This window comes from Listeria goaensis (assembly GCF_900186125.1).
In the GTDB taxonomy this organism is placed as follows: domain Bacteria; phylum Bacillota; class Bacilli; order Lactobacillales; family Listeriaceae; genus Listeria; species Listeria goaensis.
Genome location: NZ_FYBQ01000010.1, coordinates 1 through 57,334 on the forward strand (window position 1 = coordinate 1; position 57,334 = coordinate 57,334).

The following is a 57,334-nucleotide window of genomic DNA, read 5'->3' on the forward strand; positions in this document are numbered from 1 at the left end:
TAAGTATCAGTTAAGTGATAACAAAGCGGCGGCGGTTCTCGCACTGGACAAACAGGCGGATAAAGTGGTGGCCAATTTAGGCACATTGATCGCCCAACTAAAACGCGGGAGCATCGACGTATAGAAGGGGTAGCGAAGAACTCCTGAGAGAATTAAAGTTAACGATTGTACAAGAATATCTAGTTGGAACAGGTGATGTGGATTATGTTGCCGATGAAACAACAAGACGAACCAGACAAATTGGTTGGCAAAGTTTGCTAAAGGAAGCAATCTACCACATGAAAAAGTAGAGTGGGAAAAGCCACTCTACAGAAGTCTAACTTTTGGGAGTTGCAAGATGCCGCAACTCCTTTTTTTATTTCAATTTCAATTTCTGCCCAACATAAATCGTGTTGCTTGTTAGTTTGTTGAGGGACTTCAATTTGGTGACGGAAGTTTTGTTCTTTGAGGCAACACCCCATAACGTGTCACCTTTTTTTACGGTGTAGCTTGCTGTACTTGGTTTTGAACTAGACGGTGTGTTAGCGGATTTTGAAACGATGAGCTTTTGCCCAACTCGTATGGCGTCTGACGGTAGTTTATTCCAAGACTTAATATTTGCGACAGTCGTTTTGTTGGCTGTTGCGATTTTCCAAAGTGTGTCACCTTTTTTAACGGTGTACGTGGCAGTGGTTGAACTTCCGCTTCCGCCGGTATTTGTACTACCTGCGCTCACTTTTAAAACTTGTCCGACACGAATGGTATCGGATTTTAGGCCGTTCCAAGCTTTAAGATTGGCGGGTGTCGTTTTGTATTTTGTAGCAATTCGCCAAAGCGTGTCGCCAGAAACTACTTTGTATGTCGTGGCCGATGTATTGCTGCTACCACTAGGTGTGCCTTGTTTTATGACGAGTTTTTGCCCGATGTGAATGGTGTTGCTCTTTAAGTTGTTTAATGATTTTAAATTCGAGACAGACAATCCGTGGCGCGTAGCTATGCTCCACAAGGTGTCGCCTTTTTTCACAGTATAATAAGTACTGCCGACGATGTTTCCTGAACCTGTTCCGCTTCCGGGTGTGTCGTACTGAGTTAAGTTATAAGTTTTGATCAGGTTGTTTAGTTTGACGGAGTAGCTTGTGTCGGTTGCGTATGTTCCGGTCAGTGCTTGGGTGGCGCCGAGATAAGATGATGTGTTGCTTTTCCAAGCGCCGGCATAGTAGTTCGGGTTCCATGACGGACCGTTTCGGATGACGCGCGCATAGTCCTGCAAAGATTCGTGGTATGACGGATATTTGCGGAAATGAGCGTTAATAGGATAATAATTGCCATTGCCGTCATCTTCTAACGTTTGTTTTAAAACGGATTGTCCGTTGTATGTGCCTTTTATGCCGAATAAATTGTAATTTGGCGCTGAACCGAGGGCGCTTGTTCCGTAGGCGCTTTCTAGAATCGCTTGTGCAATCATGACGGAAGCATACAAGTCATTTGCAGTAGCAATTTGGGAAGCACTTAAACTAATCTGATTGATAAAACTTTGAACCGAAGCTGTGCTTTTTAGTGTCGTTTTTTGAAAGTTACTAAACGTTGCGCCTGAAGAATAACTTACGAGTGGTTTAACGGAAACCGTTTCTTTTCCTCCGGTAGCGGCACGCTGATTTTCTAATGTTTTCGCAGGTGTCTTATCGTTTTGACTGTTGTTTGCGACTTCATCTGCACTCACTACAGTTGAAAACGCAGGGACTAAAGCTGTACTTGCGATAGCTGTAAAGCTTGCAACTTTCGCTCCTGTTTGTAGAGCGCTTTTCTTTTTATTTAACTGTCCGTTTTTGCGGGCAGCTAAAATCCTCTCTTTTCTTGTTTTGTTCAAACATGGTCACTCCTTTTGAGGGAAATCTTCCCGGGCTAGGTACACTAATTTAGTTATCATTATCCCATTTTTCCCTTTCAGTTGCTATTTCAAACAGATTACAGTTCTGTGATTCTGCAGACTATTAGTCAAAAGAGGACACCTCTTGAACAACATTTCATCCTCTGCTATACTTTTGTTAAGTAAGTACTTGCTTTGTGTGCAAGGAAGGAGAAAACAAGTGATTACGAAAGAGTCAATTATGGAGGCAACGCTTAAAATGCTTGCTCAAAATGGCATTAAAGGTTCCACTACGCGCCAACTCGCTGAAGCGGCGGGAATTAATGAGGCGACCATTTTTAAAAAATTTAAAAGCAAAGAAAATTTGATTCATATGACTCTTGAATTCCAATTTGAGATGATGCAAGAGGAAATCAATCGCTTTTTTGAGCGCGATTTTGAAGACAGTCACAGCTTTTTAAAAGAGGCCAGTGAATTTATTCTCACTCTTTATGATAAATACCAAGCGTTTATGGTTATTTCGGTGAAAGAAATGGGCAGTAAGGACATGGAATTCATCAATCCGACCATAATTGAATATTTATATCTAAAAGTTGGGGAGAAAATTAAGCAATTCATGCGCGAAAAAGAGAAATCGGAACAATCGGAAACAATTTCCCTTGTTTTAAACAGTGTGATCTTATTAACGATGGTTGAGCGGGTCAATGATACGATTTATGCGAGACCGCCTAAAATTACGATTAATGCGGAACTTTTAACAAATGTTTTGGATAAATTAATGAAATAGAGGCGAATGGGAATGAGAATAGTGAACAATGGACCGAAAATCACGCGTGAACGTCAGACGGTTACAGCAATGATTGAGCTATATTGCAAGAAAAACCATCATACGCCGTGCTTATGCGATACTTGTCAAGACTTGCAAAATTATGCGATGAAACGTTTGGATTTTTGCCGTTTTGGTGAAGAAAAAGGCACGTGTGAGAAGTGTAGTGTTCATTGCTACCGCGCCGACTATCGCGATAAAATCAAGCAAGTTATGCGCTTTTCAGGTCCGAGAATGCTGTTTCACCACCCAATTTGGGCTGTTCGCCATGTAATTAAGAATATGAGGAGTTAAAAAACGCCAGGTCTCCCTGGCGTTTTTTATAACATCGCTTTATAAAGTGATAAAATGTCCTCTAAACTAGTTTCACGCGGATTTCCGCCAGTGCAGACATCTTTAAGGGCATCTTTTGCAATGGCTTCTAAATCAGTTTCTAGAACGCCGAGTTCGGTGATGTTTTGTGGGATGCCAACTTGTTTGCCGAGTGATTTCACGGCTTCTACGGCTTTTATGCGAACCTCGTCAATTGAGGAAGCTTCAACATTTGGAATGTCCATGACACGGGCAATTTCTCGATATTTTTCCCCCGTAAAGTCTTTGTTGTAGTCCATCACAATCGGAAGAAGTGCGGCGCAGGCAACTCCGTGAGGTACGTTATACCAAGCGCTTAGTGGGTGAGCCATGCCATGAACGAGGCCAAGCCCCACGTTTGAGAAGCCCATTCCAGCCATATATTGACCGAGCGCCATTTTTTCGCGTGCAGCTGAATCACCGTCTACAGAAGCAGGAAGGGCGTGACTAATTATTTCGATGGCTTTTAAGTGCAAGGTGTCGGTTAGCTCCCAAGCCCCTTTTGTAATAAAACCTTCGATGGCGTGGGTTAAAGCGTCCATTCCTGTTGCGGCACAAAGCGCTTTCGGCATGCCCATCATCATGTCGCTGTCAATAAAAGAGCATACAGGGATATCGTGCGGGTCGACGCAAACAAATTTGCGGTTGTTGGCCTCGTCAGTAATCACATAGTTAATCGTCACTTCGGCAGCAGTTCCTGATGTTGTCGGGACAGCCAAAATTGGCAAGCTCGGGTTTTTAGTTCCAGGTTCTCCCTCTAGGCTTAAAATGCCCGCGTGTTCTGGATTTGCGTAAATGATGCCAAGTGCTTTGGCCGCGTCAATTGGGGAACCTCCCCCGAGCGCCAAAATATAGTCAGCGCCAGACGCTTTTAGGGCAGCGACGCCGGCGTTTACGACCGCTAAATTAGGGTTTGGCGTGATGCCATCAAAAACCGTATACGGCAATTGGTGTTCATCCAGAATGTCCGTTATGCGTTTGGCCACACCCGCATCAACTAGGCCGCTATCCGTCACCAAAAAGCCTTTTTGAAATCCACGTTTTTGAACCTCATCCGCAATTTTATAAATCGCACCTTTCCCAAAATACGAAGTTTCATTTAAAATCATGCGGTTTACCATAAAAATCCTCTCCTTTGTTCGAAATATCACAAAAAACAATGCGCGAAAGGGCCGCAACTGGCGACCCGTAACTCGCTAGGCTAAATAAAATACTTCACGTAAATCTTTTGTGACAGGACTGTTATCCTCATTTGTTTTCATTATCTGCGCCATGTATGCCCACCATTTTTTGCAAATTTCAGTGTCCGCGATTTTGTTGTACCGCGAAAGATCACTGACCTCCAGATACGCAAATAAAATGTCGGTGTTTTTGTCCAAAAAAATGGAGTAATTACTTGCCCCGTGCGCTTTTAATGCGGCTTCAAGCTCAGGCCAAAGCTCGTCGTGGCGTTTTTTGTATTCCTCTTGCTTGTCTGGGTACAAATACATGAGTTGTGCAATGCGTTCCATGTGGATTCCTCCTTATATGTTCAAATAACCGGCTTTTGGGGTGACGCCAAAGCGTTCGCCGAGCAAGTGCAATTGTTCATCGGTAATCGTTTGTAAAACGTCGCCTTGTGCGCGGACAATCGTGTAAACTTGCGCGGCTTTTTCTGCGGTTTCAATTAGACCGAATGTTTCGTCCATCGTTTCGCCGGCCCCGTAAATACCGTGATGCGGCCAAACGACGAGGCGAGTTTCCTTCATCTTTTCCGAAGTCGCCGTGCCAATTTCGTTCGTCCCCGGGATAAGCCAAGGAATGATGCCAACACCATCTGGAAAGACGACCAGACATTCTGTACACATTTGCCAAAGTGTTCTGGTGAAGAGGCGTTCATCTAAATTGTGCGTGAAAGTCATCGCCAAAAGATGCGTCGCGTGACAGTGCATGACAACGCGATTATTTGGGTTGACAGCGAGGCGCGCGATATGGCTCATAAAATGAGAAGGAAGTTCGCTTGTTGGCACAGCTCCGTTTTCAAGTCCCCAAAGGAGGTCTACGCTTCTCCCGTCATTTGCAACGCGGATAATACCAATATTTTCGCTAGGCGCTTTTCGCACATTTTTGAAATATTTGCCTGATCCCGTTACTAAAAAATATTTGCCGATTAGAGCACTGCCATCAAAATCCATTGGAATGTTGCGGACAGTTTTGCTAGCATCCAAATAAGGCGCGATTTCTTCCTCGAAAAGCAAGTAACTAATATTTCCGCCGTTTCGTTCATCCCAGCCTAGGCGGTACAAATTGCTTGCCGTTTCGACCATTTCTTCTACAAAAGGGGCAGTTTCAATTTTGTTTACTATTTGATTCACCATTTTTAAGACTCCTATCGTTCTAAAATTGCGTTTCGTTTTAACAGCGTACTTTCTTCGTAATCACGCACGTCCGTAAGCCAGTTAAGCCCAACTGGAACGCCGTTTTGCTCGCAGAAATAATTCCATACATCCCCGTAAGGAAAGTCTTTTAGTTCCTCTGTGAAAACTAAACGCGATGTAAAGTCGTTTGCAAGCTCCATTTTTTTCAAATCAGCGGTCGGTTCAAGGAGTGCTTTTAAAAGTGCTTTTTGGGTGTTGCGAACGCCGACAACCCAGGCAGCGACACGGTTAATCGTCGCATCAAAGAAATCGAGCCCGATATTTGTAATCGGCAATAAGTCATTACGCACAAGCTCACGGCCAATCTCGACAAGCTCATCGTCCATGAGCACAACATGATCGCTATCCCAGCGCACTGGCCGGCTTACATGGAGCATAACCCCTTTGCTGAATAAAGCTAAGGAGGAAAGTTTATTTGAAATGACTTCGGTTGGATGGAAGTGCCCAGCATCTAAACAAATTAATTTATCACGTGTTAAACCGTACCCCATATAAAACTCATGAGAGCCAACTGTATACGCTTCAGCGCCCAAACCGAAAAGTTTGCTTTCCACTGATTCTTGCGTGAAATTTTCATCCAATTTTTCCGCAAAAACTTCATCAAGTGCCTCCATTAGGCGTTTCCGAGGTGTCAGACGGTCAATTGGATTGTCTTTCATACCATCTGGAACCCAGAAATTGTTAATGCTCGTTTGCCCTAATTCGCGCCCGAAATATTCCGAGATTTTCCGTGAACGTTTCCCGTGCTCAATCCAAAAATCGCGAACCGTTTGATCAGGAGAAGCAAGCGTATAATTGTCTTTAAACATCGGATGCGAAAAGAAAGTCGGATTGAAGTCGAGTCCAAGCCCGTGTTCCTTCGCCCAGTTCACCCAACCTTCAAAATGTTTTGGCTCAATCTCATCTAAATCCACTTTTTCATCCGTATCCACGTACATCGCGTGCAAATTCACTTTATGTTTCCCGGGAATTAACGAAAAAGCCTTCTCTAAATCAGCGCGGAGCTCATTCGGCGTTGTCGCCACACCAGGGTAGTTGCCCGTTGCCATAATGCCGCCAGTCAGTTCGCCGCCAGGATTTAAAAACCCTTTCACATCGTCGCCTTGCCAGCAGTGCATCGAGATTTTGATTTCTTGCAGCTTCCGAAGAGCCGCCTCCGTATCTACACCAATCGCCGCATAACGGCTTTTTGCGCTCTCATAACGTTTTTCTACTTCACTCATTGATTTTCCCTCCTAAAATTAAATCGCTCGTTTTTGGAACATATTTTTTTATATGAAAAGAAGAACGAACGATGTTTCTTGCGTGAGACATATTTTTTAAGACGCCTTTTGTTATCATTTGCACGCATAAGTTCCCGGTGGCCGTCGCCTCGCTTGGTCCAGCGTAAACGGGAATGCCCGCAAGATCAGCTGTCAATTGGTTCAAAATGGCAACATTACTGCCTCCGCCAACAATGTGGAGCGACTGAACTTGTTCGCCGGTAATTTCAGCTAGCGTCTTTAGTGCGTCCCGGTAACAAATGGCGAGGCTCGAATAAACACAGTTTGTCAGCTCCCCAATTGACTCCGGCACCGGCTGCCCATTTTCCCGACAATAATTTTGAATTTCTACAATCATATTTTCCGGATTGTTAAAACGGGCGTCGTTCACATCAATAACGCTCGTAAAATACGGATAACGATTTGCTTCCTCAGCCATCTCCGCAAACGAAATCGAATGCCCCGCCTGACGAGCAATTTCCTGCACAATCCAAAGTCCCATAATATTTTTCAAAAAGCGATACGTCCCGTATGCGCCCCATTCATTCGTATAATTTTCCTGAAAGGCGCGGTCGCTTGTAATGGGCGCAGATAATTCCGTGCCAAGGAGTGACCATGTTCCACTACTTAAAAAGGCGGAATTACTACCAGTAAGCGGCGTTCCAACGACTGCTGAAGCGGTATCATGCGTCGCCACTGTAATGACCTCGCAAGTTGGAATGTCGAATTCGTCGTACCATTTTGGAAGCAATTCGCCAAGCGTCGTTCCCGCATCCGTCAATTTGGCAAACTTGTTCGGGTCGATATTTAAGTGGGCGAGAAGCTCAGCGTCAAACAATTGTTCCCGCAAATTAAGCATTTGTGTTGTAGACGAATTCGTCGTTTCAGCGACCATTTTACCCGTTAATACGTAGCCAATATAATCAGGGATGAGCAAAATTTTGTCTGCCTTCTTAATTTGGTTTTTGTCCTCCGCGTACAATTGGTAGAGTGTATTTAATTCCAAAAACTGAATCCCGGTTTTTTTGTAAATAAAGTCTTTTGGGTAAAGCGCGGTCATTTCGGTCATTTTATCCTCGGTCCGTTTGTCGCGATAACTAATCGGATCGGCCAGTTTCTGCCCTTCCTCTGAAATCAAAACATAGTCGACGCCCCACGTGTCAATGCCAAGGCTACACTCTGCGATGCCTTCTTGTTTTAATTTCGTAAGCCCGGCGAAAATTTCGCGAATCAATTGGTCGATTTCCCACCGGTCATGGCCATCTCGGAACGTAAAACCATTTTTAAATCTGTGCACCTCCCGTAAAACGAGTTTATCTTGCGCGATTTCTCCCAAAATAAGCCGCCCGCTCGATGCCCCAATATCAACTGCTACATAGTGTTTCACATCAATCACTTTCCTTTGCAAGAGTTGCTTTCACTTCTTTTTTGTTTAAAGCGCCGTAACGTTCCTCCGTGATATCATCAAGTGTCCGCCCGCGAGTATTTGGTGTCCAAATGATGCCAATGAATAGCGAAATAGCGAGTAAAACAATCATGATAGTTCCTGCTACAGTGAAACCAAGGTTGGTGAGAATAACTGGGAAAATAATCGACCAAATGCCGGCGCTTCCGCGAACGATAAAGAACATAATGCCTTGGACTCCGCCGCGGTACTGCGTCGGGAAGAGTTCGGTTGACCAAAGTGCATAAAAAGCTTGCGCCCCGATGCCTGCTGAAATTCCCCAAAGGATAACGAACGTCCAAAGACCAACCCAAGACATGCCAACATAAGTAAGTACAACCCATGAGGCAACTGCCATTGCGGCTCCGACGAAAAATAACCATCTGTGACTGACACGGTCGCCAAATTTGGCAAATCCGAAATAAGTAGCTGCGGCTGTTAGAATCCATAAAACAGCTTGAAGTAAGTTTGCTTGCGTATTTGTAAGTCCGCCAACCGTTTCATAAACAAATGGCATGAAAAAGCCCATTGCGCCAGCAACCAAGTTCCAAAACATGTAAACGCCAACTAAAAATAAAATCGATTTAATGTTTATCATATTTGAAAAAGCGTGTTTGAATGGATGCGACTGTTTTGTGCCCGCCGCTTTTAATTTTGCTTGCTCCGCTTCCCAGTCTTTCGATTCATCTAAACGGCGTTGCAGCGACCAAGCTACAATAGCTACAATAAGTAGTGATAAAAATAGTAAGCGGTTTCCAAAAAGCCCAAGTGGTGAAACTAAAATACCAAGTGTAAAGATAATCGCTGGGCCACATGACCAAGCAAATTGTGAAATGCCGATATTTCTAGCTCTAATTTTCGGGTTTGCCATTTCAGAAATATACGTCCACGAAGCGGGAACGCCTGCCCCAACAGACAATCCAGTAACTAAAAATCCAAGCAATAGCATCGTAAAGTTCATCGCAAACATAATGATTGCAACACCTAAAATGTAAACCAGCATATTGTATGTGTAAATGAATTTCCGACCATATTTATCGGCCAAATGACCGCCAATTAACGCTCCAAAAGCAGAACCAAACGCATTCGCACTCACCGCACCTAGTAATCCTACAGCAAAACTATCTAAACCAAATTCGCTGGCCCATAAAGTTAAGCCACTTGCACCTGCAACAATACAACCTGAGTCTAAGTAATTTGTTAAGGATACCGCGATGGTTCCTTTTTTGCTCTCCTTTGCAACTGTACTCATAATTAACCCTCCTACGTATTTTTGTTAAGCGCTTACTTATAATATATTCTTGAATGATTGCGTTTACAATAACGTAGGATTATAATAATAGTATCAAATATACAGGTGGTGAGCATCGTGGATGAGGTCATTAAATCAAGGTTATACCGCATGAACAGTAAAGAAAAGGTTCAAAAAGAAACAGGCGATTTCATCATGGATTACCCGAAAAAATCGTTTTCTGAAAAAGATGGCAATATGAATTTGCTAAATGAATACTTTTTTCGAAATAAAGACATTTACATCAGTAAACATAACCGCTTTGCCGATTATCCGAACCACTCTCATCAATTTTTAGAGCTCAATTATATGCTCCGCGGACAGTGTCATCAAACGATTGAAGGAAAACCCGAAGTTTTAAACAAAGGGGAACTTCTGCTACTCGACAGTGGTTGCCATCACTCAATCGGAGCGATGGGCGAGGAGGATATTTTGATCAACATTCTTTTTCGGGATAAAAATATTAACCTAGAATGGCTGACCGGAATAAAGAAGAAAAACAGTCTCGTGTATGATTTTTTGTTAAACTCCAGCGTTTCTGGCAACCGTATGAAAAAATATATTATCTTCAAAAGCGCCAATATCCCGCACATCCAGCAAATTTTAGATCAAATTATAACCGAATATTTTCGTGATGAAGAATTTTCAACCAAAATTATCACACTATACTTGCCGATTTTATTTACCGAGCTCGTCCGCAAATGTGATACTTACTTGTCGGATGAGGTGCGCAGTTTGCACTCGGAAACGGACAACGTAGCGCTTAATACGCTACACTTAATTGAAAAAGAATACCGTGATATAACGCTTACAACAGCTGCTGATACGCTCGGCTACAATAAAAATTATTTAAGCAATGTCATTAAAAAGAAAACAGGCCAAACATTCACCGAACTTGTTAACAAACAAAAAATTTTCGCCGCCAATTTATTAATCGAAACAACGAACATCCCCATTAACGCTATTATCGAACAAGTCGGCTTCCAAAACAAAACACATTTTTACTCGCTCTACAAAATAAAATATGAAGCGCTCCCGTTAGAAAGGCGAAAAAAGAAAGTATCTCCGTGATACTTTCTTTTTTTGAAAAGCTATTGACAAACAAAATGCAAGCGATTACAATGAAGTTGGTATTAAAAATATATTTAGCTGTATCTTTTTAGGAGGTGTCGCCATGGAGTACAAAGACATATCGCCGGCTATTCAAAGCGAGGAGCAGTTGCGGTTTCTTGTGCAAGAAAAAACAGCTAGTGGTGAAATCGATATGCCATCGGAACGCGCGCTTGAAACAGAGCTAGGCGTAAGCCGGACAACGCTCAGGCGGACGCTTGATACGCTTGAAAAAGAGGCCATCGTGCAAAAAAGAAATCGCAAAGGCATGGTCATCAACACGAAACAAACCATTAATATTTTGAAAATGAATTCAATGAGTAGCCAGCTCCCCGGTGAGCAAATCATTACAGTGGTTTCAAATGAAGTAGCGAACGGGGTTCCTGAAGTCAACCAATTTCTTGGACTCGATTTAAATCAGCCGGTTTTCAAATTAATTCGTTTGCGGGAGGTTTCTGGAAGGCCGTTCTCTTTCGAAATATCGTACGTAGACATTCGGCGATTTGCGGGTATTGCGGCAATCGATTTTAACAATAGATCGCTCTACCATGTTTTAGAAAAGGAATTTAAAACGCGGCCAACCTACGGGCGAGAAGAGTTGCGCTTTGTGTCGGCGGACGAGGAGCTTTCAGATAGCTTGAAAGTCCCGCTTGAAACGCCGCTTTTCGAGGTTGTGAGTAAGGCGTTCGACCAAAATGATGAGCCAGTGGAATATAGTAAACAGTATCTTATTGGTAATCAAATTAAATATAAAATCAACGCGAAACATATTTTTGATTACTTGGAGGATGAGTGAAGATGGGCGTAAAACAGCCACTTTTTGAGAAAATCGCGCAAGAAATAAAAGAAAAAATTAATCGCGATGAATATAAAGCGGGAATGCTAATGCCAAATGAAACGGAATTGCAGGACATTTTTTCGAGTAGCCGAACTACGATTCGCCGCGCGGTGGATTTACTTGTAAATGAAGGGCTTGTTATGCGAAAAAATGGTGTCGGACTTTATGTGCAGCCAAAATTAACCGCGCAAAACATTCTAGAGATGACAGGTGTTATGAAAAATAACACCAATGAGGACTCGAAAAAGGAAATAAAAGACTTTTATGTGCGTAAAGCAGGGAAGTTTTATGCGGCAAAATTAGGCGTTAAGGAAAATGAGCTTATTTATTACATTAAATTTACTCAAAAAAATGAGCGCGCAACAACGCTAGACATACTTGTTTTACCAATGCGTTTATATCCTAATTTACAAGCGAATGATTTTCAAATTATTAATGTCATAGAGCTTGTCAATTCAGGTAAATATAAATTGTTTGAGCTTGAGCAGGAACTTCAACTTATTTTAGCCGGTAATGAGCAAATAAAATCAATGCATGTGCAAGAAAATGCCCCCGTATTCAAATTAAGTAGCCTGTTTTTTGCAGAAAACGGAGTGCCCATTGCCATTCAAAATCGTTATGAAGATGCCCAGTCAACCAAATATGTAGTCGATTTTAACTAAGGAGGAAGAAAAAATGATTCAATTTCTACGAGTGGATCACCGCTTGCTTCATGGACAAGTAGCGGTATCCTGGTTTAATGCACTAGACGTAAACACGATATTGGTCGCCAATGATAGCGTTGCCGCAGATGATTTTCGAAAATCTGCCATTCGTTTGGCTAAACCTGAAGCGGCGAAGTTAGTAATGAAGAGTATAGAAGAGAGTGTCCAAGCTATTAATTCCGGAGTCACAGACAAGTATAACTTGCTCATTGTAGTGGAATCGGTTGAAGACGCTTACAAACTAATCGAAGGCACAAATGGCAAAATTCCAATGTTGAATTTAGGTGGAACGAAGCAGCGAGAAGGCACGACCAATTTTTCTAAGGCGGTAAATCTGACGGCGAACGAAGTTGAGCGCTTGAACGATTTGAAAAAACGGAATATTGACATTTTTATCCAACAAGTACCGAACGAAAAGAAAGTCACTTTTGAGGCATAAACTTAGAAAGAAGGGCTAAATTATGGAAAATATTGTAACAGCAATTTTGTTGGCACTGGTTGCAATGCTTGCAAATGGAGAATACTTATTTGGTTCATCCATGCTATCAAGGCCACTTGTAACATGTACGCTCGCAGGTCTTATTATGGGGGATGTTCAGATGGGCATCATTATGGGAGCCACTTTAGAATTAGCGTTTGTTGGTTCCTTTTCCATCGGTGCGTCGATTCCGCCGGAGATTATTTCAGGCAGCATCTTAGGAACTGCTTTTGCGATAGCGACTGGGGAAAGCACAGCGGTAGCATTAGCGCTGGGGATTCCAATCGCTTCCCTTGTTTTAGTCGTAAAAAATCTCTGTTTTATCTTTGTTCTACCTTATTTTGTGCATAAAGCTGACCGCTATGCTTTGGAGGGGAATTCCAGTGGGATAAGTCGAATGCAGCTTCTGGGAGGCTTCTTATCCATTAACTTGCCGATAGGGATTATCGTCGCGGTTTCTTACCTTGTCGGGAGCCCTGTTATTCAAACGGTTCTTGATGCTATTCCGCAATTTGTTATTACGGGTCTAGGGATTGCGACAGGACTTCTTCCAGCTTACGGTTTCGCGTTACTACTTAAACTAATGATTAATAAAAAGAATGCGGTATTCTTTGTTTTCGGTTTTGCTTTAGCCGTTTATTTAAAAGTACCTGTTACTGGTGTTGCCATTTTTGCCGCTTGTTTAGCGCTAATTTTAACTGGCTATGCGACACTCAAAAATGATAATTCGCCAAAAAATGACCAGACAAAACCAGCTCTTGCAAATGATGGGGGGATTAACTATGAAGATGAAGAATTCTGATGTACTCACTAAAAAAGATTTGATGAAAGTTTTCTGGCGCTCATTCACAATGGAATGGTCGTGGAACTATGAGCGGCAATCAAATCTCGGTTACGGATTTTCAATGTTACCAGCACTAAATAAGATTTTTAAAAATGACAAAGATCAAAAAATCGCTTCTTATCAAAGGCATTTAGAGTTTTATAACGTCACACCGTGGCTCTCTACATTTCCGCTAGGGATTTCAATCGCGATGGAGGAACAAGCTGCCAAAGAAAAAGATTTTGACACAGACTCCATTAATAATATTAAAGTGGCGCTCATGGGCCCATTAAGCGGAATTGGCGACTCGTTCTTTTGGGGAACATTACGCGTTATTGCAACGGGAATCGGGACTTCACTTGCCCTGCAGGGAAATATTTTAGGCCCCATTCTGTTCCTTCTTATTTTCAATATTCCAGCTATTCTGACTCGTTATTACGGTTTGTTTGTCGGCTATAATATTGGAGCTAACTTTATTGAGAAAATCCAAAAGACAGGTTTAATGGATAAATTATCTTACGGCGCGTCCATTATTGGGTTAGGTGTTGTTGGCGCGATGGTAGCCACCATGGTAAGCATAAATATGCCGTTTAAATTCGGTACGGGAAAAGAAGCCGTCAGTATTCAAAGTATTTTTGATGGCATTGTTCCAGGGATTCTAGTGCTTGGCTTCACGTTCTTCATCTTTTGGCTAGATAAAAAAGGACTTAAAGCGCATTGGATACTCCTTTTAATCGCAGGAATTGGAATTTTAGGAGCCTTTACAGGATTATTAAAATAAAGCGGGTGAAAAAATGAAAAATATGGAACATTATATTCATGCAGAACCAGAAATATATACAAATATTATGCGAAATCGCAAACAAATTTTAGCAGAAATCATTCAAATGGAGCATAAAACGTATCATTCCATCGTCATTTTTGCTACAGGATCAAGTTCGAATGCGGCTTTCGGGGCACAACTTTATATGAGCGCGAAACTAGGTATACCCGTTTATATAGAAGAGCCGTCTATTTCTGGAAATTACATGCTTCATTTGGATAAAAATACGTTATATGTGGCGATTTCGCAAGGCGGCCATAGTTATTCTACCATCCATCTTGTGGAAGAAATTCAAAAACGAGGCGGTACAATTTTTACGGTGACAAGTGATGTGACTAGTCCAATCGCAAAAGCGGCTGAGCACGTCATTGAAATGGGCATGGGCATTGAAGAAATGCCATATGTGACGGCAGGCTACAGCGCGACGATTCTCATCTTGAATTTACTGGCGCTTGAAATGGCATTAGCAACTGGAAAAGTAACGACCGAACAATATGAATTTGATTTGGCTGAAATGCAAAAAATCGCTACCAAATTGCCAGCGCTTATCACGAAAGCGATCAAATGGGTAGACGAACGCACGCCTGAATGGTTAAAGGCGAACCGAATTTTCTTTATTGGCTACGGAAGCACGTATGGTGTAGCGCGCGAAGGAGAAACAAAAGTAACCGAAACCATTCGAATTACGGCGTTTGGCAAAGAGTTAGAAGAATACATGCACGGACCATATATTGGTTTATCTGCAGATGATTATGTGATTTTCTTGGAACCGGAAGGGATACTTTTGGAACGCGCGGATAAATTGAAGGAGTTTTTGCACGGACATGTTTCGCGTGTAGAGACCATTTATGCGAATGGGGACAAAGCGAAACATGGAGATTTAGCGCTGGACATTCAAACAGAGGAACTACTCGCCTCGCTATTTATGACGGTGCCTGTTCATCTGCTCGCGTTTAAAGTGTCGCAGGAAAAGGGCATCAATTTGGAAAAATCCGCATTCCCGGAATTTGACACAATTACAAAATCGAAAATTTGAAGAGAAAGGCAGGACTAGCAATGCTAAAATTTGACGAAGGAAAAGTATTAAAAAATATGGAGGGGGCGTTAAAATTACGTCCGCAAATTAATGAGGTTATTGATCATGTCTTTAACCGAGGCTTTAGTAACATATGCTGGTTAGGTATTGGAGGCACTTACGCGTCAGCTATGCAGGCGGTTGTGCACATGAAAGAGAGAACGGAGCTTGAAACTTTTTATGAAAACGCCGCCGTGTTTCTAACGACAGGGAATAAGCGAGTGACGAAAGATACGTTTGTTGTGGTTTCATCGGTCACAGGTAGCACAGAAGAGGTTGTGCAAGCCGTCAAAAAGTGTAACGCGCTTGGCGCAACGGTTCTTGGTTTCATTGATAAAGCCGATGCGGAACTAGCTTCGCTTGTTGACCATTTAATTTCCTATCCGCTAAACGAACAATTGAAATTCTTCATGGTGGGGGACCGCTTTATGCATTTGGCTGGCGAGTTTGCCGAGTATGACGAGTTTTATAATGAAATGGATCAACATTTTGCAAAAGGCATTGTTGAAATTGAAAAATCCGCCGACGCATTTGGGCGTGAATTTGCCGAAAAACACCATCGCGATGACATTCATTATTTTGTAGGCGCCGGGAACCAGTGGGGCGCAACGTATTCCTACGCCATGTGTTACTGGGAAGAGCAGCACTGGATTAAAACGAAATCAATTGAGGCGCATGAATTTTTCCACGGCATGTTTGAAATTGTTGAGCGTGATACACCAGTAACGATTTATGTAACCGAAGATAGCCAGCGCGCATTAAGTGAACGAGTCGCCCGTTTTATTCCACAAATTTGCGGCAACTATACAATCATCGATGCAAAAGACTACGCTTTGCCTGGCATTTCAGAAAAATTCAGAGGCATCTTATCCCCGTTCATCATTCATGCTGTAAACAACCGAATTGATGTGCATATCGAGCGTTTAAATCGCCATCCAATGGAAATCAGACGCTACTATCGTCAATTAGACTATTAAAAAGGCGGTTTTGAAAATGACAGCAATTTTTGTTTGCACGCACGGGAATGCCGCAGAAGAATTAATTCGCTCAGCGGAAATGATTTGCGGCACGCAGAAAAATACCAGTTTTGTCCCATTCGAAGTGGGAGAAACGCCTGAAAACCTACAAAGCAAAATCATGCAGGAAATCAGCAATTTAAATGTAGAAGAAGGCGTTTTATTCCTCACTGATTTAAAAGGAGGCACCCCCTTTAATGTGCTAGTCACGCTTCTTCTGAATTTTAGTCAGACAGAGCTTGTAACGGGCGTGAATATACCGCTACTGCTAGAAGCATTTATAAACCGAGAGAGCTTACCGCTAAACGTGTTAGCGAATCAAATTATTGAAGCGGGAAAACAAGGTGTTTATCAATATGTGGCGCCGGTCGATCAAATGGAAGATGATTTTTAAGTTCGATAAATTAAAAAGAAGCAAGCCAGTTGGCTTGCTTCTTTTCTTACCTTATTTTGTACGATATAACTCAACAATTTCTTTTGCTAAATCCTTGAAAGTGATAGCGTTCATTAAGTGGTCTTGAGCATGAACAAGAAGTAGTGATACTTCTGTTTTTTCACCACGAGCTTCACCTTGGATTAAAGCAGTTTGAGAATGATGAGCCTCGAGTAAAGCGTCTTCGGCAAGTTTAATTTGCTCGTCAGCTTTATCGAAATCTCCCTTTTTAGCGGCATCAATTGCGAGCATTGCATCGCTTTTAGCATTACCACCAAAAACGATTAGCCCCATAATTGTTTGTTCTAGATTTTCAGAATTCATGTTCAACACGTCCTTAAAGTGTAGAGTTCAAGTTGAAATTATTTTGCTTCCTCAGCAGCAGCCTCTTTTTCACGTTTAAGCTCTTGAACTTGAGCCATTTTCGCGAATGGAAGGTAGATAATAACAGCGACAACTAAGTTCACTGCGGCTAAAATACCACCTGACAAGCTTTGTGTTGCTAAGGCACCACCGATAATTGGCGGAGTAGTCCAAGGTGTGATAACTGTTGCAGCTGGAACAAGTCCAAGTACAGTTGCAAAGTAAGCAATTGTTACAAGAATCATTGGTGTCAAGATATAAGGAATGAAGAAGATTGGGTTTAACACAATTGGTAAACCAAACATCATCGGTTCATTAATCATGAACACACCTGGTGCAGCAGATAATTTAGATACTGTCATGTAAGCTTTATGTTTACGAGCTACTAGGAAAATCGCAATGATAAGACCTAGAGTCGCCCCTGTACCACCTAAGTTTACGAAAGAATCGAAGAAAGGTTTGTTAACGATATAAGGGATTTTGTCGCCTGCTTCTAGAGCTTTTACGTTAGCTTCGATTGCAGGAACGTTAATTGTTTGCATAAATGGATCGATGATGTTTGCACCATGCAAACCAAAGAACCATAGGAATGAAGAAATAAATGCTAATAGTAAAGCAACTGGCAACGAGTTAGCAAGACCCATGAATGGTTCTTGAACAAGTTTGTAGAATTCGCCAACTAAATCTGTAATACCTGCAGCTTGGAAGAAAGCTGTAATTAAAGCGAAAATTGAAACGGTAATCATCGAAGGGAATAATGCAGCAAATGAACGAGCAACTGCTGGTGGAACCCCTTCAGGCATTTTGATAATCAGTTTTGAGTTTCCACTTAAACGAGTGAAAATTTCAGTTGAAATTAAAGAAATAATAAGTGCTAAGAATAAACCAGCAGATCCAAGACCCGCGACACTTCCAGCCCCGTCAGTAACGGTAACGAATCCAGCGCCGATTGCAAAGAAAGAAGCAACAGATACGACACCAGAAGATAAAGCATCTTTGTCATAAGATTTGGCAAGGTTGTAAGCTACTGTAAAAGCAATAAAAAGACCTAAAATAGCGAAAGTACCAGCCCAAATGTTACCACCGAAGGCTTGCCATTTTCCTTCCCCAAAAATGTTATTCATCATCGGGATATAACCAGGGATTGGTAAGTTGTTAATTAGTACGGCGAACGAACCGAGAATCATTAGTGGCATTGTCGCGATGAAACCATCACGCACGGCTACTAAATGACGTTGTGCACCGATTTTAGCTGCGTATGGAATGAAGTGCTTCTCCATAAATGCAATAAAACCATTCATTTAAAAAATCTCCTTTTTTGTGGCCTTTAAAAGAACCATTAATTTATAGTAAGGGTTGCCCCTTTGCTAACAAAATTATTTCATTAACTCTTTAGCTTGTTCTAAAACTTTGTCGCCTTTCATCATTCCGTAGTCAATGCTGTTAATCACGCCTAGCGGAATACCTTTTGGCTCTAATTTTTTCTTCATGTTTCCTTCTAAGAAACGAACTTGTGGACCAAGTAGTAAAACATCGATTTCATCTAAGTGTTTATCAGCTTCCGCTTCAGCAACAGCAAAGATTTTTGCTTCCATACCTTCCGCTTCAGCAGCTTTTTCCATTTTAGTTACAAGCAAGCTAGTGGACATACCAGCGGAGCATACTAACATAATCGTTTTCATTGTAAACCCTCCTATAGGTTGAATTCTTATAGTTATAATATATGCAAAAACCGTGCCAACTTTTTGAAACTATGAAACCGCTATATAATAACGTTTTCATTCTGTAGAAATGTGTACACAATGTGTGTGATGTGTGTAAACTTTACACAGACTACCCCCTTTACAAAATCTTTATACCCTAATAAATAGATTTAACACCGTCTTTATACCTTAACTGATAGGATTAGGATAGAAAAAGGAGTTGAGAAAAATGAGCGTGGTCATTGGTGTTCTAGGTGTGTTAGCCCTTATTTTGATGGCGTATTTATTTTACGTTTTATTCCGAGGTGAAGACTTATGAGTCAAGCGATATTAAAAGATGTTATTTTCATTGTTGTCTTAATTGGTCTGGCGATTCCTCTTGGACGTTATATGTATGCGGTAATGCAAGGCCGGCATACTTTTTTATCGCGTGTTGTTGAACCAGTTGAAACGTGGATTTATAAAGGGATGGGTGAAAATAGTACGGCGAGTATGTCGCCAAAAAAATATGCTCTTTCGGTGTTAATTTTTAGTGGAATTGGGTTTGTTTTTTTGATGGCCATTTTAATGATGCAAGGATTTTTGCCGCTTAACCCAGAAAATATGAAAGGGATGTCAATTGGGTTGGCGTTTAACACGGCGGCGAGTTTTGTATCAAATACGAACTGGCAGGCCTATGCGGGGGAAACTCAGTTGTCCTATTTTTCGCAAATGATGGGGCTGACCGTGCAGAATTTTGTGTCGGCAGCAACTGGTATTGCCGTTTTATTCGCATTAATTCGTGGGTTTATTTTAAAGAAGGAACATACTATAGGTAACTTTTGGCAAGATTTGACGCGGATCACGCTTTATGTGCTGTTGCCGCTATCAATCGTGCTTTCGATAATTTTAGTTTCTGGTGGCGTTGTGCAAAATTTATCGGGCTACAGTGTTCAGACGACGCTTCAGGACGGGGTAAGTCAAATCATTCCGATGGGACCAGCGGCGAGTCAGATTGCGATTAAGCAGCTTGGAACAAATGGCGGCGGGTTTTTCGGAACCAATTCGGCGTTTCCGTTTGAAAATCCTACGGCAATTACGAATTTTTTCGAAATGCTGGCGATTTTAATTATCCCAGCGGCGCTAGTTTTTATGTTCGGTCATGCGGTTAAAGAGCGGGGGCAAGGAAAAACCCTATTTTTAACCATGATAATTGTTTTTGTAGTGGCACTTGTTGGCATCACGGCGGCGGAATATCAAACTGTTCCAAATTACGCTGGTGTAGACGTGAGTGCGGGGAATATGGAAGGCAAGGAAGCGCGTTTTGGGGTTGCGGATTCGTCACTTTTTGCAACGTCAACTACGGCGGCATCGAATGGCTCAGTGAACGCGATGCACGATAGTCTGACGCCGCTCGGAGGCTTTATACCGCTGTTCTTAATGCAACTCGGGGAAGTGATTTTTGGCGGAGTTGGTAGCGGGCTTTACGGGATGATTGCTTTTGTCATTTTGACCGTGTTCATTGCAGGACTTATGGTCGGGCGGACTCCGGAGTACTTAGGCAAGAAAATCGAACCTTATGATATGAAAATGGTCTGTCTGATTATCCTTGGGCCGCCACTATTCACGCTTTTCGGCACGATGTTTGCGGTGATGATGCCAAGTGCTACGGGTTGGCTGACAAATAGCGGCGCGCACGGCTTTTCGGAAATCTTATACGCTTTTACTTCTATGGGAAATAACAATGGGAGTGCGTTTGGAGGCTTTTCGGCCGATACGACCTTTACGAATTTGATTGGCGGAACCATCATGCTCATTGTGCGTTTCTTACCGCTTGTCGCTGCGCTGTTCTTAGCGGCAAACTTGGCGAAGAAAAAGCCTGTTGCAGCAAGCAGTGGCACGCTAAAAACGGATACAGGGTTGTTTGTTGGCCTTTTAATTGGCGTAATTTTCTTAGTCGGCGCTTTAAGTTTCTTGCCAAGCTTGGCGCTTGGTCCAATTGCCGACTTCTTCACTACAAAATAGGGGTGAGTAAAAATGAAACAAGAAATCAGTCAAAAAAATGTATATATGGACGCGACAAAGCAATCTTTTAGAAAACTTGCGCCTAAAATTCAAGTTAAAAATCCAGTCATGTTTGTCGTTTATCTTGGCGCCGTTTTAACGACCATTTTATATTTTTTAACGTTCATAAATATTGGTGATGAAGCGCGGTGGTACACATTTGTCATTGCGATGGTACTCTGGTTCACCGTTTTGTTCGCCAACTTTGCGGAGGCGATTGCAGAAGGCCGCGGCCGGGCACAGGCGGATAGTTTAAGGAGTACTAGGAAAGATGTTTTGACGCGGAAGTTGAAATCGGCTGATAACCACGAAGACTTTACCGAAGTTTTATCCAATACTTTGAAAAAAGGCGATGTGGTCATTGTCGAAGCTGGTGAGCAAATTCCGATGGACGGCGAAGTGATTTTTGGTGCGGCTTCGGTGGACGAAAGCGCGATTACCGGTGAATCGGCACCCGTGATTCGGGAATCTGGTGGCGACAGAAGCGCCGTGACAGGCGGCACAACACTAGTTTCGGATTCGCTTGTCATTGAAATTACGACAGAAGCGGGTGAAAGCTTTTTAGATAAGATGATTGCGATGGTAGAAGGCGCTGCGCGGAAAAAAACACCGAATGAAATTGCGCTTCAAATTTTACTCGTGACGCTAACGATTATTTTTCTAGCCGTTTCGGTGACTTTACTTCCGTTTTCCGATTTTTCCAGCAAACTAGCAGGAAATGGCTCGGCCGTTTCGGTGACAAACATTGTCGCACTGCTCGTCTGTCTGGCACCAACAACCATTGGCGCGCTACTTTCTTCCATTGGAATTGCTGGCATGAGCCGCTTAAATAAAGCGAATGTACTTGCGATGAGCGGTCGGGCAATCGAGGCGGCTGGTGATGTGGACGTTTTACTACTCGACAAAACTGGGACAATTACACTCGGAAACCGTCGTGCAAGCGAGTTCCTGCCTGTAACAGGCGTAAGCGAACGTGATCTTGCAGATGCAGCGCAACTTTCCTCACTCGCTGACGAAACTGCTGAAGGACGAAGCATCGTTATTTTGGCTAAAGAAAGGTTTGATATTCGCGGGCGTGATTTTAGCGGGACGCAAGCAGAATTTATTCCGTTTACAGCTAAAACGCGTATGAGTGGCATTGATTACGCGAATGACGCGATTCGAAAAGGGGCCGCAGACGCAGTAAAAAAATATGTGCAGGAAATTGGTGGCGCGTATCCAGATGAATGCGACGAACTCGTTTCAAAAGTGGCGAATGTCGGGGGAACTCCGCTTGTCGTCGTTAAAAACAAGCAAGTGCTAGGCGTTATATTCTTAAAAGATATCGTTAAAAATGGCGTCAAAGAGCGTTTTGTTGACCTTCGGAAAATGGGGATTAAAACGATTATGATTACCGGGGATAACCCAATGACTGCGGCTGCAATTGCAGCGGAAGCGGGGGTGGATGACTTCTTGGCGGAGGCGACACCAGAGGCGAAGCTCGATTTAATTCGGAGCTACCAGCAAGAAGGCCACCTTGTTGCGATGACCGGTGACGGCACAAATGACGCCCCAGCGCTTGCGCAAGCAGATGTTGCAGTGGCAATGAATTCGGGAACGCAGGCAGCAAAAGAGGCGGGGAACATGGTGGATTTAGATTCGAGCCCGACCAAACTGATCGACATCGTTCGCATTGGCAAGCAGCTTTTGATGACGCGGGGAGCGCTCACGACATTTAGTGTAGCGAACGACATCGCCAAATATTTCGCGATTATTCCCGTCCTGTTTTACGGCATTTATCCGGAGCTAGCGGCGCTAAACGTCATGGCCTTAACGAGCCCTAAAACGGCGATTTTATCCGCGATAATCTATAACGCTCTGATTATTATTTTCTTAATTCCTCTTTCGCTTAAAGGCGTGAAATATACGGAGATGCCGGCGCAAAAATTACTTGGACGCAACCTTTTGATTTACGGGTTAGGCGGACTCATAGCGCCATTTGTGGCGATTAAGTTGATTGATTTGATTTTAACGTTTATTGGTATTTCATAGGAGGCGATGGAAATGAAACCACTTTTTAGACAGGCACTGGTCGTGTTTGCTGCCCTAACAATTGTGTGCGGCGTCCTCTACCCGGCCGTCGTAACGCTTGTTGCACAAGCTGCTTTCCAAAACAAAGCAAATGGCAGTATAATAGAAGGAAATAAAGGTTCCAAATTGATTGGTCAAAACTTTACAGAAGCAAAATATTTAATTGGTCGCCCTGATAGCGGTTCGCCCTCCAACTTGAATCCATCAAGTTCAGAAGAGGAAAAATTAGTTGCGGAGCGTGTGGCTTTTTTTCATAAGCTCGATCCAGCGAATACAAAACAAATTCCGATTGATTTAGTCACAAGTTCTGCAAGTGGTGTGGATCCGAACATTTCGGTCGCTGCGGCGGAATACCAGGTGGATAGAATCGCGAAAGCGCGCGATATGTCCCCGTCTGCTGTGGAAAAAATCATAAAAAATAACACGGAAAACCGTGCGTTAGGATTTATGGGGGAACCTGTTGTAAATGTTCTTGGCGTGAATTTGGAGCTTGCTCAAAAGGTTAAATAAAAATGGAAAAAGAACTCGTTTCGTGTTAAATTAAACGAGCAGAGAAGTGAAGATGGTGGCGAAATCCCTACTAAGGGGGTGACGCCTATGTTTATTCAGGTTTTCCTCCTAGAGAGGAGTTAGCCGTGTCGGTGTATGAGGCGCTGGTACTGATGATTGCATTTGCATCATTAGTGCTAGCCATTCTTAACTCGAACGATAAACAAGAAAAATAACCATCTTTCCACTTGGCGAGTGAAGATGGTTATTTAATAAATCATTAGAAACTGCCACCGTCTTAACGGCTCTGTACGGGGATATGTTGACGCATATCCCTTTTCAATTCAAATTATAACATAAACAAATAAAAAATACACGCTTTTTTCACTCATTTTGAGTCTAAAGGAGGTGCTAGCAATGCAAGATGATCGGCCAAATCCAGATGCGTTACTACAAGAGGCACGGGAGGCTTCTTCAGGAAAATTGAAAATTTATTTTGGCTATGCAGCAGGCGTAGGCAAAACGTTTGCGATGCTAAATGATGCCCGCGAAGAGCTTGAGCGCGGAGTGGCGGTTGTCGCCGGTTATATTGAGCCACATAATCGCAAAGAAACGATGCGGCTTTTAGACGGCGTACCTGCAATTCCGAAAAAATCGATGGCATATAAAAATATGAGTTTGGAAGAACTCGATGTTGATGCGGTTCTCTTGCGGAAGCCGGATATTGTGTTGGTCGATGAGCTTGCCCATACAAACGCACCCGGTTCGCGGAACAAAAAGCGCTATCAAGACGTGCAGGAACTGCTTGACGCCGGCATTGATGTGTATACGACGGTCAACGTCCAACATATTGAAAGCCTAAATGATATTGTGGAAAACATTACGCAAATTGCAGTCAAGGAAACGGTTCCGGATCAATTTTTTGACCAAGCTGATTTTGTCAAATTGATTGACATTGAACCAGACGAGCTGTTGAAGCGGTTTAGCGAAGGGAAAATTTATGAAGCGGAACGCGCCGCGCTTGCGATGCACAAGTTTTTCACAAAAGAGAATTTGAAGTTGCTTCGGGAAATTGCGATGCGGAAAGTGGCTGACCGCATTAGTTTTGAGAATGAACAGACGATTTCCTATGCGGAGAAGCGCGCGAGTATGAAGATGCTCGTCTGCATTAGCGCCTCAAAGTCATCGCAAAAATTGATTCGCTGGACGGCGCGTGCGGCAGAGGCTTTTCACGCGACTTGGACGGTGCTTTATGTGGACGACGGGGATACGGAAAGCTTGCCGTTCGCTGAGAAGAAGACGCTGCAAGAGAACATCGCGCTCGCGGAAAAATTAGGCGCGGATACGGTCACGATAAACGGTCACAATTTGGGCGAAACAATCGCCGAATACGCCAAGCTGTCGGGTGTGACGAATATCGTTCTCGGAAAATCCAAACGCAAATCTTTTCTTTTGGGAAAATTGGGGACCGATTTGGAAGACGAACTAATTGACTCCCTGCAAGCAATTGAAATCCACATCATTCCAAGCGGCCGCAAAGAAAAAGCAAAACCGCATGCGTGGACATTTAAAAATATACTTACGTGGCACGACACCGCCAAAATGTTCGCAGCCCTCATTTTAGCCACCTTAATTTCGGCTGGTCTATCCGAGCTTGGCATTGGCGATCAAAATATCATTATGGTGTTCATTTTATCCGTGCTCGTCATTTCCCGAATGACGTCAGGCTATTTATACGGAATTATCGGGTCGCTTCTTGCCGTACTTATGTTTAATTTCTTCTTCATGACGCCGCTATACACCTTCAATACCGTTCAAGCCGGCTATCCAGTCACATATGGCATCATGCTACTTGTCGCCTTAATCACAAGTGCGCTCACGGTTCGAGTGAAAAAAATTGCCAAGCAAGCCGTTGTCAGGGAGCGCCGTACGGAAATTTTATACGAGCTCAATCGGAAACTGCTTGTCACCCGCCAACTAGACGGCATTTTAGAGCTAGTCACAACCTATCTTGTCCGCCTGCTCGGTCGCTCGGTCATCGTGTACGCGGAAGACCCGAAGGAACACGGAGCGGGGACCTTTTTACAAGAAGAAGAGGAAGCTGGGGCAATCGCAATGCTCTCAGAAGATGAGCGAGCAGTCGTTCACTGGGTGTTTAAAAGTGGCAAAGAGGCTGGACAGGCTACGGACACGCTTTCTGGGGCTGCAGGCTTTTATTTACCCGTTATTTCTGGTGGGAAAATTTTAGGTGTCATTGGTATTTTTTGCGACCCTAAAAAAGAAGCGCTCACACAGGATAATCGATTGTTCTTGCGAATGGTCAGCTCGCAGGTAGCCACTTCGCTTGAACGGCAGAAGCTCTCAGACGAACAACGCGAAATCCTAATTGAAGCCGAAAAAGAACAAATGCGCAGTAATTTGCTGCGCGCCATCTCGCATGATTTGCGCACGCCGCTCACCGGCATTCTAGGCGCTAGCTCGGCGCTACTTGAAAATAAATTGGACGAAGAAACGCGCACGAAGCTCGTCTTGGATATTAAAGAGGATTCTGAATGGCTCATTCGAATGGTTGAAAATTTACTTTCTGTCACACGGATAAACGAAGGAATGCTCACGGTAAACGCCGACTTGGAAGCGCCTGAAGAAGTAGTAAGCGCAGCGGTAAGACGAATTCGTAGCCGATTTTCAAACCGAAAAATCACCGTTCGAGTCCCAGACGAAGTCGTTCTCATTCCCATGGACGGTACTTTAATCGAACAAGTTTTAATAAACTTAATGGAAAACGCGCTTAGACACGGCGGCGCGGATGCTGAGGTTTGGGTGAACGTGATTTTGGCTTCTGATGAGGTCGTGTTCACGGTGAAAGATGACGGCATCGGCATTTCGAAAGAGCGTTTTAGCCAGCTGTTCAATAATTTTGGCGTGGAGGAACGCGACCGTGTGGATATGACGCGCGGTCTTGGCATCGGGCTTTCTATCTGCATGTCGATTATTCGGGCGCACGGTGGTAAAATGGAAGTGGCAGAAAATCCTGGCGGAGGGGCATTATTCCGCTTTACGTTGCCATTAGGAGGGAATTCGCATGCAAAATGACAAGCTCATTTTAATTATTGAAGATGAACCGGGTATCAGCCATTTTATGAACGCTATATTAAGTGCTAGCGACTATAAAACACTTGAAGCGCGCACAGGTAAAGAAGGTCTAAGCATGGCGGCTTCGCACGCCCCCGATTTAATTTTGCTTGATTTAGGACTGCCAGATACGGACGGGCTCACTTTGCTTAAAACCATTCGTTCCTGGTCTGACTTACCCGTAATTGTTGTGTCGGCACGACTTCATGAGCGCGAAAAAGTCGAAGCCCTCGACCTTGGTGCGGACGACTATATCACAAAGCCATTCGGCACGTCCGAACTGCTAGCCCGAATCCGAACAGCCCTAAGGCACAGTGCGCGCAAAACGCCTCGTGCGACTTCCGGCACCATTCAAATCGGCGACCTCCAAATTGATGCCGACAAACGCCTCGTCACCGTATCTGGCGAAGTCGTTCACCTCACTCCAATTGAATATAAAATCCTCCAAATGCTCGCCCAGCACGCCGGAAAAGTTTTAACGCACGACTTTCTAATCCGCGAAATCTGGGGCCCGTACGCCAATGAAAACCAAACTTTACGGGTTAATTTAAGCAATATCCGCCGCAAAATCGAACAAAATCCAGCAGAACCGCGCTACATTCTAACAGAAGTCGGCGTCGGCTACCGAATGGTGGAGGAGTGAAAAATGAAAATTTCAGACATGCAAAATTTAGGTAAAATCAACGAAGAAAAATTAAACGAAGCCGGAATTATGACCGCTGAACAACTTATTTCAGTCGGTACGGAAACCGCGTATTTAAAAACGAAACACCTTGTTGATGAGGGTGCCTGCCTACATTTCTTATACGCGCTAGAAGGCGCCATTTCGGATATCCCTAAAAAAGAAATCAGCTCAACTCGAAAAGCTGAATTAAGGGCGTTTTATAAAGCGAATGAACACTAAAAAGCAGAATTTCATGAATCCGCCATTCAAAAAATGGTTAGACATGAAATTCTGCTTTTTAATTAGCCTTATTTAAAACTCGTAATTTCTGTGGCATCCAAACGATAAGAAGGATAACCTGCATCTTTTGCTTTCCCAATTGAAAGAATCATAATGGGTGTGTAGCGTTTTGTGTCCATATCAAAGGCTTCAGCCACTTCATCGCGTTCAAAGCCGCCGATTGGATTCGTGTCGTAGCCGTAAGCGCGGGCAACGAGCATGAATTGCATCGCAACGAGGCCGCCGTCAATTAGGCTGGTGCGTTCTAGTTCGCTTTCAGGAGCGCTTGCAAACATTGCGCTTAAAGCAGGAAGTTGCTTGTCTTTCACTTCTTGCGGCATCAAACCTTTTGCAACCGCCGTACCGTAAATTTTTTCGCCATTTTCGAAAGCATTTTTATCCCCAAAAAGAATAATCATCGCAGAAGACGTGTCGTTTTGCGTCGTGTTAAAGCGCACTAGCGGGCGAAGTTTTGCTTTTGCTTCGGCCGTATCTGCCACGACAAAGCGCCAAGGCTGCATGTTAACCGAGCTAGGTGCAGTTGTCGCCTCATTTATCATTTCGAGCATTTCTTCGTGCGAAATTTTCACATTTTCATCGTAAGCGCGAATCGAGCGGCGATTCTTCATTAAGTCTTGAAAATCATTATTTTTGTACATCTGTATGCCTCCAAAGTTCTAATTTTATCGAACTATTGTACTTTAGCACAGAATGTTTTTATCGGCAAATAAATCGTCCTGTGATAAGATGGTTTTATGAAAACTTTATCTGAGGAAAATTTATTAATGATTTTGCAAGCACTCGCTGACCCGATTCGCTTGAAAATATTTCGTTGCCTGTTAAAAAACGGTGAGCGCTCCGTAAATTGCAGCGAATATCATATCGCCAAATCCACCTTATCGCACCACATTAAAATCTTAAAAGATGCCGATTTAATTCAACTACGAAAGGAAGGAACGACGCATATTTATTCAGTCAACGCGGAACTAATTGATGGTGCGCAATCGTTTTTTGATGTTTTAAAGTAGAGGAGGCCGACAATTGAATTATTTAGCCGATTTAGAAGAAGCGTACGCGCTAGGCTGTCATGATGCGCGGATTATCGCCGTGTTAGACCGTGTCATTTTAAGCGCCGGCGTCTACCAAGATCAAGCTGCCATTTTAGAAGCTCAAAGTTTACTATTTGAAGCAGCGACTTGCCAACAATTACGCGCCAAACAATTGCAAGCCTATGAGTGGTTGCGCGCAGAGTATCAAGATGGCAATCCAGAAATCGACTACGACGAATTAACCAAAAAATTAAACACCCGTCACTTTTCCACAAGCTGAAAAGTGACGGGTGTTTTTATCCACAAGTATAAAATATGTTACATCAGCCAATTGGATAAGCGTTTGTGGATAATGTGGATAACTATGTGCATAAGTATGCTAACGGAAGCGATAAAATCCTTCGCCAATTCGAAATTCTGTTTGGCTGATAACGTTTGATGTAGCGTCAAACACAAGCGCATGTAAGCGATTAGCTGACCCTTTTGTAAAATTCACAGCAATATCATCAAAAAACAACGAATTGTGGATAACCTGTAGATTAAAAAGTTCTGCCCAGTATTTCAACACGTATTTGGGGTTATCCACACGAATGTGGATTTCTTTAAGTGTGTGGTGAATTTTCGGCGTCGTCACCGTCTTTTTTTTCTGAATAAGTGGATATGCTAAGCCATTTAATGAGCCTGGAATGGCATAAAGCGGTTCAGCTTCATCGGCCGTTGAAATGAGTGTCAATTCGTGTCCTTTTTCAAAAAGGCGTTTGCGTAGGCCGTTTAAATCATCGGTTTCGAGGACAAGGTGCCCTAAAATTTGTTTGACCGGCAAAAAGGTGAGCGCCTCTTTTCCAAGGAAACTTTTAGATGCGGCTGTTTTTTCGGTAATACTTAGAAATTTGATATGTGGAAAACTAAATTCGGTTAAGGCAGACTGGGTGCCGGGTAGGCTACGCTCGTTGTTCGTATACAGTTTTAACCCAAAATGATGCAACTGAGTGCGGACCGCTTCTAAATCGTGGACGAAGTGGACGGCATGACTAACGGATAATGAATTCATTTTATTTGCTCCTTTCGACAAAAGAAAAACTCTCCTTTCAGAAAAAGAAGAGCGCCTAAAACAAACTCTTCTCATCTGCCAAGCTTTGCGCCTGCTGGATTTAGCACAGTGCCCGTAGGTCTGTTGCTGAGATTTCAACGGGCCAAGTCCCTCCATCTCTCTTGATAAGAATTCCGAGTATTTTCATTTGATTTATAAACATTAAACCATCTTTTTGGGGAAAAATCAACTTTGAGTGTTTTCGAATTGTTCAATTTGACTAAGGCGATTTGCGTGGCGCCCGCCTTCATAGTCCGTTTCAAGCCAAAGTTTCACGATATCGAGTGCAAGTCCCGGGCCGATAACACGGGCACCTAGTGCAAGGACGTTGGAATCATTATGTTCTCGTGTAGCATGCGCCGTAAAAGTATCCGAAACGAGCGCACAGCGAATGCCGTGTACTTTATTTGCGGCAATGCTCATACCGACGCCAGTCCCGCAAACTAAAATGCCGCGTTCGACTGCTCCGGTAGCGACTTTTTCAGAAACAGTGAATGCCAAATTTGGGTAGTCTACAGATTCTTTAGTTTCTGGGCCAAATTCTTCAAAATCGATTTTCTGTTCTTTTAAAAAGGCAATGATATTCTTTCGAAGTGCTATACCGCCATGATCGGAAGCGATGGCCACTTTTGAGATGTTCATTTAGATTCCTCCTAAAGGTTATTTATCTACATTATACACGTAAAAAATAATTTATAAAATGGAAGTTTTAAAAGTAGAAAAGTCGTCATAAGCCAGTCTGGATAACAATTGATAAAAGGTTTCAATTCGAATTAAATAAAGTATGAAATGTTCAATTTATTGTCACAAATACGATGAGTATATATGGTATAATTATACAGTGGGTTTATATCCATAAAAACATAAGAGGAGATGAAGAAATATGTCAGGACAAATTAGAATGACCCCTGCAGAACTTCGTGATCGTGCTAAAACATATGGCCAAAGTGGTCGCGAAATCGAACAATTGTTACAACGTTTATCTGGGCTTCAAGAAACTTTACGTAGTGAATGGGAAGGTCAAGCATTCCAACGCTTTGATGACCAATTCAACCAATTGCGTCCAAAAGTAACAGAATTTGCAAACTTAATGGACCAAATTGAAAACCAATTACAACGTACAGCACAAGCTGTCGAAGAACAAGACCAACAATTGTCTCAAAACTTTGGATTCAATTGATTTCCAAATTTCTATTTGTGTAGCTTAGTAGTACATATTCTGCTACGTAAGAAAAGCTGTGTAGCATTTGTTACACAGCTTTTTCTGGAAAATATACAATCTGACATTAAATTGAATACAATGAACGACATTATAGATATAAAAATAACAGCGGGAGTGAATTAAACATTATGAAGCGGAAAGTAAAATGGAACATTTTACTATTTTTAGTTTTGGCTGTTTTGCTTACGGCAGGAATTTCCTATCTGGGGCTTAGTCAAAATTTAAGTAAAGAAAAGACTACTCCGGATAAAAAAGACACACATAAAATGAGTATTGCCTTCGTTAATGAGGACCAAGGCGCGATGCTTTCGGGTAAGAAATATACATTCGGAGATGATATTCAAACGAGTGTTTTAAAAGATACAACACATGACTGGGCGACGGTAAGTCGGGGCGTGGCAGAAAGCGGCTTAAAACGAGATGTGTACAATTTAATGATTATCATTCCGGATAATTTTTCTGAAAAAGCTTTATCGCTTACTTCTACGTCGCCAGAAAAAATTCAAGTAAATTACAAAATTAATGATGTGGGTAATAATGATTTAAAAGTAGAGGCAGAAAAGACGGCATCCAATTTGGTGGCGGATATTAATCAGCGGGTTATCGACGTTTATTTTGCTAGTATACTGACAAACTTACAAGAAGCGCAAGATAATATTAGTACGCTCGTTGCGAAAGAAAAGAAACATACTTCGCGCTACGATAGCGCGGTGAAAGACCCGCTTTCCAACTATACAGATCAGTTTGGAACGGTTCAAAGTTATACTGGTTCTTCGAAGGAAAGTTTTTCTGGTTTTGAAGAATTATTAAAAAATCAGGAATCTTCTCTTGCAGACGCAAGTAAAGAAAATGCGGCATACCAAGAGTCTTTGAATAGTTTGGTTGCGATGCAGGAAAAAAATGCACCGTTTGGAACAACTTTTACGGATAACTTGCAAAAATATTCTGCTAGTATTTCGGCGGATTCTGTGCAAGGGCAACTTGCAGCGCTAGAACAAGCAAATGCCGTTTTATATGCGGAACTTCAAACCATGCAAGATTCTAATTCGTTAATGTCACAAACGCAAGCTCTGCAAAACTATATACAAGATGTCAACAGTCGGATTACTGATTTGGATAATCAGCTTAACACGACGATTCAAGCGGATATTCAAGAAGATATACAGAAGGAGCTTGCGCAAATTTTATCTGGCTCAGCAGGTGGCGAAAGCAAAAACTATACCATTCAAGAGCTACGTAATGACATTAATAATCGCTTTAAGAGTAAGTTAGAAGAAGAAATTAAGGGGTTGCAATATTTCACTCCAGAAGATGCTGCGATTCTTGGGATTGATACGGATGAGTACAATAATATAAAAGCATTAGCGGCGAAATTTATGTCGGAAAATGCTGATGACTTTTCGGACACGGAGTTGAATCAGACAGTCACTGATTTAACGATTACTAAACCAGTGGAAGATACATATAGAGCGATTCAGCAAAGGCTAGCGACGGAAGGTATGCCGGTTAGTTCGCAAACTTTCTCGTTACCAGCGACGACAAAAAATACAGAAATTAAAATCAATCATGAAGACACTTTTCGTTTAGATAATATACAGGTATTTAAGATTGTTGATGGGGTAAGACAAGAAGTTTCTTATAGAAAAAAACTTGACTTAAAAGACGATGAAACGACGCTTACTTTTTCTCAAGAGGATGAGGCTGGAGATTATGAAGTCACTTTTACAGCATTTCTAAAAACGCCTGTACCAGAGGGATTCCGAATGTTTGGGACATTTGATGTGAGCATGATGGCGATCCAGTACACAGATCAAAATGTTGCTGTTACTGATAGTGGACTCACGCTAAATAAAACATTCATTCAAAAGGTTACACCGATTAAAATGAACGAACAGAGTTCTTATTACACAGAAGAAGATTTAACTGAAGATGTTACAAAGATGTTTAAAGAATTCCAAAAGATTTCACAGTCTTATGACCATACAGCGACTTTATTCCAAGTTTATTATGGTTTAGACCCGCTGGATGTGGGTTTTAATTTAGATGGGAAGTCACTAGCTGAACAAGCTACGGATGATTCTTACTATGCGATTTTTAATCGCGATAATTTGCTGGACAGTATTGCCGCAATGGCATCTGGGAATGTTACAAAGGCTTATAAAGAAAGTTTAGCGAGTTTTGAAGCGCAAATTGCTGCGTACAAAGAAACGATGGCCGAAGTTGAAACGCGTTCAAAAGATGTGGCAGAACGATTAGTGCATACAAGTTCAGAAGCGGCATCTCAAAATGAAAATTTAACCAAAATGTTAGAAGAAATGGCGACTTGGCAAGAGACGAGTCAGGCACTGTTAGAAGAAAATCAAGTCATTATGTCGAATGGTTCAGATGCTAACTCTGCAATTACGTCGATAAATGGTGACTTTAGTGGTCTTCTTACGCGAAGCCAGAGTTTGGCAGAGGCAACTAGCAGTAATTTGGAGTCAGCAGACGGCGTGTATAAAACGTTTGACTCACTTGATCAAGAAGCAAAAAATATTAAGTCAAGCGGTGAAGATTTAATTTCAGATGCGGGCACATTATCGAAAGACTTGGCGAAGAAGCTCACGGCTGATGAAACATTTTCTGATAATTTTTCGGATGTAATGTCGAATAGTCGTGTGGGAGATCGGCAAAATGAAAGCTTATATAATTTCTTGAGTAGTCCAGTTGAAAAAGTAAATGGTAAAACAATTGCGGCTGGCGATAAGGCGACGCCGTATTATATGGTGCTTATCATGACGCTCATCGCGCTTTTCACAAGTTATGTGATTTCTAGTCAGGAGAAAAAACGAATGCAGCGTGATGCGTTTAGCGAGGAACTTTCGATTGCATCGAAAAACTTACCAGTTACGTTCCTGACGGCTTGTGTGGCCATCGTAGAAGGTCTTATTATTGGCGTGATTTCTGGAAATATTTTTGATGCTCAGCAAATTGGGCTGTTCCTTTGGATCGGGATTTGTATCATTTTGATGCTCGTGTTGGTTATGGGATTCACCTATTTACTGCGCCAACTGCAAATGCTCGGCATGTTTATCATTTTATTCCTAGTCGGCACCTACCTTTTCCTAACAGATGCAGTGGGGCTAAATGTTGACCGTACTTCTCTTTTTGGGACGCTACAAAAGTATTCGCCGCTCCAGTATATAGAATTGCTGTTAAATCGTATTTTGAACGGAGAAAACAACTTTTTAGTTCTAATGTACATTTTTATTGGCGCAGCGGCAGTTTTTGTTGTACTCAACTTATTTGTTGTTCGAAAAACAACTCCGGAAAGTGAGGAAGTTGCTCATGAAGATATGTAAAAGCGTCATTTTTTCTCTTTTGCTATTAATGTTTGTGTCTGTTAGTGGCGCAACGGTTTTTGCGGAGAATGGTTATTTGGAAAATGACGGCAAAATGGAAATGAAAGCGGACCGTCTTCAAAAATCCGAGGAAGAAAAAACGCAAACAACCGAGCAAGAAAAAACAATGCTTGATGAACTCGGCTTACCACTTTTCACAGATGAGCTGGATAAGAAAATAGAGCAGCAAGAAAAGGAGCAAAAAGAGAAATATAAAGAGTTACAAGATAGTTTATTTACAGGTAAAGAAGTGACAAATCAAACAGCAAAAGACACGCAAAAGAAACTTTTTGAGGGAAACTATGCTTTAAAGGCTGATGAGGAAGTAGTGGAAGACACGAAAGAAGATAAAACTTCAAACTCGATGATTGCCATTATTGGCGGAATCGTTTTAGCGCTTGCGGGCGGCATTTATTTTGCTAGCCGGCACGTGATGGAATAGGAGGAAGAACATTGGCGAAACAAACACATCTAAACGTTACAGTTGATTTCACAAAGTGGGGTGCCACGCAAAAGGATTTGCGCATCCCCATTCATCAGCCGATTAAAGCGCTGATTTTAAATTTGGCGGAGACGCTTAAATTTGAGGGTGCGAATGATACGAAATATTCACTAAAGGCAACGAATAAAGGCATTTTATTAAGTGACGATGACAAATTGACAGATTACCCAATTACTGACGGGGACATTTTAGAAATTTTATAAATGAGGGAGTAGAGATAATGAAAAACAAGATTGAGATTGGCGGAGTTTCTTACGAATACAACTATGAGGATACAGTGTGGTCTGTTAGCTTTACTGAGTCGCGGACGCGCATTAAAGACGATGCAGAGCTGGAAATTTTGGCAAAGCCTTCCTCGTATTTTGTTCCAGTAGAGATGGAACATGCGAATGATACATATACATTTAATTATACGATTGCAAAGGAAACGTACAGTTTTGACGAGCTGAAAAATTTTGAACGAAAAGATAGCTTGCGCGCGCTGCGAAACGTGGCGGAACTTGAGGCGCTAATTGGCACGCGCTTCACTTTTTTCCTTCACCCGAGCAATATTATTTTTGACGAAAACTTAATGCCCAAAATCGTTCATCGGGGATTAAAAGGGATTTTGGAGCCTTACGATTTAACGCGCGAAACATTTTTCAAACAGTATCAATCGCTTATTGTGGCGATGTTCCAGAAAAAATATGACTTTGACAATTTATATGCGGGATCTGTTCAAAATGCACGCGGAACGGCCTTTTTGAAGGCGATTGTAGATGCAAAAACGACCGCGGAATTAGTGGGCATTTTAGATGAGGCGTTTCAGAAGGAGAAGGAAAGTTCTGGCAAGAAGATGGCGCTCGTCCCTAAAAAGACGTTTAGAACGTATAAAGGTCTTGCGGTTGGGTTTATTATTGCGGCTGTGTTGCTTGCTGCGCCGCTCATTTACTTGGCGTTTATGAAAGTGCCCTATCAGAACGAGTTGCTTACGGCGAATGAAGATTTCTTGAAAACGGACTATTCGAAGGTGATTGCGGATTTGGAAAATGAAGATCCAGAGAAATTGCCACAAGCCTCTAAATACATTTTGTCGTATTCGTACTTGCAAGGTGAAAAATTGGACGATAAGAAAAAAGAAAATATCATGAAGAATTTAAGTTTGAAGTCTGACGAGCAGGCACTATTATATTGGATTTATAACGGGCGCGGGGACTTTGATGAGTCGCTTGATGCGGGACAACGATTACAGGACGATGTGCTGATTACTTATGCGCTTACGAAACAATTGGAAGAAGTTCGCGCGGATAAGACGCTTTCTGGGGATGAATCAGTGAAGAAACAAGCGGAAATTGAAGCGGAACTGAAGAAATACATGGAAAAACTAGAAGGCTCAGATAAGGGAGAACAGACAGATGAAGGATAAAACTTTACTTATTGTTAGCAACGGGAGAGAAATTCATAAACAGCATTTAAATCGCGACAAAGTGATTCAAATCGGGAGTTCGAAGGATGCGAACATTTTTTACCCGGGACTCGTGGAAAATTTAGATATCAAATTCGAAAATGAAACTTGGTTCGCTGGAAGTACGGCGCTTGCTTTGGATGAAAAGCAAGATTTCCACACGGAAGAAGAAGAAAAGCTGTCACTTTACGTGACGGAAAACATGGTGCCGCGGTCCTATGATGTGGCAGGCTTATTTGTTGTGACATTTGGCGCGGGAGACTTCCAAGATGTTGCCATTGCAGGCACAAAAGCCGATTTTGTTTTCCTGCGTGACAGCACAGAAGAGGCGTTTTCTGTCCAAGTTTCTGCGGGTGAAGTGTACCACAATTTGGAACGCGTAACTGGGAAAGTGTCGCTTCAAGTTGGTGACCAGCTTTATGTTGACGGTGTGACGATTACAGTTGGTCAAGATGACATTACGGTTTTAGGGCGCGATAATCGGGTGCAGGCAAAATTGGGCTCCTTAGTTGCTGCTGACAATGCGTACAGTGTGGACTATCCAGATTACCACCGGTCGCCGCGCATTATTTACCGTGCGCCGGAAGATAAATTTACACTGGCGAAACCAGCAAACAAACCAGCAAAACCAACTGACGGCCTTTTGAAAATCATTTTGCCGCCGCTCGTGATGATTGCCATCACCGTTTTAATTTCGATTTTCCAACCTAGAGGGATTTACATTTTCATGACGCTTGCGATGACTGGTATGACGGTTATCATGTCTACAGTAGCCTATGTCAAAAATCGTAAGGAATATAAGGTCGGAACGAAGGAACGCGAGGAAAGCTACGATTTATACCTAAAGAGAAAAACGAAAGAACTTCACAGTGCGAGCGAAGAACAACGTCACGCGCTGCTGTATCATTATCCGAGCATTGAGGAAATCCGCGACATGGCGGTTAGTGTGGATTCACGGATTTATGAGAAAACGATGCTTCACCATGATTTCCTGACATTTCGTGTGGGGACGGGAACGGAGCCGATTAGTTTTTCGGTGGATTACAAAGAAGAGGAATTCACGCAAGAAAAAGATGAGCTGCTAGAAGCTGCCACAAACTTGAAGGCGCAGTACTATGAAGTGAAAAATATTCCGATTGCAACCGACCTAATGAATGGCCCAGTCGGCTACATTGGCCCGCGTCGTCTTGTGCTGGAGCAATTGCAAATGCTCGTGATGCAAACAGCACTTTTCCACAGCTACTTCGATTTGCAATTTGTCACGATTTTCCCAGAAGAAGAAAAGAGCGAATGGGACTGGATGCGCTGGCTGCCACATGCGAATGTGCGTGATGTCAACGTCCGCGGCTTTGTGTATCACGAACGCTCGCGCGATCAAGTGCTTAATTCGCTGTACCAAATTTTAAAAGAACGAAAACAAGCGCTTACTGAGCGTCCAAATAAGAACGAAAAAATGTACTTTGCCCCACATTACGTGGTTCTAATTACTGACGAAAAACTAGTTTTAGACCATACCGTGATGGAATTCTTTAACGAAGATCCAGCCGAACTTGGCGTATCGCTCGTATTCGTGCAAGATGTGATGCAGAGCCTACCTGAACACGTGAAAACGGTTGTCGATATTCGCGATTACAACAGCGGGAACGTTATTTTGGAAAAAGGTGAGCTCGTAAATCGCGCCTTCGTTCCAGACCACTTGCCACACGATTTTGACAAGGAATCCATCTCCCGTGCGCTCGCACCCCTGAATCATTTGCAAAATCTAAAGAATTCAATCCCAGAGTCCGTCACATTCCTCGAAATGTACGGCGTGACGCGCGTTGAAGAGTTAAACATCGCTACTCGCTGGCAACAAAATGAAACATATAAAAGTTTGGCGGTGCCACTTGGGCTTCGCGGAAAAGACGATATTGTTAACTTGAACTTGCATGAGAAAGCGCACGGACCGCACGGCTTAGTGGCCGGTACAACAGGTTCCGGTAAATCGGAAATCATTCAGTCGTACATCATTTCGCTTGCTGTCAACTTCCATCCGTATGAAGTTGCTTTCTTACTCATTGACTATAAAGGCGGCGGGATGGCGAACTTATTTAAAAATATGCCACATTTGCTTGGAACGATTACAAACTTAGACGGGGCTCAGTCCATGCGGGCACTAGCTTCAATTAAAGCGGAGTTACAAAAGCGACAACGCTTATTTGGCGAACATGATGTGAACCATATCAATCAATACCAAAAGCTGTATAAAAAAGGTGAGGCGAGTGAGCCAATGCCGCATTTATTCCTCATTTCAGATGAGTTTGCGGAATTGAAATCAGAACAACCTGAATTCATGAAAGAGCTTGTCTCGACTGCGCGTATTGGACGTTCACTCGGCATTCACTTAATCTTGGCAACGCAAAAACCGAGCGGTGTTGTCGACGACCAAATCTGGTCAAACTCGAAATTTAAACTCGCGCTGAAGGTTCAAAATGCGAGCGATTCAAACGAGATCTTGAAAACACCAGATGCGGCCGATATCACCCTACCTGGACGTAGTTACCTCCAAGTGGGTAATAACGAAATTTACGAACTTTTCCAAAGTGCATGGAGCGGCGCGGATTACGTGCCCGACAAGGAAGACGAGGACTACTTGGATACAACGGTCTACGCGATTAATGACCTCGGCCAATACGAAATTTTAACGGAAGATTTGAGCGGTCTTGACAAAAAAGAAGACTTAACAAAACTACCGTCCGAACTCGATGCTGTCATTGACCACATTCACGAATACACAGAAGCAGAACAAATTGCACCACTACCAAGACCTTGGTTGCCACCGCTTGAAGCAGAGATTTTCTTGCCAGAGCTACATCCGGTTGACTTTGACGTAGCATGGACAGGCGAAAAACGACCACTACAAGCGACAATCGGCTTCCTAGATATTCCGGAAATGCAGGCACAAGAACCACTTTCCATCGACCTCGCGAAAGACGGTCATGTTGCCGTGTTCTCCAGTCCAGGTTTCGGGAAATCAACATTCCTACAAACACTCACAATGGCAGTTGCGCGCGAACACAGCCCAGAACGACTCCATGTTTACCTACTCGATTTAGGAACAAACGGCCTTTTACCGCTTAAAGACTTGCCACATGTGGCAGACACTATCATGGTTGACGAAGAAATTAAAATGCACAAACTTATTCGGCGCATCACGCGTGAACTCAAAGAGCGGAAGCAGAAGTTAAGTGAGTACGGCGTTGCCAGTATCGCGATGTATGAGAAGGCAAGTGGAACAGAAGTACCAACTATCTTGCTTGTCATTGACGCGTTTGATTCGGTTTCAGAATCGCCATTTAAAGACGACTTTGAAAAAATTATTGCGCAAGTAGCCCGTGAAGGTGCCGGTGTCGGCATTCACCTCGCGATTAGTGCTGTCCGCCTAAACGCTATCCGAATTCAAGTGCTCGCCAATATTAAAACGCAAATTTCGCTATATATGATTGATCCAACTGAACCGCGCAACATTGTTGGAAAAACAGATTTGACAGTCGAAGAACTTCCAGGACGTGGGCTTGTTAAACTAGAAAATCCAACGTCATTCCAAACCGCGCTACCGGTCACTGGGGAAGACACTTTAGTTGTCATCGAAAATATTCAAAAAGAAAGCAAACAAATGAGCGAGGCCTGGAAAGGTGCTTTACCAGATCCAATTCCAATGGTGCCAGACGTCTTACCAATTGCCGACTACCTGGCGAAGCCGCTTGTAACGGACATGCTTGCAGATGGCAAACTTCCATTTGCAGTTGATTTCGAAGATGTGCTACCAATTAATCTAGCACTAAATAAAAACGGCAATACGCTTGTGCTTTCTGACATGAACGACGTCATCGAGCGCACAATGCTGTCGCTTACTGAAATCGCAACGCGTAATACGAAAATTGAAATTGCACTCTTTGACAATGCCAATTCGCGTTTCCAACCATACAGTCAGACCGTCAATTTATTCGCAGGTGACGAAGCGAGCATCACAGAAACTGTCACGCAACTAACAGGGCTACTTGATAACCGTGAAAACGCTTGGCGGGAAACACAAGCAAATTCAAACGGCAACACGCCACTCTCCGTTTTCGTCGAAGAGATGAGCTCTGTGGTTGTTCTTGTGACAGACGCTACTTTTCTTGCTGAAAACACCTCGCTTGATGTGCAGAAGCCGCTTCAAAGACTGGTGGAGAATGGCTCCAGAATGGGCATCTACTTCATTACAGGTGCCATCACAGGTCAACTTTATCGCGCCTACGACGACATCTCCGGCGTCTTCAAAAAACAAAAAGTGGGCATCCTAATCGGCCGTATCAGCGACCAAAATGTGCTTGAAGTTATGAACAAACCTTATAAAGAACAAATGCTACCGCCATATGAAGCCTATTACATTAATCAAGGCCAAGCAGAACGTATCAAGCTAGTAGCACCGATTTGAGTTTAGAGAGGAGATATTTGAGATGGATGAAAACACTACATTTTTACCGCTAGGGAGCATAGTTATTGTTAAAGGAAACACAAAGAAAATTATGGTTATTGCCAGGGGATTAGCAACTTTCATTGAGAATGAGGCTAAATACTTTGATTACGGAGCCTGCTTATATCCAGAAGGAATGATGGGTGATAGCCTGATTTATTTCAACAATGAAGATATACAAAAGATTGTAGTAGAAGGATTTTCAGATGATGATAATGAATTGATGCTTGATAATTTGAAAATGTGGATTGAGCAAGCAGATATACCAAAAGGAAACCCTGCTGAACTTCAAAAAAATACTACAACGAATAGCAATAAATTAAACTTAGGGTAACAGGAGGAGTTTAAATGACTGATGCTGCAACCTTAAAGAGTCAAAAATCCGCCAAACAAGCAGAACTCAATCAATGTGTAAGTGATAAAGCTTCGATTGAAGAAAAATTAGAGCGCTTGAGGACGGCAAAGAAAGAAGTCGCAAATGTCCAAACCGAAATAAAAGATTTAAAAAGTAAGGTAAAGGATAAATCCGAGCAACCAGATACTTGGCAAGGTAAAAAATTAACAGACTTTAAAAATCTCATGGAGGGCACCTTTAAGACAGATTACGACACGTACTATAAAAAAATCGATAACTACTATGACGAGATATGTGACGAAATTACACGTTTAGAAAATGAGGCGAATGAAAAAGGTGGATTAATCGGGTGGTTAGGAAACCAAATCAATAATTTGGGAAATGAAATAGACAAATTAGTGCATCACTAATTTTGTGAAAGGAGATGAATGATTTTGGGGTTTGAAATGATTCAAATTAACTCCATTATTTTCTTCGCTCTTGTGGGAGCAGCTCAAAAAAATGCTGGAGATTTTCTTGCAGATGCAGGTTCTATGCCAGAAATTACGTCCAAGTCAATTGCGTTAGATAATTTTGTAGACCAGTTTAAGGAGATGCAATCTGTTTTAGAAAGTTATAAGACACTACTACAAAAAGACTTGTCAACGATACATGATATTGGAAATTCGTTAGTGGAGACGGACAATGCATTAGGACGGGGGATACAAAATGGTTTATCAGATTAAGTATGATGATATAATGTCCGTAGGCGCGTTTACTAATTCTACTAGTAAAGCTTATTCGGATCAACTTGAAGCTATTTCAAAATCCATTAGTCCAATCATCTCGATGAACCAATTAAAGGGGCAGGCAGCTGACAGCGTGAAGACTTACTTAGCGGAAGTGCACGGAAATATTTTAGGCAGCATAGGGCAAATTATTCAAGAATATCAGGTGCGTTTCTTATTATACAAAGATGGCTATTTTCAAGAAATTGACAACGATTTACATGCTCAATTGGACGAAAAAGTTTTTGACGAATTAATTAGCTTTTTTAAATCATCGAAAAGTGCTTTTGAAGTAGAGGAAGTGAATTTAGACAGTACGATAGGGACAATAAATGATATATTAGCTACTAAAATTTCCGCCCAAAATGTTTTACAAAGTTATGAAGATGCCTCAAAGAGAGTAGGCGAGCTAAGAACTAAAACGGGTGAGTATGAAACAAAACACAAGAATGAGGACTTAGTAAATTTTAAAAATATGCTCCAAGCTTTAAAATTGTTGATAGCAGATTATCAGGGGAAAAATTCAAACGTTGTTACACAATATGAAGCTGGAAGTATTGCAACTGCTAACGGGGCACAAGATTTAGGTGCTGCCCTTCAAGCTTCGGCGACAGGTATGGAAGCGAGTCAAAGTCAAATCAAGGCTGCCGGTGGTCGCGAGGAAGCGAGATGGAAGGCATACGAAAAAGAATTAGCGGATGCAAGAAAAGAAAAAGGAATATGGAATGCAGTATTTGCTGTAGGTGCCATTGTGATAGGTGGTGCTGCGATTGTTTTAACAGCAGGAGCAGCAACACCGCTGGTAGTGACGGCAACAGTTGCAGGGACTGCATCTATGGCATACGGTGCTTCTAATTTAGTCGAGGCTGGACAAGATATATACTACGGTGCGACTGGTGACGGTTTTTCAATGGCAATAAACCCACTAAGAGATACAATATTTATGGGAAATCAGCAAGCGTATGATATATTTGGAACAGTAGCTACAACAGCTGCAGGGCTTTGCATTCCAGTTGGTGTCGGATTAAAAGCGGCGGAAACCACCGCGAAAACAGCTGGAACGGCTGTAACAAAGAAATTAGTCGCACAAGCAGTAGCCAAGGAACTAGGTAAGGAAGCAATTACAGGAGCGGTAGCAGGTGGAACAGGATATGCGACTAATTGGGCAGCGAATGAGTTTCTACCTCAGTTTGTTGGGGAAGATGCGGCTAGGAATATAGGTATTGGAGGCAGTCTGTTGACAGGACTGACAGCTGGTTGGGGTGCGTATAAGGGATTAAGTAATATGAGTGCGTTTCAAGTTAAGGCTGGAACAATAATTACAGAGGATTTGAGCAATGTTGCAAGATTTAGTGAGCGAACTGGTGAGGCCACGGGTACCGTTTGGGATGATATTAAAGGCACGCAACCTCCAAGAGAAGGAACTACAATTCCTAAATCTTTTGAAATAAACGTTAACGGAGGGAAATTGTGGGTAAATCCAAACGGAACCAAGCACATGATAGAATATTCAACTAGGAATCTATCCCATGGACAAAAACTTACTGAACAACAATTGTTAAGAAGTTTCCAAGGCGCTGTAGAACAAGCCACTTCCACAGGAATAAATTTTGATACTAAAATAATGATAGATAATTGGGAATTAATATTTAGTCCAGCTAGAGAAGCAGGACAATTACCAGTTGTTAAACATGCTGTGTATCTACCTTAACTATGAAAGGAGTATAATATGAAGATTAAAAGTTATGAAAATAAACTGGTTAAAGATGATGTGGAAGTTGACTATTACGTCCCACTCACTATATCGTTTTCTGAAAATGATGATAAGTATAGATTAGGAGAATTTTTTTATTATAGATTCGTTAACGAACATGAATCATTTGTTGAGATCAAAATTAATTCTGTTACACAGAAAATTGTAGAAGTAGTATTCACATCCATCAATGATATAGAAGATTCTAATTTAATTGTTGGGGAGTATACAGAAAAAAATCCAGTGATACAAACAAATATTTTTGATGTAAATTCGATTATAACTAAAGAAGCTGCTTTTAAAATACTTAGGGAACGAAAAAAAATATATTTTAAATTGGATGAAGAAAAGATAGATTCTGTTATAAAAATGTCTAGCCATGTATCTTTATTTCTAAATGAAGAGGGTGAGGTTATTGGCTTGGAATTTTCTAGTTTCTCAGATGATGAATGGACAGAACTTAATGAAAGTATAGAGTCTACTACTTAATTTTAAGCAAAATGAAATTCGAATAAAATTAAAAACAGATTCAGATGCTGCATTTTTCTGGTCTTGTAGAATAGATGGTGTTGGAGGAGCTGATATAGCAGCAAATGTAGCAAAAGATATGAGAAAACTAACTCTATAGTGAGATTAGTGTGCTCATATCTTTTGTTAATTTCAAAAGTGTTGAAATTAGCATGTTACTAGAAAACTAAACAAAAATTTACGTGATGTGGAAGACGATTAAGAGATACCATTTTTATGGGAAATCAACAAGCGTATGAAGCTGCAGCTGGTACTGGATATACGACCAATTGGGTAGCGAATGAGTTCCTACCTCAGTTTGTTGGGGAAGATGCGGCTAGGAATATAGGTATTGGAGGCAGTCTGCTGACAGGACTGACAGCTGGTTGGGGTGCTTAAGTAATATGAGTGCGTTTCAAGTTAAGGCTGTCCCGAATAGTGGAGTTCTGTCTAAGCCTACCATTCCCTCTGAGGGAATACAAGATGTTAATCTTAGTTCACCAAAGAAAGGCGCTTTTGAAACGAGTAAAACTAATCAAGCGATTTCTAAAAACGCGAGTAGTACTTTTGAGACTGGTGAGAAAGTTAGTGGACTTGAGGTAGCAGAAGAAACAGTTATTTATCGTAGAGTTCAAGGCGGACAAGGAACTAAATCTAGCCAAGATAGAATTGTTGTAGATGGAGATGGAAATATTTTTATCAACAAAAAAGATAGAGATTTAAATATAAGTATTGATAATGGAGAACATGCGAAACATTTTATTGAAAGCAATAGATTGGGTGCAGATTTGATAGAAATTGAGATGCCGAAGTGGTTTGATGACTTTGTACAAGAAAATATAATTCCTCAAGCTGGCTCAAAAACTAATCCAGCAAATCAAGGGGGAGCTGCACCGAAACTGACTGACCCAACTACTCCAGGAGTAAGCGTTGAGTTTCCCCCGCCTTGGTCTGAATGGATTGAAGAACATGCTATTAATGTTAAGGTAACGAAGGGTGGAAAGTAATGAATTTGATACCAGACTATACGAAAAATATAATTGTAGCAGTTGTTTTAGAAGGAAATTTATTATGGTATGTTTCTGATAAAGAAATTTGGTTTTTAGATTATCAGAAACGTATTGAAGCATTTAAAAATAAAGGATATAGTATTAATACTGACTATATTGATGAAAGTAGAAAAAACAACTTAGTTCTAGATACCTCTAATGCTTTAGAATTTCTTAATTTAATAAAAGAAAATAAAACAACTGTTGAAGAATTAAGAGAATCCTTATCAAAAAGTAAAAGTAATATAGATGACAGCTGGAAATATGATTATAGACCTAGTTTGTATGTGGATTTTGACAAGAAAATATTGTATTCAAATTACTCGGAACCATCTTCATATGAAGACTATGCTCCTGAATTTTGGGATTCTAAATATACAGATTTTGAAAATGAAATTCCAATTTCGAAAAAATATTGGCTTAATCATGGTGGTACCAATTTATTTAATGATTAATTAGGAAGGAATGTTTTAAATTGAAAAAAACTATTTCAATAATGGCAGAAGAATTTGAAAATGAGCAAACGGGAGAAAAAGTTGAAGGTGTGACGATTATGGTAGATGGTATGCTTAAGGAGTTTGTTAATATCGTTAAGTCTAAAGACTCTAAATACCAAACGACTGTTGATGTTATACAAGATGCTCTGATGAAAGGCTTAGAAGATATTAAGAAAGATTTTAGTAAATAAAGACTATCCCTAGAAAAAGGCACTTTATCACAAGACTAGTAATCAAGTGATAAGGTCTTGACTAGTAATCAGGAACTCATTAATCGAGTCGCCACTAGCTAACAAAAGTTAGCCGTATTCATTGTATGGAGACTGCAATACCAAAAAAGATATGAGAGAACTAACTCTATAGCGAGATTAGTGTGCTCATATCTTTTTGCTAATTTCAAAAGTGTTGAAATTAGCATGTTACTAGAAAACTAAACAAAAATTTACGTGATGTGGAAGACGATTAAGAGATACCATTTTTATGGGAAATCAACAAGCGTATGAAGCCGCAGCTGGTACTGGATATACGACCAATTGGGCAGCGAATGAGTTCCTACCTCAGTTTGTTGGGGAAGATGCGGCTAGGAATATAGGTATTGGAGGCAGTCTGCTGACAGGGCTGACAGCTGGTTGGGGTGCGTATAAGGGATTAAGTAATATGAGTGCGTTTCAAGTTAAGGCTGTCCCGAATAGTGGTATCTCAGCTAAGACGGTCCTTTCCCCTGAAAGCATAAAAGACATCAATCTTAGCTCGCCAAAGAAAGGTTCTTTTGAAACGAGTACAGCCAATCAAGCGATTTCTAAAAATACAAGTAGCACTTTAGGGGCTAATGTTCCTAATTCAGACATTGGAGTTGTACAGTCAAGAATTAATGTAGCGAATGGGAGAACTAGATTTACTCCAAAAAGACCTTCAACAGGAAAGCCAGTATCAGCAGGATTTGAACATGTATATGATGGGCACTTTAATAGACCGCTTGCAAACAGTCGTTCTATTTTTTCAATAACTACTGATAAATTAAAACAGATTTTGCAATCTCCCAGAGCTGTTAAATCCACTGTGATTGATATGTCTGGTGGACAGTATAAGAGAATTGTGGATACAGGAGAAATAATTGGAAATACCGCCTTGAAATTTGGTGGCAAACCTACTAGTTGGATTGAAATAATTACTGACCGAGCTGGAAATTTAATAACTACTTATCCAGTTCCAGCACCTTAAAATTATTATTGTGGAGGCAATTATGAGAGAAGAGACAATTAGTGAAGATTTATTAAAAGAATATTATCAAATTTTTAGTGACTCTCAAGCGTTAAAGAACTTTTTTAGTTATTATGAGGCATTAGTATCTTTTGTAAAAAAACATCCCATAGAATTTACTGACGAAGTAAAAGATGAATGGGGATTGAATGAACTTCTAGATATTAATATAAATGAATATCTAGTTGCTACCCCAGATATTTGTTTAGACATGGAAGCAAAGCGCTTAGTAAGAGCATATGAAAATATAGATACACTAGCAATGTCAATTCGAGATACATTATGGGATATGGTCACAGTATATTCTGGGAAAGATTGTCCTATCACGCCAAATGATGAGTTGAGATATATTAAATTAGTTTATAAGGACAATTCTGATAAGATTCTTTTAGAGTGTGCAGGATGTGGATGGACAGAAGACACTAGTGGAAATGAGTATACAGGACCTTATGGAAAAGTTTATCCTGTAAATCAAAAGGAAATTGAAAAATACATGTAACAAAAAAGGTGATTATGTTTTCACCCTGCTATTCTGAATTTGCGGGAAATCAACAAACACACGATATATTTGGAACAGTAGCAAAGGAACTAGGTAAAGAAGTTGTCACAGGAATAGTTACAATTGATAAGCTATCAACAAATGAAAATAAACCACTATATTACGTGTTGTTAAAAGAAGGATCAAATTACAGGTTAAAAGATAGCTTTGGGAAATCATGTTTAGATTATGCGAAAGAATATTCATGGAGAAATGATTTTATTACAGTTGTGGAGGAATTTGAAAGTGAGAATAAACAATTCTGATTTCGGAGGATTTATAGTCTCTAATAATATTTGCAAAGGAAATCCGATAAAGTACTCATTTAGGGAAAAATCAGAAAATAATAATTTAAATGGTTGGATGCTTTATTCTGAATTGGATGATGAAGAGTATGTAAATGACTCTAGTAACTTTACAATTTTAAATGCAGATTCTATATTTAAGATAGCTCCAGTAATGTTAGAAATTTTTAGTGCCCCATATGGAGCAGATTTATGTTGGTTGTATGAAAAAGATGTTCATATTGGATTTTATGATTTGAAAACTGATAGAGAAATAACTATTGATGAGATAATAACAACAAAATAGAAAGACACTCTACCAAGCGATGGGAATTGAGAAAATAGAGCCTTGAGTGATAAGAGGTAAACTCGCTAATCAAGTTGCTAATAGCTAACAAAAGCTAGCCGTATTGTTGCAATATCAAAAAAGATATGGAAAAACTAACTCGATAGTGAGATTAGTTTTTCCATATCTTTTTGCTATTTCATACAGCCATTCAAGTAACCAATCAAAACGAGACAGCATCGGGGAAGATATCAGCATTCTCAGCAAGTTTATGGATAAAGTAGACGGTGTTGTGAATGAAACAGTAGATGAACCTTTCCATAAAGATTTAGATGCGTTTGTGGATGGTATGCAAGATTTAAGCATTACAACCTATACAACAACAAATCGAATTGGTGCAACCTCGACTCAAACGGTTTATAATAGCTACTCTTACGGACAAACAACGACGATCGAAGTGCCTAAAAAAGAAGCAAACATTGAAGACTTACTTAGTGGGGATAATTTCTACGGGAACGAGCTTACTGACATGTATAACGAATGGAAACTCGCTAATCCTGATGAAAAGGTAAGTAAGTCTGATTTCATCGTTGGCTCCGTTCATACAAGAGCTTTCGAGTATAAATCGATTAAGGATGAACAACAAGAGAAAGAATTTTGGGTAAATATTGTGAGTGCAGTAGTCATTATTGGAGTCGGAATCTTTTGCCCGCCAGCAGGCCTTGCGCTTGGTTTTGCGATGGGGGCACTAGAGATGAGCTCAGCAATTTCTGGGAAAGATTGGGTTTCCGGACGCGAATTAGATACTGGTGAAAGGATATTACGAGGTGGCTTATCCCTACTCGATATTGTTCCCGGTGTCAAAGCACTATCAAGTGGAGCAAGAGCTGTCACAACCAGTACTCGCCTAGCGGGACTAGCAGATAATGTCTTTACAAGTGGTATGAAGACGGCTACGTCTAAAATAGATGACGTGATTCGCATTGGGAAATCGGAAGTGGCGTCACGTTTAGGAAATTTAAAAACGGCCGCAAACGATGCGATTCAATCAGCTGGGAAGCGTCTAACTACCTCTATTGATGAAGCAAGTGAAGCCGTAGCCCGTTTTTCAGATAATATAAGCAATGCTTTGCCAAAGAGACAACTAGCAATGGAAGGAGCAGGTGCATTACCAGCCGGTAGTAAAGCAGCGACAAGCCTGTCAAAAGCAAGTGATGAAGTGAGAGCGGTTTTGAGTAAGATTGATACTTCTTTGGGTGGCGTAGCTAAGAAGACAGATGGTATAATGAATGATGTAGTTACAAGCGGAGATGAGATTATTTCATCAGGAGCAAGATATGGGGATAGAAGAATTTCAGATGATTTGTACAAGGAATTGAGAGGAGAAACCCCTACTCCTCAATTAAGAGATAGGGTAAATGAAGGTGTATCACTACCAATGGCAGATCCAGCTATACCAGGTAAACAGGTAACAAGTAGGTTAGAAGCTGACCATATTGTATCAATGGATAAAATTACTAAAATGGAAGGTTTTGAAAAATTAACTAGAGAGGAACAGATAGCTCTTTTGAATTACGAAGATAATTTTGCAGGTTTAAGTAAGTCTGCCAATTCATCTAAGGGTAGTAAGTCCTTTGAAGAGTGGACAATGTATAAAAAAGAAGGCATACCAATAGATCCGGCATATAGAGAACGTATGATGGGGGTAGAGAAAGAGCTGGAAAGACGGATTCAGCAGTTAATAGATGAAACTTTGAGAGGAAGGTAAATCTTTATGGATAATGAGAACAAGTTAAGTTTTTTAAATAAATATATTTTTATTAAAGATGCACAAGTTGAATTAATAAAAAGTAATGAAATTGTTGATGAGAATGTCCCACAGCTATGGAAACAGATAATAGCTATAAACAATTCGTCAGAAAGAGTCAGTAGAATTGTTCAGCAATGGAAAGATGTTATAGGAGAAGAATTAAGAAATACGATTTCATATTTAGAAGAATTTTTAGAGGATGTTGAAGTTATGAGAATAGGGAGTAAATATTACTTGCTTTATTCAATTAAGAATTCATCTAATAAAATTCTATACTATACAGGCGGTAATCCGTTAGAAGAGAATTTTAAGAATCATGAAGAACTGAAACGTGATTGGAGAAATGTACCCAGTAAACTTTGTGAGTTTTATGAAATACTTCACGATGGTTTTTATTATTTTCCTAGTAGAAGTATGGGGATTGATAGTATAGAAAATATTACTTATTTAGACGACTATGAATGGTCAATAATTGAGGAGGAGAACATAAAACCTGATATTGATTTAGCTAGAAGTTATGGTTTCTTTAGTAATGGCATGGGGATGTATGTTGTTTTAGATTTAACAAACGAATCACCTAATCAGGCAGTCTTATGGTCAGCGAAAAAAGCACCAAGATATAATCTTGATTTTTGGGCTATTGTAGATGAATGGATTGTTATGGGTTTTGAGTGATAGTATAAATCTTTTCTTCTCAAATTACATCTTTTTGGAAAGAATTTAGACTTGGATTTTTTATCAAGGTTATTTAAAAAGTGCAAATACAGAGGAATACGAGGATTTGATTCCTGAATTGATGGGACCAATCAAATAGGATTGTATATCAGAGGGCAAAGGAGCTCATTTTAGCGTGTGGCTCCTTTTGCTTTCTGATTTTTGGTGTAAGCAAGGCAGAAATGAACTATCTCCAAATACAAGGTATATAACAGAAGATGGTTATCGTTATACAACCGATGAATTGTGGAGAATTATAGGGTGAGAAGATAGATTAATAGATGATGATGGAGGCCATTTAATCGGTAGTCAATTTAATGGATCAGGAGATATAGACAATCTGGTTGCTCAAAATAGCCAAATTAATCGATCTGGTGGGGAATGGTATTCAATGGAACAAGAATGGGCGAGTGCTCTAAAAGAGGTAACACCTAAAAAAGCTTCGGTTAAGATAGAACCCCTTTATTCTGGGGGCTCACTGAGACCAGATGCTTTCTATGTCAAATATTCAATTGGGGGACAAGGAGAATTTACTAAGTTTATAGAGGAAATTGCAGGAGGTTAATAGATTATGGAAAAAGAATTAAATGTACTGTATCAAGAAATTGCCGAAAAAACAAACCAAATGATACCAGAACGATGGAGTAATTTTTATTTTTATGCTCAAGTCTCTAAAACAGGTGGAGGTATATACTTTTATTATAAATCTGAACAACATGGTGAATATATATATAACTTGGATATTCCAAAGCTATTTAAAACGGATAGTAGTGCTTTCAAGAAGAATGAATACGATTTATATAAAATGAGTAAAAAAATACAAGAAGTATTTAAAGATAACCATCAGGAATTATGGTACTCATTTACCATGAGTTTAGACAGTACAGGTAAATTTAAGATGCATTTTGATTATACTAATTGGTTAGAAACTGACTATAGCTTTACTGATCAAATGATTATATGGAAGTATAAATACTTAGATGAAAAGCCACAAGATGAAAAGTTTCAGCAAATTATAGATAAATATCTACAAGAATATCCTAATAATCCAATTTAAATCTCCAAAAACAAATGAAAAAAGTGCCTAAATATTTAACATGAAATAATCCGTAATAGATATTATTTTTTTCATTACGGATTATTTCTTTTGGATTCATTGAAACTACACAATTAAGTGGAGCGAGAGTTGTCACAACCAGTACTCACCTAGCGGGACTAGCAGATAATGCCTTCACAAGTGGTATGAAGACAGCCACAACCAAAATAGACGCCTTGGAAAATCTGAAATCGCATCACGCCTCGGCAACCTAAAAACAGCAGCAAACGACGCCACTCAAGCGGCTGGAACACGTTTAACGACGGCGCTTTTGCGGTTCTGGATGTCATTCCAGGCGTCAAAGCCCTAACCGGCGGTGTACAAATGATGCGCTCAGGAAGTCGTTTAGCAAACGTGAGTGATGCCCTCTTACAAGGCGTGAAAAATGTCCCCACACAAGTGGGGGATATTGCCAAACTTGGTCAAACACAAATGAGAACGCGGATGGTCAGCCTAAAAACCGCCACTCAAGACGCATTACAGGTCGCCACACAAAAAGGCATCAAAGGATTGGACAAGGTCGGACAAACGGCAACCGCCATGAAAGGCTCTTTAAACTTGCCGCCACGAAAAAATTTAGCCTTAGCTGGCATGGGAGGCATCCCGAACCAAGCGCCTTCCAAAATCGCTCAAGGGACCGAGAATTTGAAAGATGTGCTTCGGAAGTTTGATGTGAATTTGGATGGCGGAAGCAAACGGGCTGAGAAGCTATATAGTGCTAATGGAAATCCTGATTTAAGGGCATTACGGAGACCTCAATTAGAAATTGTTTTATGACAAGTACCTTCATAACTTCCATTTCGTCATCAGTCATATCCAATTTCTGTGATTGCTAGAAAATTCTTGAACAAGATATCTGTTAGCTTTTTTGCTTCTTCTTTAGATAAATTTTTAATACCATCTTCAGTGATATCCGAATGGATTGAGTAGAGAGATGAACAAAATTATAAAGCATATTAAGAAAGGCAGGAACTTATATAGCTAGTTCAGATAATAGCTATATAAGTTCCTGCCTATTTTCATTCAAAGCTTTTCGCATTCCACGGTTTCCCCCGGACAACAATAACATCGCAGCTCGCGTGTTTGGCGACGAATTCGGTGACGCTACCGAGGATAAGTTGTTCAGATGCGGTGAGGCCGGTTGAACCGACGAGCACAAGGTCGGCGCCAAAATTTTTAAGTATTTTTTTCACGAATGTGGTTTTGGGTGTTCCAAAGTGGACGAAAGTTTCGACGTGTTTGACACCGGCTTTTTCGGCCTCATTTTTGTAGATTTCTACAAGTTCTTCCCCGTAGGCTTTGGCTTTTTTTGCATAGGTTTGTTCGTAATCAATGAGTGGGGCGATGCGGCGAATGTCTGCGATGAAGCCGATTCCGAGTGTGGCATCGGCTTCTTTTGCGATGGTGATTCCGCGTCTTAGGGCTGCTTCTGCTTCGTTGGAACCGTCTACGCCAACTAAAATTCGTTTATATGTTGTCAATTTTCTCACCCTTTCCTATATTGTTTTATACCCAGATTAAGAGATTTTTAGACGTTATTTGTTTAAAAGGGGATGTGGTGTGACATTTTAGGGTAGAATAGGTTTATGGAGGTGTGAATGAATGATTAGAAAATTTGAAGGTGTGAATATTGCGGGGCCGAGCGCGGCTGAATTGGTCGATTTTTATCATGAGAAGCTTGGGATTCCAATTGTTTTTCCGGGGCACGGGGATAGCGTTGGGGCGAAACTTGGCTTTACGCTCGCTGAACCGGGCATCATTGTGTGGCAGGAAGAGGCGAAGAGCGCGCCAGTTGAGTTTGTTTTTTCGTGTGAAAGCTTAGATGAAACTTACGCGGAACTAAACGCGCGCGGGGTGACAGACACGCCGCCGAGGCTTGCCGAGTGGGGCGGCCGCGAATTAAATTTCATCGACCCGATTGGTAATAAGATTATGATTTTGGAAGGCGATTACGCATAATAAGACGATTGCTTTTTTCAAAAATTAGATTGCTTTTTGTAAGTGGGGGTTTGTATAATAAGTGTAGGCACAGCGTTTTGAACAGCAAAGCGCGGTGTCTTTTTTTGTTCGTTGGTCCCATGGTGCACAAAACGGTTAACAAACTTTGAGAGAGGATTGCTTATTCATGCGGTTTTTAGCGGTGCAGCATGTGAAAATTGTTAATAAATACACAAGTAAAGTCCAAAGATGTACACGGCTTCCACGAATTTTGGTGATGAAAGCGTGTACATTTTTGTTTGGCTAAGAATTATAATGAAGTAGAACAGGAGGGAACGACATGTATTTGGATGAACGTAGCGACACGCTTCTAAAAGAGATTTTGAGACATCCAGATGTTACAAATGCGGAGCTGCAAGAGAAATTTGGGCTTAGTCGCAGGCAAGTCGATTATAGTTTCTTGAAGATTAATAATTGGCTGGAGGAGCAAGCTTTTCCTAAAATTCATCGTGGTGCTGGCGGGCGATTTGTTACCTATCCTGACCTGTTTAAAATTATTGGTGAGGATGAGTTTGAAAAAGCTGATTGGTACATTCCTTCAGAGAAAGAACGAGCGAGTTTAATCATTCTTATGCTCACAACCCGAAATGAGGAATTATCGTTAAACCATTTTATTAGTGAACTGGAGGTGAGTAAAAATACGGTTTTACGCGATTTGAAAGCTGTTCAAAAGATGCTGGATAAGTTCCACCTTGAAGTCAAATATTCACGCATGAAAGGGTATTTGGTTGTGGGAGATGAGTGGAATGTGCGAACGGCGATGCTTATCGCGGCGGAACATGTGATTGAAAGTTACGGCGGCGAAGATTATTTAAAACGGTTTATGCAGATGGAAAAAGCGGAAGTTGAAGGGTTGCGGTTGAAACTCGAACAAGTAGAAACGCATCTCAATCTCCACTTTATTGATAGCAAGATGCAGATTTTGCCGTACATTTTAATTGCAATTTTTAGAAGAATTAATAGCAACCAGACGATTACGACAGCTTTCCAAATTGATTATAGCGAACTTTCGGATACGCGTGAGTACGGGGCGGCGGAAATTTTAATAAGCGGTTTGGGAAATGTATCGAAAGAAGAACGGATGTACATTACACTTCAAATTTTAACAACAAATGTTCTTTTGAAGGACCATCTAAAATCGGAGGAAATGCCGAAACTTAGGCTGGCATTGGCAGAATTTTTAACAGAGTTTGAGAAAAAAGCAGTAGTTCAGCTTGTGGATAAAGAAACGCTACTAGAAAAGTTATTTGCCCATATCAAACCAGCTTATTATCGTATCAAATACCGTTTAACAACGGATTACAGCATTTTAGACAGGATTGATGAGGAGTTTCAGGCGGTGCATTATATTGTGAAACAGTCGCTTTACCCTTTGGAAAAATTTATTGGGACGCGAGTTCCTGAAAACGAAAGTATTTTCATCACACTTTTTGTTGGCGGCCATTTAATTGAAACGACAGAGAAGCTGCAAACGCGTATGAAAGCTGTTGTGGTTTGCCCGAATGGACTTTCGATTTCACGTCTGATGGAAAAAACACTTCGAAGCTTGTTTCCAGAAATTTTCTTTTACCAAGCGATGTCTATTCGGGAATTTGAGCAGACGAATTTACTTTACGATATGGTGTTCTCAGCAGTTCCACTTACGACTAACAAAAAATTCTTTTTAATAAGTCAATTGATGGATGAAAAGGAAAAAATTGAACTTAGAAGGCGAGTTCTACGCTCGGTTTATTTGATTGAAGACTATTTAAGCGTGGATAGTTTAATGAAAACCGTCCAAAAATATGCGGATATTCGTGATCCGGAAAAACTAGAACGGGCGCTTGCGGAAAAGCTGCACCCGACGGAGGAGAAAAAGCTGGACGACCGCGACGCGAAACAAAATCTAGCTGATTTAATCCCAAAAGAACGCATTATTCGTTTGAAAAATATTTCAAGTTTTGAAGATGCGATTGAAATCGCGGCGAGTCCTCTTCTGGCCTCGGGTTCAATCACGAATGAATATATTCTTGAGATGCAAAAGCAACACGGGGTGCCTTCGCTCAATATTGTTCTTGGGAAAACGATTGCAATCCCTCATGCGGAAACAGAAAAAGGTGTTTTGAGTCTTGGCATGAGTATGCTTTTTGTGGAAGAAGGATTGTTTTTGGAGGACGGAACGCCGCTGCATTTTATTGTTGTGATTGCGGCAGTGGATAAAAACGCGCATTTCACGGCGCTTCGTCAACTGATGGAGCTTTCAGGTAAAAAGAGTGAGCTTGCCAAACTTAGCGCAGCAAAAAACACAGAAATGATGCATGCAATTATTAAAAATAATACGGGAAACGAGCTACAGGAGGAGTCGTAATGGATTTAGTGAAATTTTTGTACAAAGAGCTGATATGGACAGATACAACTTGCGTCACGCAAGAAGATGTTTTTAAAACGGTAGCGGATAAAGGGGCGGAACTCCACTATGTGACGAATCATTTTCTAGGAAAACTGATGGAGCGTGAGGCGGTCTTTCCCACGGGATTAAAACTCGATGGATATGGCGTGGCGCTTCCGCATACCGACCCAGAATGTGTGAATGAACAATTTATCGCTGTTTTGACGAGTAAAGAAGGCATTCCGTTTCAACTCATGGAAGATAAAAACCAACATGTAAAAGCAGAAGTGATTTTTGTGCTCGGTTTAAACGAGCCGCACAGTCAACTTGAAGTATTGCGGCAACTAATGGGCATCATTCAAGATAAGGGGAATATTCGCGCGCTTCATGCGGCTAATTCAGCGGAGGAAATCATTCAAACTTTGGAAAAAATAGCGATAGGAGGAATTTAAAATGAGTCAATATACAATTTTAGTAGCATGTGGGGCAGGAATTGCAACATCAACGGTGGTAACTGATAAGGTGGAAAATTTGGTGAAGGAACATCATATTGATGCGACAGTGAAGCAAATTAAAATTTCGGAGGCAGCAGGGCTTCAAGACGGGGCGGACTTGATTGTGTCGACAACGATTTTGCCGACGACGTACAAAATTCCGGCAATCATTGCGACAAGCTATATTACAGGAATGGGTATGGAGGAATTGGACGAAGAAATTTTATCGTATTTAAAGTAACTGATGATTAAGGGTTGTCTAAATCTTCGGAATAGATGACCCTTGTTATCAAAATAAAAAGACTTGCTTTAGGGAGGAAAAAGAAAATGGATAAACTACTAGCAGGAGTACAGTACGTACTTAATCTCGGTCCAACTGTTATTTTACCGATTATGATTTTCTTTATTGCACTTATTTTCCGTGTGCCAGCTAAAAAAGCGGTTCGTTCGGCAATTACAATTGGTATCGGTTTTGTTGGGATAAACTTAGTTATTAGTTTGCTTTCTGACAACTTGGGTCCAGCAGCGCAACAAATGGTTGAACGCTTCGGCATGAACTTAACGATTATTGATGCGGGCTGGCCAGCAGCAGCGGCGGCTTCATGGGCATCACCAGTTGCGGCGATTTTAATTCCAATTTGTTTGGCGGTTAACTTATTACTTATTTTGATGAAGGCAACTAAGACGCTCGACATCGACATTTGGAACTATTGGCACTTCATTGCAGCGGGTGCGACAGGTTATATCGTAACGGGCGGCAGCTGGTGGTTCGCGATTCTCTGCGCCATCATTTACGAGGTGCTCGTACTTTGGATGGCAGACAAAACGCAACACATGGTAGAAGATTTTTACGGGTTGAAAGGGATTTCGTTACCAACAGGCTCCACAGCGGC

At 41.3% G+C, this 57,334-nt stretch carries 63 protein-coding genes, 1 pseudogene and 1 riboswitch (1 of these 65 cut by a window edge); of the genes and pseudogenes, 50 read left to right on the forward strand and 14 right to left on the reverse strand.

From position 1 onward, the window contains the following. Positions 1–355: 355 nt before the first annotated feature. A complete protein-coding gene (locus CFT42_RS11015; protein ID WP_425268597.1) occupies positions 356–1,822 on the reverse strand; it encodes a LysM peptidoglycan-binding domain-containing protein in 1,467 nt (488 codons plus the stop codon). Positions 1,823–2,066: 244 nt separating this feature from the next. Between CFT42_RS11015 and CFT42_RS11020 the strand changes: the two genes are divergently transcribed. Continuing rightward, the gene (locus CFT42_RS11020) at positions 2,067–2,633 is read left to right on the forward strand and encodes a TetR/AcrR family transcriptional regulator (protein WP_088816141.1); all 567 of its coding nucleotides are present in this window, start codon (positions 2,067–2,069) and stop codon (positions 2,631–2,633) included. 12 nt (positions 2,634–2,645) lie between these two features. Further along, entirely contained in the window at positions 2,646–2,966 is a 321-nt protein-coding gene (locus CFT42_RS11025) for a nitrous oxide-stimulated promoter family protein (protein ID WP_208611159.1), read from the forward strand. Between the two features lie 26 nt (positions 2,967–2,992). Here the strand turns inward: CFT42_RS11025 and fucO are convergent, their stop codons facing one another. The 6 genes from fucO to CFT42_RS11055 all read right to left on the reverse strand — a co-directional run bounded on the left by fucO (position 2,993) and on the right by CFT42_RS11055 (position 9,398). Further along, positions 2,993–4,144: a lactaldehyde reductase gene (fucO, locus tag CFT42_RS11030; protein WP_088816143.1), complete on the reverse strand. Its 1,152-nt coding sequence runs from the start codon at positions 4,142–4,144 to the stop codon at positions 2,993–2,995. Between the two features lie 75 nt (positions 4,145–4,219). Then, positions 4,220–4,534, reverse strand: coding sequence for an L-rhamnose mutarotase (gene rhaM, locus CFT42_RS11035; RefSeq protein WP_088810628.1), 315 nt, complete (start codon positions 4,532–4,534; stop codon positions 4,220–4,222). Positions 4,535–4,546: 12 nt separating this feature from the next. Continuing rightward, positions 4,547–5,380, reverse strand: a complete 834-nt coding sequence (gene rhaD, locus CFT42_RS11040; RefSeq protein WP_088810629.1) for a rhamnulose-1-phosphate aldolase — start codon at positions 5,378–5,380, stop codon at positions 4,547–4,549. An 11-nt stretch (positions 5,381–5,391) separates the two neighbouring features. After that, entirely contained in the window at positions 5,392–6,663 is a 1,272-nt protein-coding gene (gene rhaA, locus CFT42_RS11045) for an L-rhamnose isomerase (protein WP_088810630.1), read from the reverse strand. Then, positions 6,656–8,089 carry a rhamnulokinase gene (rhaB, locus tag CFT42_RS11050; RefSeq protein WP_088810631.1) on the reverse strand — a complete coding sequence of 478 codons (1,434 nt, stop codon included), beginning with the start codon at positions 8,087–8,089 and terminating at the stop codon, positions 6,656–6,658. The genes rhaA and rhaB overlap by 8 nt, the downstream gene beginning before the upstream one ends. Before the next feature lies 1 nt (position 8,090). Continuing rightward, a complete protein-coding gene (locus CFT42_RS11055) occupies positions 8,091–9,398 on the reverse strand; it encodes an MFS transporter (RefSeq protein ID WP_088816144.1) in 1,308 nt (435 codons plus the stop codon). 150 nt (positions 9,399–9,548) lie between these two features. On the opposite strand from CFT42_RS11055, the gene CFT42_RS11060 reads away from it, so the two are divergent. The 9 genes from CFT42_RS11060 (at position 9,549) to CFT42_RS11100 (ending at position 16,698) form a co-directional block, all read left to right on the forward strand. Further along, positions 9,549–10,508 (forward strand): AraC family transcriptional regulator, encoded by a 960-nt coding sequence (locus CFT42_RS11060; protein ID WP_240310402.1) that lies wholly within the window; start codon positions 9,549–9,551, stop codon positions 10,506–10,508. Between the two features lie 103 nt (positions 10,509–10,611). Next, the gene (locus CFT42_RS11065; protein WP_088810634.1) at positions 10,612–11,343 is read left to right on the forward strand and encodes a GntR family transcriptional regulator; all 732 of its coding nucleotides are present in this window, start codon (positions 10,612–10,614) and stop codon (positions 11,341–11,343) included. Between the two features lie 2 nt (positions 11,344–11,345). Next, complete coding sequence (locus CFT42_RS11070) at positions 11,346–12,047, forward strand: GntR family transcriptional regulator (RefSeq protein ID WP_088816146.1); 702 nt, start codon at positions 11,346–11,348, stop codon at positions 12,045–12,047. A gap of 13 nt (positions 12,048–12,060) precedes the next feature. Next, entirely contained in the window at positions 12,061–12,528 is a 468-nt protein-coding gene (locus tag CFT42_RS11075) for a PTS sugar transporter subunit IIB (protein WP_088810636.1), read from the forward strand. Positions 12,529–12,550: 22 nt separating this feature from the next. Then, positions 12,551–13,369 carry a PTS mannose/fructose/sorbose/N-acetylgalactosamine transporter subunit IIC gene (locus CFT42_RS11080; protein WP_088816147.1) on the forward strand — a complete coding sequence of 273 codons (819 nt, stop codon included), beginning with the start codon at positions 12,551–12,553 and terminating at the stop codon, positions 13,367–13,369. Further along, a complete protein-coding gene (locus CFT42_RS11085; RefSeq protein ID WP_088816148.1) occupies positions 13,350–14,171 on the forward strand; it encodes a PTS system mannose/fructose/sorbose family transporter subunit IID in 822 nt (273 codons plus the stop codon). Before CFT42_RS11080 ends, CFT42_RS11085 begins: the two co-directional genes overlap by 20 nt. 13 nt (positions 14,172–14,184) lie before the next feature. After that, on the forward strand, positions 14,185–15,249 hold the full coding sequence (locus tag CFT42_RS11090; protein ID WP_088816149.1) for an SIS domain-containing protein: 1,065 nt from the start codon (positions 14,185–14,187) through the stop codon (positions 15,247–15,249). 20 nt (positions 15,250–15,269) lie between these two features. Continuing rightward, positions 15,270–16,265, forward strand: coding sequence for an SIS domain-containing protein (locus tag CFT42_RS11095; RefSeq protein WP_088810640.1), 996 nt, complete (start codon positions 15,270–15,272; stop codon positions 16,263–16,265). Between the two features lie 16 nt (positions 16,266–16,281). After that, a complete protein-coding gene (locus tag CFT42_RS11100) occupies positions 16,282–16,698 on the forward strand; it encodes a PTS sugar transporter subunit IIA (protein WP_088810641.1) in 417 nt (138 codons plus the stop codon). Between the two features lie 51 nt (positions 16,699–16,749). On the opposite strand, the gene CFT42_RS11105 is transcribed toward CFT42_RS11100, so the two are convergent. The 3 genes from CFT42_RS11105 to CFT42_RS11115 form a co-directional block, all read right to left on the reverse strand. Beyond that, on the reverse strand, positions 16,750–17,061 hold the full coding sequence (locus tag CFT42_RS11105) for a PTS sugar transporter subunit IIA (RefSeq protein ID WP_088810642.1): 312 nt from the start codon (positions 17,059–17,061) through the stop codon (positions 16,750–16,752). A 38-nt stretch (positions 17,062–17,099) separates the two neighbouring features. Next, on the reverse strand, positions 17,100–18,401 hold the full coding sequence (locus CFT42_RS11110) for a PTS sugar transporter subunit IIC (RefSeq protein ID WP_088810643.1): 1,302 nt from the start codon (positions 18,399–18,401) through the stop codon (positions 17,100–17,102). A 75-nt stretch (positions 18,402–18,476) separates the two neighbouring features. Continuing rightward, positions 18,477–18,782 (reverse strand): PTS sugar transporter subunit IIB, encoded by a 306-nt coding sequence (locus tag CFT42_RS11115; protein WP_088810644.1) that lies wholly within the window; start codon positions 18,780–18,782, stop codon positions 18,477–18,479. 250 nt (positions 18,783–19,032) lie between these two features. Between CFT42_RS11115 and kdpF the strand changes: the two genes are divergently transcribed. The 8 genes from kdpF to CFT42_RS11150 all read left to right on the forward strand — a co-directional run bounded on the left by kdpF (position 19,033) and on the right by CFT42_RS11150 (position 27,441). Beyond that, positions 19,033–19,122, forward strand: coding sequence for a K(+)-transporting ATPase subunit F (kdpF, locus tag CFT42_RS11120; RefSeq protein ID WP_088810645.1), 90 nt, complete (start codon positions 19,033–19,035; stop codon positions 19,120–19,122). Then, entirely contained in the window at positions 19,119–20,807 is a 1,689-nt protein-coding gene (gene kdpA / locus CFT42_RS11125; protein WP_088816150.1) for a potassium-transporting ATPase subunit KdpA, read from the forward strand. The genes kdpF and kdpA overlap by 4 nt, the downstream gene beginning before the upstream one ends. A 45-nt stretch (positions 20,808–20,852) precedes the next feature. Beyond that, the gene (gene kdpB / locus CFT42_RS11130; RefSeq protein WP_369821472.1) at positions 20,853–22,877 is read left to right on the forward strand and encodes a potassium-transporting ATPase subunit KdpB; all 2,025 of its coding nucleotides are present in this window, start codon (positions 20,853–20,855) and stop codon (positions 22,875–22,877) included. 12 nt (positions 22,878–22,889) lie between these two features. Then, positions 22,890–23,426, forward strand: a complete 537-nt coding sequence (kdpC, locus tag CFT42_RS11135) for a potassium-transporting ATPase subunit KdpC (RefSeq protein WP_088816152.1) — start codon at positions 22,890–22,892, stop codon at positions 23,424–23,426. Between the two features lie 131 nt (positions 23,427–23,557). Then, positions 23,558–23,641 (forward strand): putative holin-like toxin, encoded by an 84-nt coding sequence (locus CFT42_RS15120; protein WP_369822860.1) that lies wholly within the window; start codon positions 23,558–23,560, stop codon positions 23,639–23,641. Between the two features lie 181 nt (positions 23,642–23,822). Continuing rightward, positions 23,823–26,498 (forward strand): sensor histidine kinase, encoded by a 2,676-nt coding sequence (locus tag CFT42_RS11140; RefSeq protein WP_088816153.1) that lies wholly within the window; start codon positions 23,823–23,825, stop codon positions 26,496–26,498. Next, positions 26,488–27,180 carry a response regulator gene (locus CFT42_RS11145; protein ID WP_088810650.1) on the forward strand — a complete coding sequence of 231 codons (693 nt, stop codon included), beginning with the start codon at positions 26,488–26,490 and terminating at the stop codon, positions 27,178–27,180. Before CFT42_RS11140 ends, CFT42_RS11145 begins: the two co-directional genes overlap by 11 nt. 3 nt (positions 27,181–27,183) lie before the next feature. Beyond that, a complete protein-coding gene (locus CFT42_RS11150; RefSeq protein WP_088810651.1) occupies positions 27,184–27,441 on the forward strand; it encodes a TfoX/Sxy family DNA transformation protein in 258 nt (85 codons plus the stop codon). A 68-nt stretch (positions 27,442–27,509) separates the two neighbouring features. On the opposite strand, the gene CFT42_RS11155 is transcribed toward CFT42_RS11150, so the two are convergent. Then, a complete protein-coding gene (locus tag CFT42_RS11155) occupies positions 27,510–28,139 on the reverse strand; it encodes a nitroreductase family protein (protein WP_088816154.1) in 630 nt (209 codons plus the stop codon). Positions 28,140–28,235: 96 nt separating this feature from the next. Between CFT42_RS11155 and CFT42_RS11160 the strand changes: the two genes are divergently transcribed. Next, complete coding sequence (locus CFT42_RS11160; RefSeq protein WP_088810653.1) at positions 28,236–28,508, forward strand: ArsR/SmtB family transcription factor; 273 nt, start codon at positions 28,236–28,238, stop codon at positions 28,506–28,508. A gap of 13 nt (positions 28,509–28,521) precedes the next feature. Next, positions 28,522–28,809: a hypothetical protein gene (locus CFT42_RS11165; RefSeq protein WP_088810654.1), complete on the forward strand. Its 288-nt coding sequence runs from the start codon at positions 28,522–28,524 to the stop codon at positions 28,807–28,809. A 99-nt stretch (positions 28,810–28,908) separates the two neighbouring features. Here CFT42_RS11165 and CFT42_RS11170 read toward each other — a convergent pair whose 3' ends face one another. Next, a complete protein-coding gene (locus CFT42_RS11170; protein WP_088816196.1) occupies positions 28,909–29,580 on the reverse strand; it encodes a VOC family protein in 672 nt (223 codons plus the stop codon). A 68-nt stretch (positions 29,581–29,648) separates the two neighbouring features. Continuing rightward, positions 29,649–29,751, reverse strand: a riboswitch (SAM riboswitch). A gap of 54 nt (positions 29,752–29,805) precedes the next feature. Next, the gene (rpiB, locus tag CFT42_RS11175) at positions 29,806–30,261 is read right to left on the reverse strand and encodes a ribose 5-phosphate isomerase B (protein ID WP_088810655.1); all 456 of its coding nucleotides are present in this window, start codon (positions 30,259–30,261) and stop codon (positions 29,806–29,808) included. A 241-nt stretch (positions 30,262–30,502) separates the two neighbouring features. Here rpiB and CFT42_RS11180 point away from each other — a divergent pair, with 241 nt between their 5' ends. The 24 genes and pseudogenes from CFT42_RS11180 (at position 30,503) to CFT42_RS11290 (ending at position 52,358) form a co-directional block, all read left to right on the forward strand. Beyond that, a complete protein-coding gene (locus tag CFT42_RS11180) occupies positions 30,503–30,799 on the forward strand; it encodes a WXG100 family type VII secretion target (RefSeq protein WP_088810656.1) in 297 nt (98 codons plus the stop codon). A gap of 170 nt (positions 30,800–30,969) precedes the next feature. Continuing rightward, positions 30,970–34,182: a type VII secretion protein EsaA gene (gene esaA / locus CFT42_RS11185; RefSeq protein ID WP_088816155.1), complete on the forward strand. Its 3,213-nt coding sequence runs from the start codon at positions 30,970–30,972 to the stop codon at positions 34,180–34,182. Beyond that, positions 34,169–34,663 (forward strand): type VII secretion protein EssA, encoded by a 495-nt coding sequence (gene essA, locus CFT42_RS11190; protein WP_088816156.1) that lies wholly within the window; start codon positions 34,169–34,171, stop codon positions 34,661–34,663. The genes esaA and essA overlap by 14 nt, the downstream gene beginning before the upstream one ends. 11 nt (positions 34,664–34,674) lie before the next feature. Further along, entirely contained in the window at positions 34,675–34,926 is a 252-nt protein-coding gene (locus CFT42_RS11195; protein WP_088810659.1) for an EsaB/YukD family protein, read from the forward strand. A gap of 17 nt (positions 34,927–34,943) precedes the next feature. After that, entirely contained in the window at positions 34,944–36,128 is a 1,185-nt protein-coding gene (gene essB, locus CFT42_RS11200) for a type VII secretion protein EssB (RefSeq protein ID WP_088810660.1), read from the forward strand. Then, positions 36,118–40,626, forward strand: coding sequence for a type VII secretion protein EssC (gene essC, locus CFT42_RS11205; protein WP_088816157.1), 4,509 nt, complete (start codon positions 36,118–36,120; stop codon positions 40,624–40,626). The genes essB and essC overlap by 11 nt, the downstream gene beginning before the upstream one ends. A 22-nt stretch (positions 40,627–40,648) precedes the next feature. After that, positions 40,649–40,999: a DUF4176 domain-containing protein gene (locus tag CFT42_RS11210; protein ID WP_088816158.1), complete on the forward strand. Its 351-nt coding sequence runs from the start codon at positions 40,649–40,651 to the stop codon at positions 40,997–40,999. Positions 41,000–41,013: 14 nt separating this feature from the next. Beyond that, positions 41,014–41,430 carry a YwqH-like family protein gene (locus CFT42_RS11215; RefSeq protein ID WP_088816159.1) on the forward strand — a complete coding sequence of 139 codons (417 nt, stop codon included), beginning with the start codon at positions 41,014–41,016 and terminating at the stop codon, positions 41,428–41,430. 18 nt (positions 41,431–41,448) lie between these two features. After that, entirely contained in the window at positions 41,449–41,745 is a 297-nt protein-coding gene (locus CFT42_RS11220) for a hypothetical protein (protein ID WP_088816160.1), read from the forward strand. After that, the gene (locus tag CFT42_RS11225) at positions 41,729–43,498 is read left to right on the forward strand and encodes a T7SS effector LXG polymorphic toxin (RefSeq protein ID WP_088816161.1); all 1,770 of its coding nucleotides are present in this window, start codon (positions 41,729–41,731) and stop codon (positions 43,496–43,498) included. Before CFT42_RS11220 ends, CFT42_RS11225 begins: the two co-directional genes overlap by 17 nt. A gap of 18 nt (positions 43,499–43,516) precedes the next feature. Continuing rightward, positions 43,517–44,029, forward strand: a complete 513-nt coding sequence (locus CFT42_RS11230; protein ID WP_088816162.1) for a hypothetical protein — start codon at positions 43,517–43,519, stop codon at positions 44,027–44,029. Between the two features lie 255 nt (positions 44,030–44,284). Next, entirely contained in the window at positions 44,285–44,446 is a 162-nt protein-coding gene (locus CFT42_RS14800; protein WP_159458168.1) for a hypothetical protein, read from the forward strand. A 5-nt stretch (positions 44,447–44,451) separates the two neighbouring features. Further along, positions 44,452–45,054, forward strand: coding sequence for a hypothetical protein (locus tag CFT42_RS11235; RefSeq protein ID WP_088816163.1), 603 nt, complete (start codon positions 44,452–44,454; stop codon positions 45,052–45,054). Continuing rightward, a complete protein-coding gene (locus CFT42_RS11240; protein ID WP_088816164.1) occupies positions 45,054–45,551 on the forward strand; it encodes a hypothetical protein in 498 nt (165 codons plus the stop codon). The genes CFT42_RS11235 and CFT42_RS11240 overlap by 1 nt, the downstream gene beginning before the upstream one ends. 20 nt (positions 45,552–45,571) lie before the next feature. Further along, on the forward strand, positions 45,572–45,784 hold the full coding sequence (locus CFT42_RS11245; protein ID WP_244169966.1) for a hypothetical protein: 213 nt from the start codon (positions 45,572–45,574) through the stop codon (positions 45,782–45,784). A 289-nt stretch (positions 45,785–46,073) separates the two neighbouring features. Further along, the gene (locus CFT42_RS15015; protein WP_088816165.1) at positions 46,074–46,814 is read left to right on the forward strand and encodes a hypothetical protein; all 741 of its coding nucleotides are present in this window, start codon (positions 46,074–46,076) and stop codon (positions 46,812–46,814) included. Positions 46,815–46,836: 22 nt separating this feature from the next. Beyond that, the gene (locus tag CFT42_RS11255) at positions 46,837–47,352 is read left to right on the forward strand and encodes a hypothetical protein (RefSeq protein ID WP_088816166.1); all 516 of its coding nucleotides are present in this window, start codon (positions 46,837–46,839) and stop codon (positions 47,350–47,352) included. A gap of 14 nt (positions 47,353–47,366) precedes the next feature. Continuing rightward, a complete protein-coding gene (locus CFT42_RS11260) occupies positions 47,367–47,657 on the forward strand; it encodes a hypothetical protein (protein ID WP_088816167.1) in 291 nt (96 codons plus the stop codon). Further along, positions 47,638–47,982 carry an immunity protein Imm33 domain-containing protein gene (locus CFT42_RS11265; RefSeq protein ID WP_088816168.1) on the forward strand — a complete coding sequence of 115 codons (345 nt, stop codon included), beginning with the start codon at positions 47,638–47,640 and terminating at the stop codon, positions 47,980–47,982. Before CFT42_RS11260 ends, CFT42_RS11265 begins: the two co-directional genes overlap by 20 nt. Before the next feature lie 103 nt (positions 47,983–48,085). Continuing rightward, a complete protein-coding gene (locus CFT42_RS15020; protein ID WP_244169967.1) occupies positions 48,086–49,729 on the forward strand; it encodes a hypothetical protein in 1,644 nt (547 codons plus the stop codon). Between the two features lie 6 nt (positions 49,730–49,735). After that, a complete protein-coding gene (locus CFT42_RS11275; protein WP_088816169.1) occupies positions 49,736–50,446 on the forward strand; it encodes an SMI1/KNR4 family protein in 711 nt (236 codons plus the stop codon). 208 nt (positions 50,447–50,654) lie between these two features. Further along, positions 50,655–51,050: pseudogene (locus CFT42_RS11280) on the forward strand (DNA/RNA non-specific endonuclease); the annotation flags it as partial. A 6-nt stretch (positions 51,051–51,056) separates the two neighbouring features. Next, positions 51,057–51,542: an immunity protein YezG family protein gene (locus CFT42_RS11285; RefSeq protein ID WP_088816170.1), complete on the forward strand. Its 486-nt coding sequence runs from the start codon at positions 51,057–51,059 to the stop codon at positions 51,540–51,542. A 363-nt stretch (positions 51,543–51,905) separates the two neighbouring features. Beyond that, a complete protein-coding gene (locus CFT42_RS11290; RefSeq protein WP_088824929.1) occupies positions 51,906–52,358 on the forward strand; it encodes a hypothetical protein in 453 nt (150 codons plus the stop codon). 242 nt (positions 52,359–52,600) lie between these two features. Here the strand turns inward: CFT42_RS11290 and CFT42_RS11295 are convergent, their stop codons facing one another. After that, the gene (locus CFT42_RS11295; RefSeq protein ID WP_088816172.1) at positions 52,601–53,062 is read right to left on the reverse strand and encodes a universal stress protein; all 462 of its coding nucleotides are present in this window, start codon (positions 53,060–53,062) and stop codon (positions 52,601–52,603) included. 121 nt (positions 53,063–53,183) lie between these two features. Between CFT42_RS11295 and CFT42_RS11300 the strand changes: the two genes are divergently transcribed. The 5 genes from CFT42_RS11300 to CFT42_RS11320 form a co-directional block, all read left to right on the forward strand. Continuing rightward, entirely contained in the window at positions 53,184–53,540 is a 357-nt protein-coding gene (locus CFT42_RS11300; protein ID WP_088816173.1) for a VOC family protein, read from the forward strand. 319 nt (positions 53,541–53,859) lie between these two features. Beyond that, positions 53,860–55,926: a BglG family transcription antiterminator gene (locus CFT42_RS11305; RefSeq protein ID WP_088810667.1), complete on the forward strand. Its 2,067-nt coding sequence runs from the start codon at positions 53,860–53,862 to the stop codon at positions 55,924–55,926. Beyond that, entirely contained in the window at positions 55,926–56,399 is a 474-nt protein-coding gene (locus CFT42_RS11310) for a PTS sugar transporter subunit IIA (RefSeq protein WP_088810668.1), read from the forward strand. Before CFT42_RS11305 ends, CFT42_RS11310 begins: the two co-directional genes overlap by 1 nt. Position 56,400: 1 nt before the next feature. Next, on the forward strand, positions 56,401–56,682 hold the full coding sequence (locus CFT42_RS11315) for a PTS sugar transporter subunit IIB (RefSeq protein WP_088810669.1): 282 nt from the start codon (positions 56,401–56,403) through the stop codon (positions 56,680–56,682). A gap of 86 nt (positions 56,683–56,768) precedes the next feature. Beyond that, positions 56,769–57,334, forward strand: partial view of a PTS galactitol transporter subunit IIC gene (locus tag CFT42_RS11320; RefSeq protein ID WP_088810670.1) — the 5' portion only. It continues 706 nt past the right edge of the window; the window shows 566 of its 1,272 coding nt (coding positions 1–566); the start codon lies at positions 56,769–56,771; the stop codon falls past the right edge of the window.

Bases quoted from the DNA above. Each gene is read 5' to 3' on its own strand.
- CFT42_RS11220 (WP_088816160.1), top strand. From the start codon at position 41,449: ATGATTTTGGGGTTTGAAATGATTCAAATTAACTCCATTATTTTCTTC.
- rhaA (WP_088810630.1), bottom strand. From the start codon at position 6,663: ATGAGTGAAGTAGAAAAACGTTATGAGAGCGCAAAAAGCCGTTATGCG.
- CFT42_RS11075 (WP_088810636.1), top strand. From the start codon at position 12,061: ATGATTCAATTTCTACGAGTGGATCACCGCTTGCTTCATGGACAAGTA.
- esaA (WP_088816155.1), top strand. From the start codon at position 30,970: ATGAAGCGGAAAGTAAAATGGAACATTTTACTATTTTTAGTTTTGGCT.
- CFT42_RS11160 (WP_088810653.1), top strand. From the start codon at position 28,236: ATGAAAACTTTATCTGAGGAAAATTTATTAATGATTTTGCAAGCACTC.
- CFT42_RS11235 (WP_088816163.1), top strand. From the start codon at position 44,452: ATGAGTGCGTTTCAAGTTAAGGCTGTCCCGAATAGTGGAGTTCTGTCT.
- essB (WP_088810660.1), top strand. From the start codon at position 34,944: ATGAAAAACAAGATTGAGATTGGCGGAGTTTCTTACGAATACAACTAT.
- rhaM (WP_088810628.1), bottom strand. From the start codon at position 4,534: ATGGAACGCATTGCACAACTCATGTATTTGTACCCAGACAAGCAAGAG.
- CFT42_RS11285 (WP_088816170.1), top strand. From the start codon at position 51,057: ATGGAAAAAGAATTAAATGTACTGTATCAAGAAATTGCCGAAAAAACA.
- CFT42_RS11180 (WP_088810656.1), top strand. From the start codon at position 30,503: ATGTCAGGACAAATTAGAATGACCCCTGCAGAACTTCGTGATCGTGCT.
- CFT42_RS15015 (WP_088816165.1), top strand. From the start codon at position 46,074: ATGGGAAATCAACAAGCGTATGAAGCCGCAGCTGGTACTGGATATACG.
- kdpC (WP_088816152.1), top strand. From the start codon at position 22,890: ATGAAACCACTTTTTAGACAGGCACTGGTCGTGTTTGCTGCCCTAACA.
- CFT42_RS11305 (WP_088810667.1), top strand. From the start codon at position 53,860: ATGTATTTGGATGAACGTAGCGACACGCTTCTAAAAGAGATTTTGAGA.
- rhaD (WP_088810629.1), bottom strand. From the start codon at position 5,380: ATGGTGAATCAAATAGTAAACAAAATTGAAACTGCCCCTTTTGTAGAA.
- kdpA (WP_088816150.1), top strand. From the start codon at position 19,119: ATGAGTCAAGCGATATTAAAAGATGTTATTTTCATTGTTGTCTTAATT.
- CFT42_RS11275 (WP_088816169.1), top strand. From the start codon at position 49,736: ATGGATAATGAGAACAAGTTAAGTTTTTTAAATAAATATATTTTTATT.
- CFT42_RS11290 (WP_088824929.1), top strand. From the start codon at position 51,906: ATGATGCGCTCAGGAAGTCGTTTAGCAAACGTGAGTGATGCCCTCTTA.
- CFT42_RS11095 (WP_088810640.1), top strand. From the start codon at position 15,270: ATGCTAAAATTTGACGAAGGAAAAGTATTAAAAAATATGGAGGGGGCG.
- CFT42_RS11110 (WP_088810643.1), bottom strand. From the start codon at position 18,401: ATGAATGGTTTTATTGCATTTATGGAGAAGCACTTCATTCCATACGCA.
- kdpF (WP_088810645.1), top strand. From the start codon at position 19,033: ATGAGCGTGGTCATTGGTGTTCTAGGTGTGTTAGCCCTTATTTTGATG.
- CFT42_RS11255 (WP_088816166.1), top strand. From the start codon at position 46,837: ATGAGAGAAGAGACAATTAGTGAAGATTTATTAAAAGAATATTATCAA.
- CFT42_RS11150 (WP_088810651.1), top strand. From the start codon at position 27,184: ATGAAAATTTCAGACATGCAAAATTTAGGTAAAATCAACGAAGAAAAA.
- CFT42_RS11115 (WP_088810644.1), bottom strand. From the start codon at position 18,782: ATGAAAACGATTATGTTAGTATGCTCCGCTGGTATGTCCACTAGCTTG.
- essC (WP_088816157.1), top strand. From the start codon at position 36,118: ATGAAGGATAAAACTTTACTTATTGTTAGCAACGGGAGAGAAATTCAT.
- CFT42_RS11085 (WP_088816148.1), top strand. From the start codon at position 13,350: ATGAAGATGAAGAATTCTGATGTACTCACTAAAAAAGATTTGATGAAA.
- CFT42_RS11225 (WP_088816161.1), top strand. From the start codon at position 41,729: ATGGTTTATCAGATTAAGTATGATGATATAATGTCCGTAGGCGCGTTT.
- kdpB (WP_369821472.1), top strand. From the start codon at position 20,853: ATGGACGCGACAAAGCAATCTTTTAGAAAACTTGCGCCTAAAATTCAA.
- CFT42_RS11025 (WP_208611159.1), top strand. From the start codon at position 2,646: ATGAGAATAGTGAACAATGGACCGAAAATCACGCGTGAACGTCAGACG.
- CFT42_RS11260 (WP_088816167.1), top strand. From the start codon at position 47,367: ATGTTTTCACCCTGCTATTCTGAATTTGCGGGAAATCAACAAACACAC.
- CFT42_RS11060 (WP_240310402.1), top strand. From the start codon at position 9,549: ATGAACAGTAAAGAAAAGGTTCAAAAAGAAACAGGCGATTTCATCATG.
- CFT42_RS11240 (WP_088816164.1), top strand. From the start codon at position 45,054: ATGAATTTGATACCAGACTATACGAAAAATATAATTGTAGCAGTTGTT.
- fucO (WP_088816143.1), bottom strand. From the start codon at position 4,144: ATGGTAAACCGCATGATTTTAAATGAAACTTCGTATTTTGGGAAAGGT.
- CFT42_RS11055 (WP_088816144.1), bottom strand. From the start codon at position 9,398: ATGAGTACAGTTGCAAAGGAGAGCAAAAAAGGAACCATCGCGGTATCC.
- essA (WP_088816156.1), top strand. From the start codon at position 34,169: ATGAAGATATGTAAAAGCGTCATTTTTTCTCTTTTGCTATTAATGTTT.
- CFT42_RS11170 (WP_088816196.1), bottom strand. From the start codon at position 29,580: ATGAATTCATTATCCGTTAGTCATGCCGTCCACTTCGTCCACGATTTA.
- CFT42_RS11300 (WP_088816173.1), top strand. From the start codon at position 53,184: ATGATTAGAAAATTTGAAGGTGTGAATATTGCGGGGCCGAGCGCGGCT.
- CFT42_RS11215 (WP_088816159.1), top strand. From the start codon at position 41,014: ATGACTGATGCTGCAACCTTAAAGAGTCAAAAATCCGCCAAACAAGCA.
- CFT42_RS11145 (WP_088810650.1), top strand. From the start codon at position 26,488: ATGCAAAATGACAAGCTCATTTTAATTATTGAAGATGAACCGGGTATC.
- CFT42_RS11080 (WP_088816147.1), top strand. From the start codon at position 12,551: ATGGAAAATATTGTAACAGCAATTTTGTTGGCACTGGTTGCAATGCTT.
- CFT42_RS14800 (WP_159458168.1), top strand. From the start codon at position 44,285: ATGGGAAATCAACAAGCGTATGAAGCTGCAGCTGGTACTGGATATACG.
- CFT42_RS11315 (WP_088810669.1), top strand. From the start codon at position 56,401: ATGAGTCAATATACAATTTTAGTAGCATGTGGGGCAGGAATTGCAACA.
- CFT42_RS11070 (WP_088816146.1), top strand. From the start codon at position 11,346: ATGGGCGTAAAACAGCCACTTTTTGAGAAAATCGCGCAAGAAATAAAA.
- CFT42_RS11310 (WP_088810668.1), top strand. From the start codon at position 55,926: ATGGATTTAGTGAAATTTTTGTACAAAGAGCTGATATGGACAGATACA.
- CFT42_RS11065 (WP_088810634.1), top strand. From the start codon at position 10,612: ATGGAGTACAAAGACATATCGCCGGCTATTCAAAGCGAGGAGCAGTTG.
- rpiB (WP_088810655.1), bottom strand. From the start codon at position 30,261: ATGAACATCTCAAAAGTGGCCATCGCTTCCGATCATGGCGGTATAGCA.
- CFT42_RS11140 (WP_088816153.1), top strand. From the start codon at position 23,823: ATGCAAGATGATCGGCCAAATCCAGATGCGTTACTACAAGAGGCACGG.
- CFT42_RS11105 (WP_088810642.1), bottom strand. From the start codon at position 17,061: ATGAATTCTGAAAATCTAGAACAAACAATTATGGGGCTAATCGTTTTT.
- CFT42_RS11230 (WP_088816162.1), top strand. From the start codon at position 43,517: ATGAAGATTAAAAGTTATGAAAATAAACTGGTTAAAGATGATGTGGAA.
- CFT42_RS11100 (WP_088810641.1), top strand. From the start codon at position 16,282: ATGACAGCAATTTTTGTTTGCACGCACGGGAATGCCGCAGAAGAATTA.
- CFT42_RS11090 (WP_088816149.1), top strand. From the start codon at position 14,185: ATGAAAAATATGGAACATTATATTCATGCAGAACCAGAAATATATACA.
- CFT42_RS11155 (WP_088816154.1), bottom strand. From the start codon at position 28,139: ATGTACAAAAATAATGATTTTCAAGACTTAATGAAGAATCGCCGCTCG.
- CFT42_RS11210 (WP_088816158.1), top strand. From the start codon at position 40,649: ATGGATGAAAACACTACATTTTTACCGCTAGGGAGCATAGTTATTGTT.